We start from the raw sequence: 56292 nt of genomic DNA, 5'->3' as shown, positions 1-56292 counted from the left end.
GTAGTCGCCCTCCTGGAACTCCGGATCGTCCATGATGATCTGGTGCAGGGGAATGGTGGTGCGGATGCCGTCCACCACCAGCTCCGTCAGGGCGCGGCGGCAGCGGGCGATCGCCTCCGCGCGGTTGGCGCCGTGGACGATGAGCTTGGCGACAAGGCTGTCATAGTGCGGCGGCACGGAGTAGCCGGCGTAGAGGGCGCTATCCATCCGCACGCCGAGGCCGCCGGGGGCGTGGTAGGCGGTCACGCGGCCGGGGCTGGGCGCGAAGGTGACGGGGTCCTCGGCCGTGATGCGGCACTCGATCGCGTGGCCGTTGAAGCGGATGTCCGCCTGCCCGTAGCCCAGCGGCTCGCCGGCGGCGACGCGGATCTGCTCCCGCACGAGGTCCACGCCGCAGACCATCTCCGTCACGGGATGCTCCACCTGCAGGCGGGTGTTCATCTCGATGAAGGCGAACTGCTCGTCCTGGTAGAGGAACTCCAGCGTGCCGGCGCCGCGGTAGCCGAGCTGCTTCAGCGCCTTCGTCACCGTCTCCCCGAGCGCGTCGCGGGCGGCGGCGGTCAGCACGGGGCTGCCAGCCTCCTCCACCATCTTCTGGTGGCGCCGCTGCAGGGAGCAGTCGCGCTCCCCGAAATGCACGACGTTGCCGTGGGTATCGGCCAGGACCTGCAACTCGATGTGGCGGGGCCGGTCGAGGTACTTCTCCATGTAGACGGCATCGTCGCCGAAGGCGGCCTTGGCCTCGTTGCGCGCGTTGCGCCAGGCATCCTCAAGCTCGTCGGCGGTGTGGGCCACGCGCATGCCGCGCCCGCCGCCGCCGGCAGCGGCCTTGATGAGCACGGGGTACTTGATCTGCTCCGCGATCTCCCGCGCCTCGTCCACGGAGGCGAGGGCGCCGGGCGAACCGGGAACGAGGGGCACGCCGAGGCGGCGCATCGCGTCCTTGGCGGCGATCTTGTCGCCCATGATGCGGATGTGCTCGGCCGTGGGGCCGATGAAGGCGAGGCCGTGCGCCTCCACCATCTCGGCGAAGCGGGCGTTCTCCGAGAGGAAGCCGTAGCCGGGGTGAATGGCCTCCGCACCGGTGATGGCGGCCGCGGAGAGGATGGCCGCGGCGTTGAGGTAGGATTCGCGCGCGGAGGGCGGGCCGATGCAGACGCTCTCATCCGCCAGGCGGACATGCATGGCCGTGGCGTCGGCGGTGGAGTGAACGGCCACCGTGCGGATGCCCATCTCCTGGCAGGCGCGGTGGATGCGGAGCGCGATCTCGCCGCGGTTGGCGATCAGGATCTTGTTGAAAACGGGCACGCGATCACTCGATGACCAACAGGGGCTCGCCGAACTCAACGGGCATGCCGGATTCAATCAGGATGCGGGTGACGGTGCCGGCCTTGGGGGCCTTGATCTGGTTGAAGGTCTTCATCGCCTCGATCAGGAGCACGGTCTGGCCCTGGGCGACCTTGGTGCCGAGATGGATGAAGGGCGCGGCGCCCGGCTCCGGCGAGAGATAGGCGACGCCGACCATGGGGGAGGTGACGGCGCCCGGGGTGGCGGCGGTGACCTCCTCGCTCGCGGCCGGGGCGGCGGGCGCCGCGGCGGCGGGGGCTGCGGACGGCGCCGGCGCTGCCGCGGGGGCGGCCACGGCCTGGACCACCTGCTGCGCGGGAGCCGTGCGGGCCACGCGGATGCGGCTCTCGTTCTCGACCAGCTCGATCTCGGTCAGGTCGGTCTCGCGTAGGATCTTGGCCAGGGCGCGGATCGCGTCCGGGTCGAAGGAAAGGCCGCTCATTCTGTATCGTCCTGGCCGATGATGCCGGCGATCGCGCGCAGCGCCAGGGCGTAGCCCCCGACCCCAAGCCCGCAGATCACGCCCACCGCCGCGCGGGAGACGTAGGAGAGATGCCGGAAGGCCTCCCGCCGGTGGATGTTGGTGATATGGACCTCGACCACGGGCAAATCCACCGCCAGCAGCGCGTCCATCAGCGCGATGGAGGTGTGCGAGTAGCCGGCGGGGTTGATGATGATGCCGGCGGCGCTGCCGCGGCACTCCTGCACCCAGGAGATCAGCTCGCCTTCCAGGTTCGTCTGGCGGAAGTCGATCGCCAGCCCCAGCTCCTCCGCCGCTTCGGCGCAGAGCGCCTCCACGTCGTCGAGCGTCGCGGTGCCGTACTTCTCCGGCTCCCGCGTGCCCAGGAGGTTGAGGTTGGGGCCGTTCAGGACGACGATCAGCGGGGGTTCCACGGGTCTTGTTCCGGTCCGCCCGGGGTTTGGGTCCGGGTCTATGGGCGGGCGGGCTAGCATGGAGGCGCGTGGGCACGCAAACCGCCCCTCCCCGGGATCCGGTACCGGATGAGGGTCGTTTCGGTGCCCGCACAGGCAGGAGGACGCGCTTGTCCCACTACGTCTACCTCGACGCTTCCTCCCTGCCCGGGATGCCGGACGGGACGGCTCGGGAATGGCAGGCTTTCCTGGCGGGCCAGCGCCCGGAACTGGAGGCGAAGAACTGGCCGCCACTGCTCTGGTGGTGCCTCTTCGGGGAGGAGGACCTGAGGTGGGCGCGGCTGATCGACGACATCGATGCGGACGGGCCTGGAGGGGAGCGGGAGGCGTTCCGGGAGGAGATGGGGGATTCGGCAGAGGTTCCCTACCCCTACTTCGTGACCGCGCAGGCGCGGGCCCTGGATCGGCTGGCGCGCCGGCGGGAGATCGTGCTGGCGGGGGTCGGGCAGCGCTATGCCGGCCTGTACGACGCCTTCGCCGGGCTGGTCGCGCGGCGGTTCGGGCCCTTCATCCTCCTCCGCACCTCGGGACTCCCGGACGTGACGGAGGCCGAGCCGGCGCTGCGTGCGGTGGCCGCCGAGATGGACGCGCTGGACAGGAAGCCGCCCCGCGGTCCTGGACCGGGGCTGGAAGGGCTGTTCGCCGATGTGCGGCGCTGGGGAGCCAGCGATCCGGTCTGGCTGCTGAGCGGGGCCGGGGCACCCGGGCTATGGCCGATGCCGGAGCTGGCGGCTGCCTATCCACCCCGCCGGGCAGCACGGCGGGCGCCTGCCGAAGCTAGATCGCCGCCCGTGACCCGGCCCCGGGGACGCGGCGCGGCGGTGGCCGAGTGGGGGGCGGCATTGGCCGTGGCGGGCGCGGGCCTGGGGACCTATGCCGGAACGGGCTCCATCCTGGCGGGGATCGCCGCGTTTCTCGGCTGTGCGGCCGTTGCGGGCTGGGTCCTGTCGCGCCCGGGCTGAGGAAGGCATGGATCCAGTCGCCGGGCGGCTTTCCCCTACTCCATCTCGGAATCGCCCGAGCGCACGGCCCGCATGAAGGCCCGGAGCTTCAACGGATCCAGCCCGCCACCGGTGCGGATGCCGGAGCACAGGTCCAGCCCGTAGGGGCGGACGCGGCGGATGGCATCGGCGGCGTTGTCGGGCGTCAGCCCGCCGGCCAGGAAGACCGGCAGCGGGCTGGCCCGCACGAAGGCCGCGCTGACCGCCCAGTCATGCACCCGGCCGGTGCCGCCGAGTTCCCGGATCGTCGCGTTCGGGCGGCCGGAATCCAGCAGGAACGCGTGAACATGGGGGGCATAGGCCGGGATGAGATCCACCGCCTCGTTCCCCTCGACATGGATGACCTGGACGCGGCGGATCCGTGGCTCCAGCACGGCGAGCCGGGCCGCCTCGGCGGGATCGATGTGGGAGACGATCTGGACGGCGGTGGGGCCGGTGGCGCGGATATGGGCCGAGATGGCCGAAGCCGTCGTCTCGGAGGTCAGGAGGAAGGTGGCGACGGGGGGCGGCACCCCGGCGGCGATGGCGGCGATGCTCCCATCGGGAATGGGACCGGGGCCTGAGGGCATGGCGGCAACTAGCCCGAGGGCGTCGGCGCCGGCGGCCACCGCCATCGCAGCCTCCTCGGCCGAAGCGATGCAGCACACCTTCACGCGCGTTCTCATGGCGGCTTCCATGCCGCCCACGAATGAGGTGGGCAAGAGCGACCCCTTCAACCCGCCCCCGGCCCGTGCCACATCCGCCCGGCCATGTCCGCATCCATCGACATCACCGTGAACGGGGAGGCGCGGAGCCTGCCGGCTCCCCTCCCGCTCTCCGAGTTCCTGGCCGGGGCCGGGCTGGACACGCGCAAGGTGGCGGTGGAGCGGAACGAGGAGATCGTGCCGCGCTCGGCCTATGCCACCACCCTGCTCGGGGCGGGGGATGCGCTGGAGATCGTGCATTTCATCGGGGGAGGCTGAGGCCATGGATACGGTGATGACGGCCCCGGCGGATAACGACACCGATAGCTGGGAGGTGGCCGGGCGCCGCTTCCGGTCCCGCCTCGTGGTCGGGACGGGGCGGTACAAGTCGCTCGAGGAGACGGCGGCGGCGATCGAGGCCTCCGGCGCGGAGATGGTGACGGTCGCGGTGCGGCGGGTGAACCTCTCGGATCCCGGGGCGCCGATGCTGCAGGATTTCGTGCCGCCGGACCGCTACACCTACCTGCCCAACACGGCCGGCTGCCACACGGCGAAGGACGCGGTGCGGACGCTGCGCCTGGCCCGGGAGGCCGGCGGGTGGAACCTGGTGAAGCTGGAGGTGCTGGGGCCACCGCCCTTCCTCTATCCCGACATGCCCGCGACCTTCGAGGCGGCCGAGGCCCTCATCAAGGACGGGTTCCAGGTGATGGTCTACTGCGCGGACGATCCCCTGGCCGCGAAGCGTCTTGAGGAGATGGGCTGCGTGGCGGTGATGCCGCTGGGGGCGCCGATCGGCTCCGGGCTCGGGCTCGCCAATCCCTTCATGCTCCGGTCCATCATCGAGAACGCGCGGGTGCCGGTGCTGGTGGATGCCGGGATCGGCACGGCGAGCGAGGCGGCGCAGGCGATGGAACTGGGCTGCGACGCGGTGCTGCTGAACTCCGCCATCGCCCATGCGAAGGATCCCGTTCGGATGGCACGGGCGATGAAGGCGGGGGTCGAGGCGGGGCGGCACGCCTTCCTCGCCGGGCGGATGCCGCGGAACTACGCGGCCGATGCCTCCAGCCCGATGACGGGGCTGATCCGCTAGGGACGCGGGTTCTCCCGCCCTCCGGCCGGGACTAGAGGCTGCCGCGCCCCGGCTGCGAGGGGCGGCGGTACCCGGAATGGCCGTTGCGCTTGCCAGCCGGGAGCCCTTTCCGGTCGGACGAGCGAATGAACGAGACAGCCAGGCCCCCCTACCCCATCGAAGACGGCCTGCCGATGCCGCAGCGGATCCTGGCGGTGATCGGCATCCTGCTCGGCAATTTCCTGGGCTCGCTGGACAGTTCCATCGCCAATGTCGCGCTGCCCAGCATCGCGACGGATCTTGGTGGCACGCCAGCGGCCGCGGTGTGGGTGGTGAACGGCTACCAGCTCGCCACGGCGGTGGCGCTGCTGCCCCTGGCGGTGGTGGGGGAGCGGCGCGGGGCCAAGCGGCTCTACCTCGGGGGCATGGTGATCTTCACCATCGCCTCGGTGGGCTGCGCCATGGCGGGCGACCTGGGATGGCTGGTGGCGGCGCGGGTGCTGCAGGGGCTGGGCGGGGCCTGCTCCTCCGTAGTGGGGGGCGTGCTGATGCGGCAGGTCTTCCCGCAGCGGCTGATCGGACGGGGGATCGGGCTGTTCGGGCTCAGCGTGGCGATCTCCACCGCGCTCGGGCCGAGCGTGGCGGCGGGGATCCTGACGGTCGCGAGCTGGCGGTGGCTCTTCCTCGTGAACATCCCGCTGGGGATCCTGGCGCTACTCGTCGCCGCGCGCTTCGTGCCGGAGAGCCGGACGCAGGACCGCCCCTACGACCTGGTGGGCACGCTGCTGAACGCGGTCGGCATCGTGCTGCTGGTGCTCGGCGTGGACCGGCTGAGCGAATCCCTGGGATGGGGCCTGGCGGAGGTCGCGGCGGGGCTGGCCGTCCTGGCAGGACTGCTGCTGCACCAGCGCACGCAGAGGCACCCGCTGGTGCCGCTGGACCTGCTGCGGCTGCCCGTCTTCGCGCTGTCCTTCGGCACCTCCACCCTTTCCTATGCGGCGCAGACCATCGCCTACGTCTCCCTGCCGTTCTTCCTGCAGCACGGGCTGGGCTATGACGAGGTCCGGACGGGGCTGCTGATCACGCCCTGGCCGCTGGTGATCGTGCTGGTTGCGCCGCTCTCCGGCCATCTTTCCGACCGGTATCCCGCGGGCATCCTCAGCAGCACCGGTCTGGCCCTCCTCGCGATGGGGCTGCTGGCGCTGGCGCTGCTGCCGGAGGCGCCTTCGGACGCGGACATTATCTGGCGCATGGTACTCTGCGGGATCGGCTTCGGCTTCTTCCAGACGCCCAACAACCGCGCGATCCTGACGGCCGGGCCGCCGCAGCGGACGGGGGCAGCAAACGGGATGATGGCGCAGGCGCGGCTGTTCGGCATGACGCTGGGCGCCGCCGTGGTGGCGGTGGGCTTCGGCGCGCTGGGCGGGGATGCCGCAACCGTGCCGCTGCTGCTGACGGGCGCCGCCCTGGCCGCGGGTGGCGCCGCCGTGAGCCTGGCGCGGTTGGCCGCCTAGCTCCAGTAGCGGGGCAGGCCGCGCGGGGGCTGTTCCCCTTCCTCCTTCAGCCGGACGGCGCAGAGGATGTCCAGGAAGGTGACGCCGAGCACGGCGGCGAGGGCGATCTTCGCGTTCCGGCGCTCCGCCGGGCCGTAGCTGGGCGTGCCCGCGAGGGTCGCGATGTCCAGCGCGTCGCCGCCGACCCGCGCCCAGAGGAGTGGGGCGGAGGTGGGGTTGGCGAGGATGGCGACGCCGTTCGCCACCTCCCGCACTCCGTAGGCGCGGAAGAGGCCGGTGCGGCCGGTCATGCCCAGGCGGCGGGCCAGGGTGCGGCCGCCGAGGATCTCCATCGCCCCCAGGCCGATGCTGAACCATCCGAGGAAGCGGGCGAGGTTCGTCGTGTTCACGCGGGGTCTCCTCACGGGCCTTGCGCCTGCTGGAACGCGCGAGGAGGGGAAAGGATCAGTCCGGCAGGGCGCGCAATGCTTCGGGCATGAGGGGGCGTGAGAGGGAATCGGGCGCGGTGCAGCGGCGTTCGAGGGCGCGCAGGGCGGAATCGGCGGAAAGGGGTGGGCAGCGGTCCAGGAGTTCGCCGAGGAGGATGCCCCAGGCGCGGACCTCCACGCGCTGCCAGGGCGCGGCGGCCTCGCCCGGCGGGAGACGGGAGGCGGCGCCGAAGTCGCTGAGGACCGCGTCGCCCCGCGTCCCGTCCCAGAGGGTGTTGTGGGCGTAGAGGTCGCCGTGCAGCAGGCCGCGCGCGTGCAGGTGCGCGGCGGCGGCGCCGGTGGCTCGGGCGAGGCGAAGGGCGGCTTCGGGCGAGAGGCGCAGGGCGGGATCGTAATCGTCCCGGGAGCAGGATTCGGGGCTGGGAGGGCCGGCCAGGGCGCGCCAGGAGTCGGGCAGAAGGGGCATGACGAGGCCCTGCAGGCCCTGCGGGTGGCCGCTCAATTGTCCGAGGGCACCGGGAAGACTGGGGTGGGCGCCGGCGCGGAGGCAGGCCTCCATCTCCCGCTCGGGCAGGCCGTCGCTCGTCATGGCGCCCTTGAAGAGCTTCAGGGCGACGGGGAGGGGCCCCTGCCCTGCCCGCCAAGTCGCGCGGAGGACATGGCCGGAGGCACCCTGCCCCAGGGCTTCGCCGGGCTCCAGCGCGGACCAGGGAATGTCGGGGGCCTCGGGTGCGGGCGCGGGCGGGTCTAGCGGGTTCCCGGCCCAGGCGATCCAGGCCAGGCGCGGGAGGGTGGCGAGCCAGGGCGGGAGGGCTTCGAAGCGGTTGGCCGACAGGCGGACGAGTTCGAGGCTCCCGGCGCCTTCAAGGGACTGCGGCAGGGCGGAGAGGTGGTTGCCGGCCAGCATCAGTTTCTGGAGGGCCGGGCACTGACCAAGGGCATCGGGCATCGCGGCGATGGCATTGCCCGTCAGGGTGAGCCAGCGGAGTGCGGGCGGGAGGGCTTCGGCGGGCACCTCCTCTATGCCGCAGCCGCGCGCGCCGAGTTGGGACAGGGCGGGAAGGCCGCCGAGAGCGGGCGGCAGTCGCGGCATGGGATTGCCGGAGAGGAAGAGGATCTTCAGGCGGTGCAGGCGGGCGATGTCCGCGGGCAGGTCCGTCAGCGCGTTTCCGCCGAGGTCCAGCACTTCCAGGCTTTCGGCGAGGCCGAGGACTTCTGGCGGGAGGCTACGCAAGCCCAGGCCGGACAGGCGGAGTTCCCGCGCGCCGGCGAGGTCGCCGCGGCGGAGGGCGTCCAGGGTCGGGTGCGTCATGCCGCCCCTTCGGTCAGGGGCGAGCGGGCGTCAACCCGGGCGCTTCAATGCGCCCCGCCACCCCCGGCACCGGGCTTGGGCAGCTTGATGAACACCACCAGCGGCGTGGCGAGGGCGAAGAGGATCGCGATCGTCACCAGCACGTCGTTGTAGGAGAGGATCAGCGCCTCCCGCGTGACCATGGCGGAAACGCGGGCGAGCGCGGCCTTGTCCGAGAGGTCGCCGAGGCGTCCGGAGAGGGCGGCCGAGATGGCGTCCACGGAGGAGGAGACGCCGCTGCGGGCCCAGTTCATCCCCTCCTGCAGGTGGAGGCGGTGGGCGGCGGAGCGGTCGATGACGATGGTGTTGATCAGCGCCAGGCCCACCGCGCCGCCGAGGTTGCGCATGAGGTTGAACAGGCCGGAGGCGTTCTTGATCTTGGCCGGCGGCAGCGTTCCGAGCGCCACCTGGTTCACCGGCACCATGGCGAACATCGTGCCGATTCCGCGGAGCGAGAGGGGCAGCCAGAGCTCCGCGAAGCCGGACTGGGCCGTGAGGGTGGAGGTCCACCACATGGCGAGGGCCGTCGTGGCCAGGCCGAAGCCCATGAGGATGCGGAGGTCCAGCACGCGGGAGAGCCTGCCGACGATCGGCGCGGCCAGGAACATGGCGGCACCGGTGACGAACATCGTCTCCCCGATCTGCATGGAGTTGAAGCCGCGGATGCGCCCGAGGAAGAGCGGCACGAGGTAGACGGCGCCGTAGAGGCCGATGCCGATGAGGAAGGCGAAGACGCTGCCGATGGCGAAGTTGCCGTTGGCGAAGGCGCGCAGCTCGACAATCGGGTCCTCCCGGAAGAGGGCGCGCCAGAAGAAGAAGATGCCCGAGATCACGGCCGCGGCGGCGAGGGTGGCGATGGTGGGGTCGTCCAGCCAGTCCCAGCGGGGTCCTTCCTCCATCACGTATTCCATACTGCCGAGGAAGACGGCCATGGCGGCGAGGCCGAGCCAGTCGAAGCGGCCGAAGAGGCGGCGGTCGCCCCGGTCGATGTCCATCGTGCTCCAGACGACAACGGCGATGAAGGCGCCGATGGGCACGTTGATGAGGAAGAGCCAGTGCCAGGAGAGGCTTTCCGTCAGGTAGCCGCCGAGGGTCGGGCCGATGGTGGGGGCCAGCGTCGCAGTGAGGCCGATGAGGACGGAGACGCTGCCGCGCGCGGGGCCGCGGAAGAGGATGAAGGCGGTGGCGAAAACGGTGGGGATCATGGCGCCGCCAAGGAAGCCCTGGCAGGCGCGCGCCAGGATCATCACCGGCAGGGAGGATGCGGTGGCGCAGAGGAGGGAGAAGATCGTGAAGCCCGCGGCGGAGATCGTGAAGAGCACGCGGGTGGAGAGCAGGCGCGAGAGGAAGCCCGAGAGCGGGATCATGACGGTCTCCGCGATCAGGTAGGAGGTCTGCACCCAGCTCGCCTCGTCCGGGCTGGCGGCGAGGCCGGCCTGGATGTCGCTGATGCTGGCGGAGACGATCTGGATGTCCAGGATCGCCATGAACATGCCTAGCACCATCGTCATGAAGCCGAGGAAGTGCCGGGTGGGGACGCCCGCCACGCTGCCAGAGGGGGGGACGGCCGGGATGGCTTGGGGATTGGCCGTGGCAGACATGGCGGGCGTCTTCTCGGGGGGCCTTTAGCGGCCGCGGATGATCGCGGCAGCGGCGCCGAAGAGGGTGTTGGGGGCGTGCGGGTCGTCACGCGTGTCCACCTCGGCCTCGACCGAGAGGCCGGGGCGCAGGGCGCGGACGTCCTGGCAGGGATCGACGGCGATGCGGACGGGGACGCGCTGGACGATCTTGGTGAAGTTGCCCGTCGCGTTCTCCGGCGGCAGCAGGGAGAACTGGGCGCCGGTGGCCGGGGAAAGGCTCTGCACCGTGCCGTGGAGGGTGGCGCCGGCATCGACGGAGAGCTCCACCGGCTGGCCCTCCCGGATCCGGCGCAGCTGCGTCTCCTTGAAGTTGGCAGTGACGTAGAGGCGGTCGGCCGAGGGGGCGACGGCGATCAGGTTCTGGCCGGCGCGGACGTGCTGGCCGAGCTGGGCGGCACGGTTCCCCGCCACCCCCGCGAAGGGAGCGTGGATGACCGTGTAGGCCAGGTTGGACTCGGCCAGTTCCAGGGAGGCGTGGGCGGCGTCGCGGCGCGCGACGGCGGAGCGGGACTGGGCCTCGATCACGGGGATGCCGGCGCGGGCGGATTCAAGCCCGGCGCGGGCCGCGGCAAGGCCCGCGCGGGCGGCGGCGACGCCGGCCTCGGCCTTTCGCTGGGCGGCGACCGTGGTGTCCACGGCCGCGCGGGTGCCGAAGCCGCCAGTGGCGAGGCTGCCGGCGCGGCCGGCCTCCGCCACGGCGCGGACGCGCTCGGCCTCGGCATTCGCCGCCTGGGCCTCCGCAGTCGCGACCTGGGCCTCGGCGCTGGCGACCTGGGCCAGGGCCTGGGTGCGCTGGGCGGCGAGGGTTCCGATATTGGCCTCCGCCTCGGCCAGGGCGGCGGCAGCGCCGTCGCGGCGGGCGGTCCAGTCGCGGCTCTCCAGCTCGATCAGGGGCTGGCCGGCCTCAACGGGCTGGTTGTCGGCGACGAGGATGCGGGCGACGTCGCCCTCGATCCGCGGGGAGAGCACGGCGATGTCGCCGCCGACATAGGCATTGTCGGTGGATTCCATGAAGCGGCCGACCCCCCAGTACCAGATCCCGCCGGCCGCAAGGCCGCCCACGGCGACAAGGGCGATCAGGGGCAGGGCGCGGCGGAAGCGGGAGCGGCGCGGGGCAGGCGCGGCAGCCGTGCTGGCGCGCGATTCGGTCTCGGGGATGTCGCTGGTCCGGGCATTCATGGCGTGACTGAACCGTTCAGTTCAGTGGCTAAATGGCGTGCCCCCGCCAGTTTGTCCATGGAAAACTGAACAGTTCAGTATCAAATGAGTGCGCACCGCTCCGCCTGGGGATTTCCCGTTGTCCTGTACCCTTGCCGCCCTGCCCGACACCTCGCCCAAGCGCACCGCGATCCTGAAGGCGGGCGCGCAGCTGTTCATGGCGAGCGGCTACGCCAATGTGTCGATGGATGCCGTGGCGAAAGAGGCCGGGGTCTCCAAGGCGACGCTTTATGCCTATTTCAGCGGGAAGGAGGCCCTGTTCGCCGCCATCGTGGGGGAGCGCTGCACCGCCATCGCCTCCGAATCCGAGGAGATGGCGTCCCATGCCGATTCCACCGACGGGGCGCTGCGGGAACTGGGGCGGGTGTGGATCCGCTTCCTGATGAGTCCGCAGAGCCTGGCGATCCACCGCACCGTCATCGCGGAATGCACGCGTTTTCCCGATCTGGCGCAGGCCTTCTACGAGTCCGGGCCGGGCCGCGGGCGGGCCTGGCTGGGGCGCCGGCTGGGTGAGGCGCAGCAGCAGGGCAAGCTGCGGGCGGATGCGGACCCGCTGGTGGCGGCCGACCACCTGGTGGGGCTGATCCGCGGCGACCTCTACATGCAGGCGATGCTGGGCGGGCCGGTGCCGGACGAGGCGGCGATGGACGCGGTGGTGGACAGCGCGGTGGACGTGTTCCTGCGGGCCTACGGGGTGCCTTCACGGCGCTGAGCGCGCCGGAAAGGGGCCTGCGGTTTCATCAATTCACCCGGAAATCGGTGGCCGGCCTTTGTGGGTTCCGGGAGGTTTACGGCCACCACGCCCGCTCACGAAAAAAATCTCGGCTACGGGGATGATGGGACTTGCACCCCCGGGGCGGGGGGATTATTTGCCGCCTCAGACGCAGTACGCACGTGCCTCTGGCCCAAGGGTTACGCAACGACGTCAAGCGTTCTGGCAACCCCTGCCGGCTCCCGCCGACAGGCTCTCTCTTTGGTCGCTGGTTCGTTCGACCGTTCGTCAACCTGTGCAGGCCCGGTTCGCGGAATGCGGCCGCCTGCCGCCTTCGCTTGGGGGGGTGGTGCGATGACTCCGAAGATCGCTCAGTTTCTTTCCGATGTGCAGCCGGCGACGCCGTGCCTCGTGCTCGACGTGGATCGCGTCGAGCAGAACTACCGGCGCCTGCAGTCCGCGCTGCCGCTGGCCCGCATCTACTATGCCGTGAAGGCCAATCCGGCCGCCCCGATCCTAGAGCGGCTGACCGGGCTCGGCTCCTGCTTCGACGCGGCCTCCTGGGAGGAGGTCTCGGCGGTGCTGGAGGCCGGTGCGGCGGCGGAGTCCATCTCCTTCGGCAACACGGTGAAGAAGGAGAGCGCGATCCGCGCCGCCTATGCCCGCGGCGTGCGGATGTTCGCCTTCGACTCCGAGGGCGAGCTGGAGAAGCTGGCGCGCTCCGCCCCCGGCTCCCGCGTGTACTGCCGGATCCTCGTCGGCAATGACGGCGCCGAGTGGCCGCTCTCCCGCAAGTTCGGCTGCGAGGTCGAGATGGCGCGCGAGCTCATGATCAAGGCGGGCGAGATGGGACTGGACCCCTTCGGTCTCTCCTTCCATGTCGGCAGCCAGCAGACCAACACCGCGGCCTATGCGGCGGCAATTGCCAAGGTCGCCATGCTCTTCACCGACCTGAAGGAGGCCGGGGTGAAGGTTCGCATGGTGAACCTGGGCGGCGGCTACCCCGTGCGCTACCGCGCCGAGGTGCCGGAGATCGACGCCTTCGGTGACGCCATCATGGGCGCGATGGCCGAGCACTTCGGCAACGCCATCCCCGACATCGTGGTGGAGCCCGGGCGCTTCATCGCCGGCGACGCGGCGGTGGTCTCGGCCGAGGTGGTGCTGGTGTCCCGCAAGGCGAAGGACGACCCGGTGCGCTGGGTGTACCTGGACATCGGGCGCTTCGGCGGGCTGGCGGAGACGGAGGGCGAGGCGATCAAGTACGCCTTCCGCACGCCGCATGACGGCACGGCCGAGGGGCCGGTGACGATCGCGGGCCCGACCTGCGACAGCACCGACACCCTTTACGAGAAGTCCAACTACCGGCTGCCGGAGAAGCTCCAGCCCGGCGACCGGATCGAGATCCTGGCGACGGGGGCCTATGTGACCACCTATGCCAGCCAGGCCTTCAACGGCTTCGCGCCGCTGGCTGAGCATTATATCTGAGACGGGCGACCGGCTCAGGAGATGATGGAAAGGGCGCCTTCGGGCGCCTTTTCTTTTCGTAAACGGCCGATGGTTGGACAGAACGTTTCTCGCCTTGTGCGACGCGGGACGGATTCTTCTTCCCTGGTGATGACGCGTCGGTAATAATGCCGCGAAAGACCGGGGGCTGGCGTGGCGGAGTTCTGGGCTGATTGGGGCGCGGCTGCCTATCTGCTGGCAGCTCTCTGGGCGTTCTTCGAGGGCGAAACCTTCGTCCTGGCGGCCTCGGCGATCGGGGCGATGACGGGCGTCGTCGATCCCTGGCTGCTGATGGGCTCGGTCTGGTTCGGCTCCTTCCTGGGGGACCAGACCTGGTTCACCCTGGGCCGCCGCTACGGGCCGCGGATCATGAAGAAGTACCCGAAGGCCGAGGCGAAGATGGCCAGCGCCACGGGGATGCTGCTTCAGTACGGCACGATCTTCATCCTGACCTTCCGCTTCCTCTACGGCATCCGCAACGTGGCGGCCGCGGCCTGCGGGCTGGCGGGAATCGGGCGGTTGCGCTTCGCGCTGCTGAACTTCTGCGCCGCGGGTCTCTGGGCCGGCAGCTTCGTGGCTGCGGGCTGGTTCCTCGGTGGGCTGATCGGGCCGGAGCGGCTGTTCCACGCCATCGCCGGCGGGGCGCTGCTCATCCTGGCCATCTTCCTGTTCCGCCGCTTCTATCGCCGCCGTCGCTTGGCCCGGACGGTGCCGGCTCTCTAGCCTGTCCGGGCCTTCGGGGCCGGATGGCCCCTGCGGGGCGTGCTGCAAGGCACGCCCTTTTTCCTGAGATCCGTTCCCGATGATTTCCAGGGACCGGCCGAGGCTCTAGGCTGCATTCATGGACGAGATCGACCGGAACATCCTCATCGCCGTGCAGCAGGACGGCGCGGCGGGGCTTTCCGACCTCTCGAAGGTGGCCGGGCTCTCCGTTTCCGCCACCGCGGAACGGGTGAAGCGGCTGGAGGAGCGGGGCACGATCCGCGGCTGGCACGCGGCGCTGGACCCGGCGGCGGTGGGCTGCGCGCTGCTGGCCTTCGTGATGGTGGGGCTTCGCCCCGGGCGGGACGACGGTGCCTTCCGCAAGGCGATGCGCCGCGCCGACGCGGTGCTGGAGTGCCACGCCGTCAGCGGCCCCTGGGATTACATGCTGAAGCTGCGCCTGCCGGACCTGGCGGCGCTGGAGCGCTTCGTGGCCGAGGAGATTCGCGGCCAGACCGGGGTGGAGCGCACGGAGACGGTGGTGGCGCTCGCCTCGGCCAAGGAGACGATGATCCTGCCGGTGGCCGAGGCGGACGAGGAGTAGGCCCCCTCCCCCGCGCCCTGCGGCGCGGAGGAGGATTCCGCCCTCAGGCGGCCGGCTTCGCTTCCGTCGCCACGCTGCGCTCGTCGGCCCGCGCGTTGTAATCGAGGCCGCGCTTCACCGCCCAGACATTGACCAGCTGCATCAGCGGGATGAAGGCCAGGTCGTCCATTGCGATCTTCACCCCCTCCTGCAGCAGCTTCTCGCGCGCCGCGTCGTCGAGGGTGGAGGTGGCGCGGGCCGTCACCTCATCCAGGCGCGGGTTGGAGTAGCGGCCGTTGTTGTTGGAGCCGAGCCGGGACGCCTGGTTATAGGTGCTGAGGATGTTGACGAGGGTATAGGCGGCCTCCCCGGTGGTGCTGGCCCAGCCGAGCAGGCGGATGTCGAACTCCTGCCGGGCGTTCCGGGCGGAGAAGCTGGCCCAGGGAGCTGCCTCCACCGTGGTCTGGATGCCGACGCGCTGCCACATCTGGGCGACCGCCTGGATGATGCGGGCGTCGTTGGGGTAGCGGTCGTTCGGGCCGTGCAGGGTGATCTTCAGCCCTTGCGGGAAGCCGGCCTCGGCCAGCAGGGCCTTGGCGCGGTCCGGGCTGTAGGTGTCCGGCTTCACATCGGGGTTGTGGCTGTAGGTGCCGGGGGCGAGCCACTGGCCGGTCGGCTGGGCGGTGCCTTCCATGACCTGCCGGCAGAGGGCTTCGCGGTTGATGGCCGCCGAGAGGGCCTGGCGGAACTTCAGGTTGCGGAAGGGGTTCGTCGCCAGCTTCCCGCCATTGAGGTCCGTGGCAAAGTTCGGCGGGCCTTCCCGGGAGAAGTCGGGGAAGAGGTAGATCACGCGCAGGCCCTGCGTCTCCACCACCTTCACGCGGCTCTCGCGGCGGAGCTTGGCGATGTCGGAAGTGGGGACCTGGTCGATCATGTCCACATCGCCGGCGAGGAGGGCGGCGACGCGACCGCTGTCATTGCCGAGGAAGCGGTAGGACACCTTGGCCCAGGGCTGCTTCGGGCCGAACCAGGCATCGTTGCGGACCAGCTCCGTCCGGTCGCCGGGCGTGTAGGAGGCGAGCTTGTAGGGGCCGGTGCCGATGGCGGCCTTGCCGGAGTTGTAGTCCTCCGTCGCCGTGCCGTTCACGTGCTTGGCGATGACCGCGACGGCGGCGAGGTCGGTGGGGACCAGCGGGGCCGGGCCTTCCGTGTGGAAGCGGACCGTCAGCGGATCCACGATCTCCACCCGCTTGATGGAGCGGACGAAGCCGCCGAAGCCGCCGGGGGAGTTAGGGACGTTCGGCGTGCGCTCCACCGTGAAGGCCACGTCCTCGGCGGTGAAGTCCTTGCCGTCGTGCCACTTCACGCCGGGACGGAGCTTGAACTCCCACACCGTCTCGGACACCGGGGTCCAGCTGAGGGCAAGGCCGGGCTGCAGGCGGGCCTGGGCATCGCGCTCCACCAGCCGGTCGAAGATGTGCATGGCCAGGCCGTTGTTGGGCGAGGCGTTGTAGAAGTGCGGGTCGACGGAGGTGACAGCGCCGCCGATGCCGATGCTCAGGGTGCCGTTGGCCGGCACGGCGGCCGTCTGCGCCTCGGCCGCAAGGGGGGCGAGGCCGCCGGAGATGGCGGCCATGGCGGCGGATGCGGTGACGAAGAGTCGGCGGGAGACGGGTTCGGACACGGTCAGCTCTCCTGGATGTAATGCGTTGGCGCGCAAACTAGCGGCAGGCCGGGGGGACTGCTAGAACACAGCCTTGGGAAGGCGCCATCGGGAAACCCGGGGGACTGGATGAAGAAGTTTGCATCGGCGGCCGTGAAGGCTGCCCTTTCGGCATTCGTGCTCGCCGGCGCCGTTCCGGCCGCCGCCCAGACGCTGAACCTGGCGGTGGGCGCGCCGGTTACGTCGCTGGATCCGCATTATCACGCGCTCTCGCCCAACTACGCCGTGGCGGACATGCTTTTTGACAGCCTGACGGCCTTCGATGCCCAGGCGCGCGTCGAGCCGCGGCTGGCGCTGAGCTGGAAACCGGTGGCGGAGGATGTGTGGGAGTTCAAGCTCCGCCCGAACGTCACCTTCCACAACGGCAACGCCTTCACCGCCGAGGACGTGGCCTTCACCATCGCCCGCGTGCCGACGGTGCCGAACAGCCCGTCTTCCTACGGGATCTACACGCGGGCCATCCAGCGGGTGGAGGTGGTGGACCCGCTGACGGTGCGCTTCCACACCAACGGCGCCTATCCGCTGCTGCCCGTCGATCTTGGCCAGATCGAGATGCTGGACAGCGAGACGCATGCCAACCCGGCGACGGAGGATTTCAACTCCGGAAAGCTGGCGATCGGCACCGGGCCGTTCCGCATGGTCAGCTACCGCAGCGGCGACCGGATCGAGTACGTGCGCAACGACGGTTACTTCGGCGCGCGGCCGCACTGGCAGCGCGTGAACTACCGCATGATCACCAATGACGCGGCGCGGACGGCGGCGCTGCTCTCGGGCGATGTGGACTTCATCGACCAGGTGCCGACCAGCGACATCGCGAAGCTGCGCGGCGACAGCCGGGTTCAGCTGAGCGAGGCGGACGGGCTGCGGCTGATCTTCCTAGCCCTCGGGCACAGCCACGAGACGAACGCGCCCTACATCACGGACAACGACGGCAAGCCGCTGGGGCGGAACCCCCTGCGCGATGTGCGGGTGCGGCGGGCGCTTTCCATGGCGGTGGACCGGCAGGCGATCGCGGACCGGGTGATGGAAGGTGCCTCCCTGCCCAGCACGCAGCTGCTGCCGCCCACGGCCTATGGTGCGCTGCCGGACCGGCAGGTGGGCCGGGCCGATCCGGACGGGGCGCGGCGGCTGTTGGCGGAGGCGGGCTATCCGCAGGGCTTCCGCATCCAGCTGAATGGACCGAACGACCGCTACATGAACGACGCCCGAATTATCCAGGCGATCGGGCAGATGTGGACCCGGATCGGCGTGCGGACGGGTGTCGAGGGGCAGCCCTGGGCCACCTTCGTCGCGCGGGCCGGGCGGCAGGAGTTCTCCGCCATGCTGGTGGGCTGGGGCACCTCCTCCGGCGAGCCGACCAGCCCGCTGCGTTCCCTGCTGGCAACGGTGAACCCGCAGCGCGGCTGGGGCGGATCGAACCGCGGGCGCTACTCCAACCCCGCGATGGACGCGAAGCTGGCCGAGGCGCTGCAGACCTTGGACGACAACAAGCGCGAGGCGCTGCTGCGCGAGGCGACCACCATCGCCATGGACGACGTGGGCATCATCCCCATCCACATCCAGAAGAACATCTGGGCGATGCGCCGTGGGCTGCGGCACGAGGCGCGGGCGGATGAACTGACGCGGGCGCAGGATGTGAGCCCGGCCCAGTAGGCGGCGGGACGGGAGAAGGGCGATGAGTGTTTACCTGCTGCGGCGGCTGATCCAGGCGGCGCTGGTGATGCTGGCGATGTCGATCATCGTCTTCGTCGGCGTCTACGCCATCGGCGACCCGGTGGAGATCCTGATCTCCCCCGATGCGGACCAGGCGGAACGTGCGCGGGCCATCGCGGCGCTCGGCCTCGATAAGCCGCTGTGGCAGCAGTATTTCAGCTTCCTGGGCGCGGCGCTGCAGGGCGATCTCGGGCGGTCCTTCGTATTCAACGAGCCGGCGCTGAAGCTGATCGGGCAGCGGGCGCCGGCGACGCTGGAGCTGGCCTTCGGGGCGACGATCATGGCCGTGATCGTGGGGCTGCCGCTGGGGCTCTATGCCGGGCTGCGGCCCAAGAGCTTCGGGGCGCAGGCGATCATGACGGGGTCCATCCTCGGCTTCTCCCTGCCGACCTTCTGGGTGGGGCTGATGCTCATCATGGTCTTCGCCGTGCAGCTGGGCTGGCTGCCCAGCACCGGGCGCGGGGAGACGGTGGAGATCCTGGGGATGCGCTGGTCCTTCCTGACCTGGGACGGGCTGGCGCACATGGCAATGCCGGCGCTGAACCTGGCGCTGTTCAAGATCAGCCTGGTGATCCGCCTGACCCGCGCGGGCGTGCGCGAGACGATGCTGATGGACTACGTGAAGTTCGCCAGGGCCAAGGGGCTTTCGCCGACCCGGGTGATCGGGGTGCACGTGTTCAAGAACATCCTGATCCCCGTGGTGACGGTGGTGGGGCTGGAGCTTGGCTCGACGATTGCATTCTCCGTGGTGACGGAAAGCGTCTTCGCCTGGCCGGGCATGGGCAAGCTGATCATCGACAGCATCAACGTGCTCGACCGGCCGGTGATCGTCGCCTACCTCATGAGCATCGTGCTGATGTTCATCATCATCAACCTGGTGGTGGACCTGCTCTACTCGGTGCTCGATCCCCGCGTCCGTCTGGAGAGCAAGTGATGAGCGCGACGACGGCCGGCAGCACCGCCCCTGCCAAGGCGCCGAAGGTGGAGACGCCGCTGCGGCGCTTCATCCTGGATTTCGCGGAGAGCAAGCTGGCCCTGGGGGCGCTGATCGTCTTCCTGGCGATTGTGCTGGTGGCGGTCTTCGCGCCCTGGATCGCGCCGCAGAACCCCTACGACCTCGCGCAGCTCGACATCATGGACGGGCGGCTGGAGCCGGGCTCGGTGAGCGATGGCACGGGCATGACCTACTGGCTCGGCACGGACGACCAGGGGCGCGACATGCTCTCCGGCATCATGTACGGGCTGCGGATCAGCCTCGTGGTGGGCGCCGGCTCGGCCATCGTCGCGGCCTTCGTGGGGGCCTCGCTCGGGATGCTCGCCGCCTATGCGGGTGGGCGGACGGACACGGTCATCATGCGGCTGGTGGACCTCCAGCTGTCCTTCCCGACCATCCTTTCCGCACTGATGATCCTGGCCTTCCTGGGCAAGGGGATCATGAACGTCGTCATCGCGCTGATCGTGGTGGAATGGGCCTATTACGCCCGGACCGTGCGCGGCACGGCGCTGGTGGAGCGGCGGCGGGAGTATATCGAGGCGGCGCAGTGCCTGGCGCTGCCGACGCGGCGGATCATCTTCCGCCACCTGCTGCCGAACTGCATGCCGCCGCTGATCGTGGTGGCCACCATCCAGATTGCCCGCGCCATCGCGCTGGAGGCAACGCTCTCCTTCCTCGGCCTCGGCGTGCCGATCACGGAGCCCTCGCTCGGGCTGCTGATCGCCAATGGCTATGAGTACATGCTCTCCGGCAAGTACTGGATCTCCTTCTATCCGGGCATCGCGCTGCTGATCACCATCGTCTCGATCAATCTGGTGGGCGACCACCTGCGCGATGTCCTCAACCCGCGGCTGAAGAAGTAACCCGTGGAACCCAGCATTCCCGCCACCGCGGCGCCGCCGACCATCCAGGTGCGGAACCTGCAGACCCGGTTCTTCACCCGCGCGGGGGTGGTGCCGGCCGTCAACGACGTGTCCTTCAATGTCGGCCGCGGTAAGGTGCTGGGGCTGGTGGGGGAATCCGGATCCGGCAAGACGGTGACGGGCTTTTCCATCATGCGGCTGGTGGACGAGCCCGGGCGGATCACCGGGGGCGAGATCCTGTTCGACGGGCGGGACTTGGTGAAGGCCTCCGAGGAGGAGATGCGGCAGCTCCGGGGAAACCGGATCGCCATGATCTTCCAGGATCCGATGATGACGCTGAATCCGGTCCTGCGCATCGACACCCAGATGATCGAGACGATGCAGGCGCATACGAAGATCAGCCGGGAGGATGCGCGGCAGCGGGCGCGGGACACGCTGGGGATGGTGGGCATCCCCTCCCCCGACGAGCGGCTGAAGGCGTACCCGCACCAGTTCTCCGGCGGCATGCGGCAGCGCGTGGCGATCGCCATCGCCCTGCTGCACCGTCCCGAGCTGATCGTGGCGGACGAGCCGACGACGGCGCTGGACGTGACGATCCAGGGGCAGATCCTGGCGGAGGTGCAAAAGCTGGCGGCGACGACCGGCACCTCCATCGTTTGGATCACGCATGACCTGTCCGTGGTGGCCGGTCTGGCCGACGACATCGCGGTGATGTACGCCGGCGAGATCGCGGAGTACGGGGCCGTCTCCAACGTGCTGGACCACCCGCTGCATCCCTACACGCACGGGCTGCTGGGCTCCGTGCCCAGCCGCAACAAGCGGGGGGAGCCGTTGCGGCAGATCCCCGGCACCACCCCTTCCCTGTTGAGCCTGCCGCCGGGTTGCCCGTTCCAGACGCGCTGCCCGCGAGCCGCCGATGTGTGCCGGCAGGTGCCGCCGATGGCCGAGATCCTGCCCGCGCATGAGGCGCGTTGCTTCCGGCCCCATCTCGAGAATGCGGAGGCCGCATGAGCGCGACGGTCGCACCCTCCCCGGCGCCCGCGGCTTCCATGCCGGGCTCGGACAAGATGATCGAGGTGGTGGGCGTGTCCCGCCGCTTCGCCAAGCGGCTGGATTTCGCGGGCAAGATCCTGGCGAAGCTCGGCGCGCCCATCCGCGAGGAGGTGGTGCACGCCGTGGACAAGGTGGACCTGACCATCCGCCGCGGCGAGGTGGTGGGGCTAGTCGGTGAATCCGGCTGCGGCAAGTCCACGCTGGGACGGATGGTGGCGGGGATCCTGCCTCCTTCCGACGGCTCCATCCTGTGGAAGGGCAAGGACCGCACGGGGCTGCACGGGAAGGAGGCGCGGGCGGCGACGCTGCAGGCGCAGATGATCTTCCAGGACCCGATGTCGTCCCTGAACCCGCGCATGAAGGTGGCCGACATTATCGGCGAGGCGCCGCTGTTCCACGGCCTGACCACGCGCGCGGGGCTCCCGGCCTATCTGGACGAGCAGATGCGGCGGGCGGGGCTCGATCCCACCTTCAAGTCGCGCTACCCGCACCAGTTCTCGGGCGGGCAGCGGCAGCGCATCGGGATCGCGCGCGCCCTGGCCGTGCAGCCGGAATTCCTGGTCTGCGACGAGTCCGTGGCGGCGCTGGACGTCTCCATCCAGGCGCAGATCCTGAACCTGTTCATGAAGCTGCGGCGGGAGCTGAACCTCACCTACCTGTTCATCTCGCACGACCTGGGCGTGGTCGAGCACCTGAGCGATCGGGTGGTGATCATGTATCTGGGCCGCGTGGTGGAGGAGGCGCCGACGGAGACGGTCTTCGCCCGGGCCAACCACCCCTACACGCAGTCGCTGCTGGCGGCGGTGCCGCGGATCGAGGCGCGGAAGAAGGCTTTCGCGGTGGTGCGGGGGGAGATCCCCTCCCCGCTCAACCCGCCCTCGGGGTGCCACTTCCACCCGCGCTGCCCGCACGCCTTCGACCGGTGCCGGGTGGAGATCCCCGCGCTGAAGGAAGTGGCGCCGGGGCATCGGAGCCGGTGCCACCTGAACGACCTGCCGAATCATGGGGGGCAGCCGGTTTGACGCGCTTCGCGGTGGTGTTCCTGGCCCTGCTGGGGCTGGCGGCCTGCGCGGAGCGGCCGGAGGGGTCTCAGGTGGGCTCGCGCGGCCTGTACATGGGTGGTAGTTCCGGAGCCGGTTTCGCACGCTAGGGACTCGTCCATGACCCGCTTCGCCTTCGACCATGTGCACCTGCGCAGCCCCGATCCGGACGTGACGGGAGCCTGGTTCGTGGACAACCTTGAGGCGGTGCATGTCCGGCGCCAGGAAGGGCCGAGCAGCCTGCGGGTGGTGCTGGACCTCGGCGGGCTGAACCTGTTCATCGACCGCGTTCCGGCTTCCACGCCGGGTGTGCCGCCGGCGCCCTTCCTGGGGATCGAGCATCTCGCCCTGGCGGTGAAGGGCGTGGACGCCATCGTGGAGGAGCTGCGCGCCAGGGGCGTGCGGATCGTGATGGAGCCGAACAACCCGAACCCGACGACGCGCATCGCCTTCGTCGAGGGGCCGGAGAACGTGCGTGTAGAGTTGCTGGAGCGCTCCGCGGGCTAAGGCCTCAAACCGCCTCGTCGGGTGCGGCGGGGCGGAAGGGCCGGGGCGAGAAGGGCTGGATCCGGCCATCCCGGGCGGCGGTGATGACGGCCTCCGCAAAAGCTGCAGGGGCCGTGACGTCGAAGTTCTCGAAGTCGGTGAAGGCGTAGTCCCACCAGCGGCTTTCCAGCAAGCGCCCCGCCGTGTCCGGATCGAAGCGGAAGCGGATGACCCGCGCGGGGTTGCCGCCGACGATGGCGTAGGGCGGCACGTCCTTCACCACCACGGCGCCGGCGGCAACCACCGCGCCCGTGCCGATGCGAACGCCGCGCCGGAGCAGCACGGCCTGGCCGATCCAGACGTCGTTCTCAAGCACCACGCCCATCGCGCCCTTCGCGAAGGATTGCTGCGGGCGGAAGCCCGGCCTGTTGGCGCGGGCGAAGGCGGTGAGGTGCGGGTGCGAGTCGAAGGCCTGATAGGTGAAAGGCGAGGTGGAGACACGGTCCAGCGGATGGGCGGTGCCCATGATCTCCAGCTTCGACGCGATCGAGCAGTAGCGGCCGATCCGCATCCAGTTCGAGAGAGGGGAGTGGCTGTAAGAGAAGGCGCCCATGGTCTCCGGCAGGGTCGTGCCGGCGAAGAGGCCAATATGCGGTTCCAGCGCTGAATTCGGGAGAAAGCCCAACCGGTCGCCGTCGCGCAGGCGCGGGCTGGCGGGGTTCATCTCGAAGTGGAGGAAGTGCCGGTCGAAAGCCTGGCGCAGGTCCGGGGTGACGCGCAGCGCGGGCATGGGCGGCCGATGGCTCCTCGGTTCAGGGGCGCTTCCAGAAGAGGACGGTGTCCGAAGGGGTCCTGTCGGCGCCCAGGGCGTAGCCGGGAATGCGGCCGACCTCCTGCCAGTCGAGGCCGCGGTAGAGGCGCTCGCCGTCACCCCCCGCTTCCGTGTCCAGCACCAGCAGGCCGCGGCCGATGCTGCGGGCGGTCTGCTCCGCGCGCTGCATGAGGGCGCGGCCGATGCCGCGGCGGCGGAAGTCCGGGTCCACCAGCAGCTTCGAGACCTCGGCCCGGTGGGGGGCGTTGGGCTGCTGGGCCAGGGCGAGGTGGACGGTGCCGGCGATCTGGCCGTCGCACCAGGCGGCGAGGAGGACCTTCCCGCCGGTGGCGACGTCGGCGGAGACGCCCCGCCAGAAGCCGCGGGCCACTTCCGGCGAGAGGGGCGGCAGGTAGTTCACGGAAGCGCCGGCGGCAACGCAGGCGACCATGATCCCGGCCAGGCGGCGCTCCGCGCTGGCGGCGGCCGCGGCGTCCAGGATCTCCACCACCACCCCGGTGGCAGGCTTGGCGTAGCGGAATTCCAGGGATTTGGAGATGTCGTCGAGGATACGGATGGAGCCGGCGCGGACGTAGCCGCGCTTCTCGTAGAAGCGGTGGGCGGCCTCGAAGCGCGTGTCGGTCCAGAGGATCATGCGCCGGGCGCCGTGGGCGACGGCGTGGCGTTCGGCGCCGTCCAGCAGGCTGTGCGCGAGGCCCGTGCCGCGGGCTGACTTCGCGACGTACATGCGGCCGATCTCCCAGGCCTCGTCGTCGTCGCGGAGTGGACGGGTGGCGATCATGCCGACGAGGGCGCCCGCCTTGTCCTCGGCGGCCCAGAGGGCGCCGCCGGCCTTTTGGAAGTGCGCGGCGAGGGCGCGCAGCTCGGGGACTTCCGCGTCCACGTCCAGCACGCAGTTCGGGTACTCCGCCCAGGCGTCGCCGATCAGGCGGATGAAGCCTTCCGCGTCCTCGTCGCGGCCCGGGCGGATGGTGATGCTCAATGTAGGCCCCGGCAGAAAGCCTGGATGCGGGTGCAGGCCTCGCGCAGCGTCTCCGTGTCCGTCGCGTAGGAGAGGCGGATATAGGGGCTCATCTGGTAGGCGGTGCCGGAGACGGTGGCGACGTGGTTCTCCTCCAGCAGGGCCATGGCCAGGTCCTCGTCGGTCTCCAGGCGGCGGCCGCCGGCCGTGGTCTTGCCGAGACAGCCGGCGACGCTGGGATAGACGTAGAAGGCGCCTTCCGGCTTGTGGCATTGCAGGCCCGGCGCCTCGTTCAGCATGGAGACGACGAGGTCGCGGCGGGCGCGGTAGAGGGCGCGGCGCTCCTCCACGCCCTCCTGCGGGCCGTCCAGGGCGGCGATCGTGGCGGCCTGCGCGACGGTGGCGATGCCGTTCGTCGTCTGGCTCTGCATGTTCGTCATCGCCTTGATGAGCGCACGCGGGCCGGCGCCGAAGCCGACGCGCCAGCCCGTCATGGCGTAGGTCTTGGAGGCGCCGCTGACTGTCAGGGTGCGGTCCTTCAGGCGGGGTTCCACGGCGGCGATGGAGTGGTGGCCGCCGGTATCCTCGTAGATGATGTGCTCGTACATCTCGTCGGACAGCACCCAGATATGGGGGTGGCGCATCAGCACCTCGGCGAGTGCGGCCACCTCCGCGCGGGTGAGCGCGGCGCCGGAGGGGTTGTTGGGGAAGTTCAGCGTCACCCACTTCGTCTTCGGGGTGATCGCGGCTTCCAGGTCCTCCGGCCGCAGCTTGAAGCCGTTGTTCTGCGGGCAGGGCACGAGAACGGGGACGCCGCCGCAGAGGCGGCCGATGTCGGAATAGGCGGACCAGAAGGGGGTGGGGATCACCACCTCGTCCCCCGGGTCCACCGTGGCGAGGAGGGCGTCGAGGATGACCTGCTTGCCGCCATTGGCGGCGATGATCTCGTCAGGAGCGTAGTCCAGGCCGTTCTCGCGGCTGAACTTGCGGGCGATGGCGGCCTTCAGCTCGGGCCAGCCGTCATTGGGCGGGTACTTGGTCTTGCCGGCGAGGGCGGCCTCGTGCGCGGCCTCGATGGCGTGGGGCGGGGTTGCGAAGTCGGGTTCGCCGACGGTGAGGGTGATGACCTTGTGGCCGACCTCGCGCAGTTCCCGGGCACGGACGGACATGCGGGTGGAGCCGGAGACCTGGATCTCCTGGATACGCTTGGCGAGGGCGGGCATTCCGGGTGTTCCAGCGGTGGCAGTCGGGAAAGAGGGGCGGAAACTAGAGCAGATCGCCGGAGGGCGGTATCGCCCGGAGGCGTGAATCTGCTCTCCACTTCCGGGGGGGCGTGGCGCCAACCCCGCGCGGCAAGGCCCAAAAGGAAGGGGCGGCGCCTGGCCGGCGCCGCCCCCTGTTTTCAGGCCTGGATGGTTCCGGCGCGGCTCAGCCCAACTCAGTTCAGGCCCTGGCAAAAGCGCTGGATGCGCGTGCAGGCTTCCTTCAGGGACTCGTCGGAGGCGGCGTAGGAGATGCGCATGTAGCCCGGGAAGAGGAAGGCGGAGCCGTGGACGGTCGCCACGCCCTCTTCCTCAAGCAGGGCGAGGACGAAATCCTCGTCCGTCTCCAGCTTCTTGCCGGCCTTGGTCGTCTTGCCGAGGCAGCCCTGGACGGAGGGGAAGACGTAGAAGGCGCCTTCCGGGGTGTTGCAGTGGAGGCCCGGCGCCTCGTTCAGCATGGAGACGACGAGGTCGCGGCGGCGCTCGAAGGCCTGGCGCATCGTCTCCACGTCGTCCTGCGGGCCGTTCAGCGCCTCGACGGCGGCGGCCTGGGAGATGGAGGAGGTGTTGGAGGTGGACTGGCTCTGCAGCTTGTCCATCGCCTTGGTCAGCGCCACCGGGGCGCCGGCGAAACCGATGCGCCAGCCCGTCATGGCATAGGCCTTGGAGCAGCCGTTCATCGTCAGCGTGCGGTCGCGGAGCTTGGGCTCCACCTCGACGACGGTGGCAAACTTGAAGTCGCCGTAGACGAGCTTCTCGTAGATGTCGTCGGTGAAGATCCACACGTTCGGGTGGCGCAGCAGCACGTCGGTGAGGGCCTTCAGCTCCTCGGCCGTATAGGCGGCGCCCGTGGGGTTGCAGGGGTTGTTCAGCATCACCCACTTGGTCTTGGGGGTGATGGCGGCCTCAAGCTGCTCGGCCGTGATCTTGAAGCCCTGGTTCGGGCCGGCGCCGACGATCACCGGCGTGCCGTCGGCGAGGGACACGATGTCGGGGTAGGAGACCCAGCAGGGGGCGGGGATGATGACCTCGTCGCCCTTGTCGAGGGTGGCGACCATCGCGTTGAAGATCACCTGCTTGCCGCCGGTGGAGACGATGATCTCCTCAGGCTTGTAGTCCAGGTGGTTGTCGCGGGCGAACTTGGCGGCGGCGGCCTTGCGCAGCGCGGGCGTGCCGGAAACGTCGGTGTAGAGGGTCTGGCCCTCGTCGATCGCGCGGATCGCCGCGTCCTTGATATTGCGCGGGGTGGGGAAGTCCGGCTCGCCGGCGGAGAGGCTGATGATGTCGCGCCCGGCCGCCTTCATCTCGCGCGCCTTGGTGGAGATGGCGATGGTCTGGGACGGAGAGACCTTGTTCAGGCGCTCGGCGATAAGGGACATGGTTGCTGGACTTCCCGGTTCTCGGCGGGGGCGGAACCTAACCGCGATGTCAGCCGGGCGGAACCGGCGAATGACACAAATCAGTCCCGCCGGCGCAACAGGAGGCCCACGAGGGCCAGGGTAAGGGCGGCTGCGACCAGCAGCAGGGTGGCCAGCGCGTTCACCTCCGGCGTCATGCCCAGGCGAAGCATGGAGAAGAGAGCCACTGGCAGGGTGGTGCCGGAAGGGCCGGAGGTGAAGGAGGCCAGCACCACGTCGTCCAGCGAGAGGGTGAAGGCAAGGAGCCATCCGGCGGCCAGGGCCGGGGCCATGAGCGGCAGGGTGACGGTGGCGAAGGCCGCGGCGGGGGTGGCGCCGAGGTCCTGGGCGGCTTCCTCCAGGTCGCGGTCGCGGGTGGCGAGGCGGGACTGGATGACCACGGCGGCATAGGCGGTGCCGAGGGTGGCGTGGGCCAGGAGGACCGTGAGGGCGCCGCGGCCGGCGGGCCAGCCGGTGGCACCCTCCAGCGCGACGAAGAGGAGGAGGAGGGAGAGGCCGGTGACGACCTCCGGCAGGACCAGCGGCGTGCCGGCCAGGGTGCCGAGGAGGGCGCGGCCGTTGAAGGGGCCGTGGCGGGCCAGGACCCAGCCCAGGGCGCCGCCGAGCAGCGTGGCGAGGGTGGCGGAGCCGGCGGCGATGCGGAGGGAGAGCCAGGCGGCTTCCAGCAGGCGGTCGTTCGCGGCCAGGGCGGCAAACCAGCGAAGGGAGAAGCCGCCCCAGCGAAAGGGCACCGGGCTGGCGGAGAAGGCATAGGCGACGAGCAGGGCCACGGGCAGCCATAGGAAGGCGAGGCCGGCCCAGAGGAGGACCCGGACGAGGCGGGGCGTCATCCTGCCCGTCCGAGGCGCTGGTAGAGAAGGATGGGGCCTGTCAGCAGGGCCAGGAGCGCGAGCGCGAGGGCGGACGCGACGGGCCAGTCGCGATTCTGGAAGAACTCCTGGAAGACGACGCGGCCGACGAGGGTGGCGTCGGGCGGGCCGAGCAGTTCCGGGATGACGTATTCCCCGGCGGCCGGGATGAAGACGAGGAGGAAGGCGGCCGCGAGGGCCGGGAGAAGCTGCGGCAGGGTGACGGTGAGGAAGCTATGGCCGGGGGTGGCACCCAAATCCGCGGCCGCTTCTTCCAGCGCCGGGTCCAGCCGGGTGGCGGCCGCGAAGATGGGCAGGACGGCGAAGGGCAGATAGGCGTGGACCATGCCCAGCAGCATGGCGCCGTCCGTGTAGAGCAGGGGAATAGGGTCCTGCGTCAGCCCGAGGGCGCGAAGGACGGCGTTGATCCAGCCCTCGTCGCGCAGCAACCCGATCCAGGCACCGATGCGGATGAGGAAGCCGGTCCAGAAGGGCAGCAGCACCGCCGCGAGCAGCACGTTCCGCCAGCGGCCGGCGCGGGCGATTCCGATGCCCATGGGGGCGGCAAGGAGAAGGCAGAGGCCCCCGGTGAGGGCGGCGACGACCAGGGACTGGAGGAGGGAGTCGCGGTAGTGCGGGTCCTCCAGCAGCAGGCGGAGGTTGTCGGGGTTGAGCCCCTGCCCTGCCCAGGGCGGTTCGTAGGGTGGGACGCCATCGGCCTGCCAGGACAGGGCAAGGACCGCCACCAGGGCCAGGGGCGCGGCCACGAGGAGGGTGAGCCAGAGGCCGGGGACGAGGCGGAGAAGCGCCTTCATGGCAGGAGGGGCACCACGTCGTCCCGGTCCCAGGCCAGGCGCACGGTGGCGCCGCGCGGGGGCGGGGCGCCATCCTCCTCCGCATGGGAGACGCGGAGGGTGGCGCCGCCCTGCATTCTGACGAGGAGAAGGCTGCTGTCTCCGCGGAAGGCGGACTCTTCGACGGTCCCGACGGCCGTGTTCTCGCCGGGCTCCGGGGCGAGGCGGATGCGCTCGGGACGGAGGGCGACGGCGGCGGCTTCCTCTGGCAGGGGGGCTTCGGCGCGGAGGGTGCAGCCGGCGCCGGGGCAGTCCAGCGCGCCGTCCTCCGTGCGGGTGCCTTCGAGCACGTTGGCGGCGCCGAGGAAGGTGGCGATGAAGCGGGTGGAGGGGCGATCGTAGACCTCGCGCGGGGGACCGGCCTGGACGATGCGGCCGCGGTCCATCACCGCCACGCGGTCGGCCAGGGCCAGGGCCTCGGCCTGGTCGTGCGTGACCATGACGAAGGCGGCGCCGCTTTCCCGCTGGATGGCGCGCAGCTCGAAGCCGGTGCGCTCCCGCAGGTTGGCGTCGAGCGCGCCCAGGGGTTCGTCCAGCAGGAGGAGACGGGGGCGTTTCACCAAGGCGCGGGCCAGGGCGACGCGCTGGCGCTGGCCGCCGGAGAGGGCATGGGGCTTGCGCGTTTCCATGCCCTCCAGGCGCAGCATGGCGATGGCCTGCGCGACGCGGGCGGTGATTTCGGCACGGGGCAGGCCCTCGCGCTTCAGGCCGTAGGCGATGTTGGCGGCCACGCTCATGTGCGGGAACAGGGCGTAGGACTGGAACATCATGTTCACGGGGCGGCGGTGCGGGGGAACTCCGAACAGGTCGGCGCCGTCCAGCTGCACCGTGCCGGAATCCGGCGCCTCGAAGCCCGCGATGACGCGCAGGAGGGTGGACTTGCCGGAGCCGCTGCCGCCGAGAAGTGCGAGGAACTCGCCGGGGGCGACGTGGAGCGTGACGCCGTCCAGCGCAGCCACCGGGCCGAAGCGGCGGGTGACGCCGCGCAGGGAGAGGCGTGCGGTCAACGCCCGGCCTTGAAGCGCGACCAGGAGCGGGCGCGGGCGCGCTCCGCCTGGGAACCGGGGGCGGAGACGGTGAAGCTGCGGGCGATCATGTCCGGTGTCGGGTAGACGTTGGGGTCCGCGGCGACATCCGGGCGGATGTGCGGGCGGGAGGCGGGGACGGCGTTGGGATAGTGGACCTGGTTCGTCACGCCGGCGATCACCTCCGGGCGCAGCATGTAGTCGATGAACTTCTGCGCGGCCTCCGGGTTCGGCGCATCCGCCGGAATCGCCAGCATGTCGAACCAGAGCTGCGCGCCGTCCTTCGGCGGGGCGTAGGTGATGCCGCCGTCCGGCGCGCGGGTCTGGGCCTGCACCACGTCGCCGGAATAGGTGAGGACGGCGCAGTATTCGCCCTGTGCCAGCGCGTCGGTGATGGCGGCGGAGGAGATGATGGCGCGGACATGCGGGCGAATGGCGAGCAGCGCCTGCTCCGCCGCACGGGCATCGGCCGCGTCGGCGCTGTTGGGGTCCTTGCCCAGCCAGCGGAGGACGGAGGGGATCACGTCGATCCCGCTGTCCATGATGGCGATGCCGCAGCGGGCGATGCGGGCCGCGTTCTCCGGTTTCAGGATCAGGTCCAGGCTGTCCAGGGGGGCGTCGGGGGCGAGCGCCCGGATGCGGTCCGCGCGCAGGCCAAGGCCGACCGTGCCCCATAGGTAGATGGCGCCGTGGCGGTTGCCGGGATCGCTGGTGGCGACCTGTTGCAGCAGGGCCGGGTCCTGCCCGGCGAAGTTGGGGATCGCGGACCGGTCCAGCGGGCGCAGGGCGCCGGCGCGGACCAGGCGGGCGAAGCTGGGTTCGCTGGTGGGCACCACCACGTCGTAGCCGGAGCGGCCGGCGGAGAGCTTGCCCTCCAGCGTCTCCAGGCTGTCGAAGACGTCGTAGCGCAGGCGGATGCCGGTCTCCCGCTGGAAGTCCTCGATCGCCTTCGGGTCGATGTAGTCGGTCCAGTTATAGACGTTCAGGACGGGCTGCTGCGCGACCGTGCTGCCGGCCAGAAGGGGGGCCAACAGAGGCGCGAGCAGGAGAGCAGGCCAGAGTGAAGGCAGGAGGCGGCGCAAGCGGGTCATGCCTGGCAGGTTATGGCCTGGTGCGCGGCGCGCAAGTTGGGCATCTATTCTCTTTTTTCGGAATATAGGAAGATATTTCTTGACGTGAGGCTCACGGTCCTGTAATCCCCCTTCCGTCAACGGGACATCTGCGCCCGCCCCGAACCCCATCCCGTCCCGTCCTTCCCAGCCCCGCCCGGCCCTGCCGGCGCGGGGCTTTTCGCGTCCGCGCCCCGCAGGAGCCATGCCAGCATGCCCTACATCGCCAGCAACCTGATCCCGCTCGTCGCGGCCGACAGCTTCACCCTCTGGCTGTACAAGACGACGGACACCCGGGCGACGGTGCTTTCCACCGGCTATTTCAGCGCGGCCCGGACGCGGCTGCTGGCCGGGCACATGGTGGTGCTGGAGGCGGCGGATGCCACCGCCCTCCTGCCGGTACGCACCAACGCTGAGGTCGGCAACGGGCTGGTCGTGGATGCCAGTTCCTCCCCGCTGCGGCTCACCGGCGCCGGGGCGATGAGCCTCGACGCCGACGTGGCTGCGGCGGCGGTGGCGCGCTGCATCTCCCTCAACGCGCTGCCGAGCGGGGTGAACGAGGGGGAGACCTTCACCGTGCGCGTCACGGCCTCCGGCGCGACCAGCGCGGTGAGGTTCAGCATCCTCAACGCGAGCGGGGCCGTGGTGCTCGGCCCCAGCACCGCCGCCGTCTCCTCCGGCAGTGCCAGCGTCACCTTTAACGCCCCCGCGCCCGGCAATGGCTACCTGGTGAAAGTGGAAGATGCGGCGGACTCCCTCGTCGCGCAGACCTCGCCCTCCTTCGTCGTGCTCGCCGCCTTCGCGCTGCTGGTCGAGACCGGGCTCGGCCTGCTGATGGCCGAGGCCGGCACGCGGCTCGTGATGTAGCGCCCGGCCCCCGCCCCAGCCCCGACGCCGCCATCCCCACCGGAGCCGCCATCCCATGCCCGACAGCAAGATCAGCGACCTTCCCGCCGCCATCTCCTTCTCCGACACCGACATCACCCCCGTCGTGCAGGGCGTGGGGGGCGCGGCGGAGACGCGGCGCGCCACCTTCGCCCAGTTCCGCTCCACCGTGATGGCCGAGCGGCCGCTGCACGTGCGCGACTACGGGGCAGTCGGCAACGGCACCACGGACGACACCGCCGCCTTCCAGGCCGCGCTGAACGCCGCCTCCTCCGCGGGGGGCGGCGTCGTCCTGCTCGGCCCGCGCCGCTACCTGATCGACAGCGCGGAGCTGATCATCCCGCCGGGCGTCACGCTGCAGGGCGGCGGCGATCCCGGCGGCTTCCGCATCAACAACGACTACGGCGCCCTGCCCTACTGCCTGGTCCTGAACCCCGCCCGGACGGTCCGCCTGCGGCGGAACTCGTCGCTGGAGCAGGTGGCGATCGTCCGCAAGGGCTTCGTCGCCCCTTCCTCGATCCGGGAGGCGCTGGACTGCGTGGCCGCCTTCTCCGGCACGGCCGTGAGCATCGGCGATGGCAGCACGGGCAGCAGCACGACGAACGCCACCGATGCATCGGTGCGGAACCTGCTGATCGTCGGCTTCACCTGGGGCGTGTACAGCAACGGCGCCAGCCGCACGCGCATCCGGGACGTGGTGGGCGACTGCACCAACGGGCTCTACCTCGGCAAGTCCTTCGATATCGGGCAGAACGAGCGGATCAACTGGCACCCGCTCGCCACCACGGGTCGCAGCTTCTCCTCCGCCACCTACACGGTCGCGGGCTGCGCCAACAACGGCGCCGGCCTCGTTCGGCTCACCACGGGTACGGCGCACGAGCTGAAGATCGGCGACGTGGTGTTCACCAGCGGGGTCGGCGGCGTGGCGGGGGCGAACGGGCGCTTCACCGTGGCGGCGGCCACGGCCACCACGCTCGACCTGGCGGGCAGCGCCTTCGCCGGCGCCTATGCCGGCGGCGGCACGGTGAACCCCACCGTCAATCACCGGCGCGGCAAGGCCTTCTGGATTACCACGGCCGACATGCCCAATTTCGTGAACTGCTTCGAGTACGGGCACGACATCGGCTGGCACCTGGACGACCTGACGCATTCCGCGCAGTTCGTGAACTGCGGCGTGGACGGCGTGAACACGGATCCCGGCACCATCGGCGTGCAGATGACGGGGATCTGCTACCGCAACAAGTGGTATGGCGGATTCTGGTCAAGCAAGGGCCGCCCGCTCGTCGTCAACTCGCAGTCGTCAGACCAGAACGTCGTTGCCGGTGTGATGCTGCCCGCAGGCACCGGCAACTCGGTGGAGGTGATCGACGGCGCCCTGGTGCTGATGGGCTGCGACCTCTACGGCTCCGCCTATCTCTACGACAACGCGGACAGCCTGCAGATCCTGGGCTGCGACATGAAGACCGCGGCCGTCGCGGGCCAGAGCGTGGCGGCGATGCAGAAGGTGCAGATCTCCGGCACCCGGATGAGCAACGCGGTGGGCGTGGCGCGGGCGATCGGCGGGCAGTCCGAGCTGGCGGCCATCTCCTCGGCCGGCGCCATCGAGACCCGTCTCTCGGCACGGGCCGACGGCATCGTGGCGGTGCACCGGCGCAGCACATCCGCCGGCGCCATGCTGCGCCTGCACGGCAGCGCCGACACGGCGGTCGGGGCGCTGGGCGTGGCCGGGACGGACGTGTACCTGCAGGGCGACGCGGCGCTGAACCCGAACCCGAGCTACCTCCTCGGCAACACCGGGATGACGCAGCCACTGACGCTGCGGCTGCGCCGCCTCTCGGCCAGCCCGGCCGCGAACGACCGCATCTTCGCGTTGGAGGGCACCGGCCTCAACAGCGCCGCGGCCGAGGTAACTTTTGGCCGCGTGGCGGGGGTGGCCGAGGGCGTCGCGGCGGGGGCCGAGGCCGGCGCGCTGGTCTTCGAGACGCGCGCCGGCGGCACGGTCGCCGAGCGGATGCGCATCGCCTCCTCCGGCACGGTGACGGTGGCGGGCCCGTTGATGCTCGCGTCCGACCCGTCCCTGCCGCTCCAGGCCGCGACGAAGACCTACGTGGACAACAGCTATGTCAGCCGCGCCGTGCCCAGCGCCGTCACCGCGGGCGCCACGGCGCTGACCTTCGCCGCGCACAACGCGCGCATGGTGATCGCCAATGCCGGCACCACGCTGTCGCTCGACTGGTCTGCCACGGGCCACGGCTTCGCCTGCATGGTGGTGAACCGCACGGGCGCGGACTTGGCCGTCGCGCTCACCGGCTTCTCCGCGGCCATGGTCAACCCGGACGGCTACGCGAAGGTGAGGGCGGGGGCGGCCGCCAGCCTGCTGGCCTTCACGCCGGACGGCGGCACGACGCGGCTCTGCCAGCTGGCCGGCGGGGGAGCGCCCTGATGATCGGCACGACGCCGGCCCTCTACGCGCTGGGCGGCGGGCCGGTCCGGCTTGTCGGGCAGGGCGTCCTCTCGCCGCAGGTGGCCTTCTCTCGCGCCTCGACGGCCTTCGCGACCGGCGCGGACGGCACGGCCTGGCAGGCGGCCGGCGTTGATGCGCCGCGCCTATCCGGCGCGGCACGCCGCCTCCTGATGGAAGGGCAGCGCACCAACCTCATCCAGAACCCCGGTAATGCCGGGGCGGCGGCCGGGCCGCTCGGATCGGGCGGGGCGCTGCCCACGGGCTGGGGCATCTCCACCGGCATCAACTACGAGATCGCGCCGGTCACGCGCTGGGGCCTGCCGGGCGTGGATATCCGTTTCGTCGGCACGCCCAATACCGCCAATGCCCGCGCCCTCAGCCCGGGTTCCTTCACCACGGGCACGGCCGGTGCGCAGCACGCCTTCTCCGCCCTCGTCGCCCTCGTCGCGGGCGCGCTTCCCGCCAGCCTGTCCTCCTTCGTGTTCCGGAACGGCTCCGAGACGGATATCGGCGTGACCTTCCTGCCCGGCGCCGCGCCGCAGCGCCTCTCCTTCACCAAGACGCTGCCCAGCACGACCGTGGGCCCTCAGTTCCGCTGGACCTTCACGAACACCACGACGGCGGTGGACTTCACCCTGTTCGTCAGCGCCTGGCAGGTCGAGGCGGGCGGCTTCGTCTCCACACCGGTCTTTCCACCGGCGGGGACGAGCGCCGCCTCGACGCGCGCCGCGGATTTGGCGTCCCTGGCCCTGGGCACGGCGCGGGCGGCGCGGGGCACGCTGGCCGGAACCTTCCTGCTGCCGCAGGCCGCGCCCGCCGGCATCGAGCTCGGCCTTCTGCAACTCGACGACGGGTCGGAGGGCAATCGCATCGCCTTCCGGATCGGTGCGGGCGGCGTCACGGCCGGGGTGCAGGTCGTGTCCGGTGGCAGCACCGCCGCCACTCTCGCAGGAACGGCGGTGACGCCGGGTACGGCCTTCCGGGCGGCGCTGGCCTGGGATCCGGGCGGCGTCGCGCTCTGCCTCGGTGGCGGCGCGGTGCAGTCCTACGCCGGCGCCCCGCCGCCCGGCCTGGCCCGCCTGCTGATCGGCCGCGCCGCCTTCGGGGAGATCGGACCGCTCGACCTCCACGCCTCGCGCCTGCCGGATTCCGGTTTGCAGGCACTCACCACAGCATGAGGGACACCATGACCGACTACGCGGACCTGCGATGGCACGGGCCGGAGGACGCCGTCGCGGGCGCCCTGGCCGGGCTGCCCGACCCGATGGTGCAGGTCGGGCCGATCGCTCTGGACGGCACCGCCTACGTGCTGCGGCGCGAGGCGCGGCCCCGCTCCGTGCCGGAGGGGCTGCAGCGGACGGGGATCCAGCTCTCCACCGCCATCCTCGGCGTGATCGCCGGGGCGCCGGAGGACGAGGACGGATCGCCGTAGAGCGCGCCCCGGCCCGATCGGGCCGGCCTCAATCCACCCCTGAAAGGAGACCCCCATGTCCGACCTGACCGACTATGCCCGCAACCTCCTGGCCCGCGCCGTCTGTGCCCGCGCGCCGAGCCTGCCCAGCACCGTCTACGCCGCCCTCGGCACCGGTGGCACGGCGGCGGCGGGCCTGGCCGGGGAGCCGGTGGGCAGCGGCTACGCCCGCCAGCGCGTGACCTTCACCGGCACCGGCGCCCAGAGCAACGCGGAGGCGCTGCGCTTCGTCTTCTCCGCCAGCGCCGGCACGCTGGGCTATGTGGGGCTTTACGACGCGGCCTCCGGCGGGAACCCGCTGCTCGTCTCTCCGCTCAGCGCCGCGGTGGCGATGACGGGCGCGGGAACGGTGACGATCGCGGCCGGCGCCCTCGTCGTGAACCCGACCTGACGGCCTGCCCGGGAATGGGGGAGGGTCGCGCGCCCTCCCCCGCTTCTTGACGCTTTCATGAAAAACGCCAGCCCAGGTCTTCCGCGTGGCGGACGAGGGCTCATGATGCGCCACCGCCGCGCCGTTCCGTTGCCTTCCGCGTCAGGGTTGAAGACGACCTCTTGGATTTGATCGCCACCCTTCTCGGCGGCCTCGGGCTCTTTCTCGCCGGGGTGCGCGGGCTCGGCTCCGCGCTGCAGGGGATGGCCGGACGGCGGCTCCGCATCGCCGTCGCGCGCGCGACCCGCGGAGGGCTGAGCGCGGCCCTGACCGGCGCGGCGCTGGGCGCGCTGACGCAATCCTCCAATGCCGTCACCTTCATCGCCGCCTCCATGGTGCAGGCGGGGCTGCTGCCGTTGGCGCGCGCCCTGCCCGTGGTAGCCTGGTGCAATCTCGGCACGGTGGTGCTGGTGCTGGCGGCCTCGCTGGATCTGCGGCTGGCGGCGCTGTGGCTGATCGGCGTCGCGGGCTGCGCCGCCACCCTCGGGCGCGGGGGCGGCGGACGGTGGAAGGCGGTGCTGGAGGCGACCTTCCAGCTCGGCCTGCTCTTCCTCGGCCTCGCCATCCTGAAATCGGGCGCCGCCCCGCTGCGCGATGCGGAGGCGCTGCGCGGCGCCATGGAACTGGCCGGGCACGCGCTGCTGCCGCCCTTCCTGCTCGGCACCGCCATCGCCCTCGTCGCGCAATCCTCCTCCACCGTCACCATCCTCGCCATCGCGCTCGCGGAGGTCGGGTTGCTGGACGGCGCCCAGGCCGGGATGGCCGTCTGCGGCGCCTCGCTCGGCTCCGGCCTCTCGGTGCTGCTGCTCGCGGGCGGGCTGCGCGGGGCGGCGCGGCGGCTGGCCACCTTCCAGGCGCTGTTCAAGGCGGCCGGCGCGGTGCTTTTGGCAGTTCCCTTCATCGTCTGGCATTTCGGGCCCGGGCTGCCCGTGCCCTTCGCGGAGGCGGACCTGCCGCACCGCCTCGGCTGTCTTTTCGTCGCGCTGCAGCTCGTGCCGGCGCTGCTGCTGCCGCTCATCACCCCCTACCTGCCGAAGCTGCTGGAGCGGCTTTCCCCCACCACGCCGGAGGAGACGCTCGCCCAGCCGAAGTTCCTCTACGACCAGGCGCTGGACGACGTGCCGACGGCCCTGGACCTTGCCGGGCAGGAGCAAGCGCGGCTCTTCGGCCGCCTGCCCTGGCTGCTGGACGGGGTGCGGGAGGAAGGGCGGGGCGGGGCGGACCGCGCCACCGTCTCCGCGACGGGCGAGGCGATGGAGCGGCGGATCGCGGCCTTCCTGGAGGAGGCGCTGGCGCGCTGCCCGCGCGAGGAGCTGGGCCGCGCCGTGGCGTTGCAGAACCTGAACGGCGTGCTGTCCCCGCTGCGCGAGGCCGCGGAAGGGCTGGCGGTGGCGCTGGAGGCGGCATCCCGCCGCGATGCGGGCGATCCCGTTCACGCCCTGGCCGCACCGCTGGCGGAGGCGCTGCACCTGCTGCTGACAGAGCTGCAGGAGGCCGCGCTCTCCGGCGATGGCGGCGATGCGGGGACGCTGGCAGAGCTGGCGGCGGACCGTTCGGCGATGATGGACGGGCTGCGCCGCCGCATCGCCCGCGCCGGGGCGGACATGCCACCGGAAGGGGTGGACCTGCTGTTCCGCGTCACCGCTCTGTTCGAGCGGGCGGTGTGGCTGATCCGGCGCGCCGCCCTGCTGCTGCCGCCCGCGCGCAGCGGCTGGGCGGTGCCGGCCGAGGACGAGGACGAGGGGGCCTAGCGCCAGTCCCGGCTTGAGGGAAAACTGGGGCCGCGCGCGTCCGGCCGGTGGTCGATGCCGCGCGTCACCTCATCCGCGCGCGCCATGGGGATGCGCGCGGCGCCCAGCCGGTGCAGCCCGTCCAGAAGGTCGGAGCGATCCTCGAGACGTCGGCCGAGGACGTGCACGATCGGCACCGCGGCGTCCTCGTGGCGCTCGATCCGGCCCTCCACCAGCAGCAGGCGCGCGGCCACCACGGCGGCGCGGTGGGCGGCGATGACGTCCTTCTGCAGCACTAGGTTCACCGTGCCGAACTCGTCCTCCAGCGTGAAGAAGACCACGCCCTTGGCGCTGCCCGGGCGCTGGCGCACCAGCACCAGCCCGGCGACGCGGATGGACTGCCCCTGGCGCCCCGCGGCCACGGCCCGGCTGTCGCGCAGGCGCAGCCCGTCCAGCGCCGGGCGCAGCAGGGCGAGCGGATGGGCGCGGAGCGTCAGGCCGGTGGCGCCGATATCCAGCACCGTCTCCTCCCCGCCCGTCTCGGCCGGCAGGCGCGGCGCCGCCTCGGCCGCGGCGAAGAGCGGCAGGGGTGGCGGCCTGGCGCGCTCCACGGCCGCCGCCTCCCAAAGGGCGCGGCGGCGGTCCAGGCCAAGGCCGCGGAAGGCGTCGGCCCCCGCCAGGGCCTCCAGCGCCGGGCGGTGCAGGCCGGCGGCGGCCAGGGCGGCGGGGCTGGCGCGCCGGCGCAGGGCGATGGCCTTCTCCGCATCGTCCTTCGAAAGGCCGGCGACCAGCCGCAGGCCGAGGCGCAGCGCCCACCCTTCCCCGTCCCGTTCCAGCGTGCAGTCCCAGTCGCTGGCGGTGACGTCGGGCGGGCGCACCGCGACGCCGTGCTCCCGCGCGTCGCGCACGATCTGCGCGGGGGCGTAGAAGCCCATGGGCTGGCTGTTCAGCAGCGCGGCCGCGAAGACGGCGGGATGGTGGCACTTGATCCAGGCGGAGACGTAGACGAGCTGCGCGAAGGAGGCCGCATGGCTCTCGGGGAAGCCGTAGCCGCCGAAGCCCCGGATCTGCTCGAAGCAGCGATGCGCGAAGTCCGGCTCGTAGCCGCGCGCGATCATGCCCCCCTCGAATTCCTCCCGGAAGGTGTCCAGCTTCCCGTCGTGCTTGAAGGAAGCCATGGAGCGGCGCAGTTCGTCCGCGCGGGAGGGCGTGAAGCCCGCGGCGACGATCGCCATCTCCATCGCCTGCTCCTGGAAGAGCGGCACGCCGAGGGTCTTTTCCAGCACGGCCTTCAGTTCCGGCTTCGCGTATTCCGGCTTCTCGATCCCCGCGCGCCGGCGGAGGTAGGGATGCACCATGTCGCCCTGGATCGGGCCGGGGCGCACGATCGCCACCTCGATGACGAGGTCGTAGTACTGCCTCGGCCGCATGCGCGGCAGCATGTTCATCTGCGCACGGCTCTCCACCTGGAAGACGCCGATGGAATCGCCGCGCGAGAGCATCGCGTAGGTGGCGGGGTCGTCCTGCGGCACCGTGTAGAGCTGAAGGCGCTCCCCCGTGCATCCCTCCAGCAGATCGAAGGCCCGCTTGAGGCAGGAGAGCATCCCCAGCCCCAACACATCCACCTTCAGCATCTCCAGCACGGCGATGTCGTCCTTGTCCCATTCCACCGTGTGGCGGTCCTCCATCGCCGCCTTCCGTACGATGGCGAGCTCCGTCAGCTTCCCGCGCGCGATGACGAAGCCGCCGACATGCGTCGCCAGGTGGCGCGGAAAGCCGTGCAGTTCCTCCGCCAGGTCCAGCGCCATGCCGAGGCGCGGATCGGCCTCCGGGTCCAGCCCGGTCTCCCGCGCGACATCGCGGAGCCCTTCCATGCCATCGTGCCAGGAGGCCTTGGCGAGGCGGCCGGTGATGTCCTCCGACAGTCCCATCGCCTTGCCCACCTCCCGCACGGCGCTGCGCGTGCGGTAGCGTGTGAGGGTGGCGGTGATCGCGGCGCGGTCGCGGCCGTAGCGCTCGTAGATGTGCTGGATCACCTCCTCGCGCCGCTCGTGCTCGAAGTCGATGTCAATGTCCGGCGGCTCGCCGCGCGCGTCGCTCAGGAAGCGCGCGAAGAGGAGACGGTGCTTGTCCGGATTTACCGAGGTGATGCCGAGCGCGTAGCACACCGCGGAATTGGCGGCGGAACCGCGCCCCTGGCAGAGGATGCCCTGCGAGTTCGCGAAGCGGACGATCTCGTGCACCGTCAGGAAGTAGGGCGCGTAGCCGAGGCGCGCGATCAGCGCCATCTCCTCGGCGATCTGCGCCGCCACCTTCGGCGGCGTGCCGTCCGGCCAGCGCACCAGCACCGCCTCCGCTAGGCGGCGCTCCAGCGTCTCCTGCGCGGTCAGGCCGGGCTCGACGATCTCATCGGGGTATTCGTAAGTCAGGTCGCGCTTCAGGTCGAAGCGGCAGGCCGCCACCACGCGCAGCGTCGCGTCCACCGCCTCGCCGAAGCCCTCGAACAGGCGGCGCATCTCCGCCTCGGGCTTCAGATGCGCCTCCGCGTTCGGGTGGGCGCGCAGGCCCAGCGCGTCCACCGTAGTGCCGAGGCGGATGGCCGCCAGCACATCCGCCAGGCGGCGGCGCGCGGCGACGTGCATCCGCGCCCCGCCCGCCGCCAGCAGCGCGGCGCGCGCCGAGCCGGCCATGGCGGAGAGCAGCCTCAGCCGGCGCCGGTCATCCCCGGCGAAGCGGTGATGCGCGGCGAGGAAGAGCGGAAGGGCAAGCCGGCGCCGCATCGCTTCCCCGTCCCGGCGCAAGCGATCCGCGAAGGCCTCGTCCGGCTCGTCGGGCGGGATGGCGGCCATCACCTGCCCTTCGGCGGCCGCGATCAGGGCATCCCGCGTCGGGCGACCGTCATCCGCGGGCATCCGGGCGGCCGAGAGCATGGTTGAGAGCCGGGCATAGGCAGCACGGCCGGTTGGCCAGACCAGGTACTCCGCCCCATCATCCAGTCCCACGCGGCAGCCTGGGACGAAGCCGATTCCGGCCTCCCGCGCTGCCGCCATGCCGCGCACCAGCCCGGCGAAGGAGTTGCGGTCGGCGATCCCGACCGCCGCATGCCCCAGCACCTTCGCCGCCGCCACCAGTTCCGAGGGGTGGGATGCGCCTTCCAGGAAGGTGAAGTTGGACATGGCGCCCAGCTCGGCGAAGCCGCTCACGGCAGCAGGCCGTGCAGGAACCACCGCGCCGAGCCCGGCCCGCCGGCGCGGCAGACCCAGAGGCGGCGGCCATCCGGCATCTCCACCCGGTAGTAGTCCCGCACGGTACGGTCCGGCCGGTCCCGCCACCATTCCGGTTCCAGCCGCTCCGGCCCTTCAGCGGCGCGGAGCGTCACCCATTCCCCACGCCATCGAATGCGGAAGGGCGGGTCATCCGGCAGCAGGGCCATGGCCTCCAGCTGCTCCGGCCGGCGCAGCAGGCGCAGGGGGCGCGGTTGGGCCGACCAGTTCTGGGCGGGCGCCATGGCGGCCAGCGGGTTCACCCGCTCCACCGCCCGCTCCGGCCAGTGGCTCTCTCGAGGATTGAGGCGCCAGGCGGGCAGGCGCTGCACCACGCGGTCCAGCAGCGCGGCCAAGGCGGCTTCCGCGTCCTCGCCGTCCAGACCGGACTGGGCGGCCGCCAGGGGCTCCGTCTCCTCTGCCATCAGGGCGATCCGGTCGAAGCCGAATCCCGGGGCCAGCCACTCCAACCTTGGAGAGAGAAGACGGAGAAGGTGGGCCGGATCGCGGCTGGCCAGGCCCGTGCCGACCGCCTGTTCCTGCACCCCGCCATCCGCCCGATGGGCGCGCAGAACCAGCCGGCGCAGCCCCCGCCCCTCCTCCGCCAGCCCCGCGCAGAGCCGAACCATCAGCTGTTCCACGGCGTGGTCGATGGCTGTGCGGGTGATGAGGGGTTCCTCGAAATCCAGGGCAGCCTGCCGGTCCGGCGGGGGGCGGATGCTGCGGAAGGGCTCCGCGGCAGCGCCCGTGGCACGGTCCAGGGCGAGGGAGAGCCCTGCCCCGAAGCGCTGGGTCAGGGGCGCGCGGGGCTGGGCCAGCACGTCGCCGACGCGGTGCAGGCCCAGGCGCCGCAGCCCGGCGATGGTCTTCACCTCCAGCCGCAGGGCGTGGAGCGGCAGGACCGCCAGGGCCGCCGCCTCCCCTCCCGCCTGAACCGCGATGGTCGCGTCGCAGCAGCGGGCCAGGGCCAGGGCGGCGGATGAGGTTCCCGCCACGGCGGCCCGGGCCGCATGGCCCAGCCGGGCGAGGCCCGCCACCGCCCGGCGCATCGCCCGATCCTCTCCGCCGGTCAGGGCGTCCGTGCCGGTGATGTTCACCAACAGCCCGTCCGGAGGGTCCTGTGCCACGAGAGGCGATATCCGCAACGCCCAGAGGGCAAGAGCCAGGAGCCGCGCCGCCTCTGCCTCCGGTGCCTGGGGAAGGGCAGCCACGGCCGGTGCCATAGCCTGGGCATCCCCCAGCGACTGTCCGGGACGCACCCCCAGCGCTTCCGCCTCCGGGTCGGCCGCAACGACCAGCCGGCGATTCCCCTCCATTCGCCAGGCGAGGACGGGGCCGGGGACCCCCAGCACCTCCGTGGCCAGGCAGGGCAGGTGCAGCGCCAGGATTCGCGGCCCCGGCTGCGGGCCGGTCTCCTCGACAGGCGAGACGGCTGCTCCCCCATCAAGGGGAAGCGGACGCAGCTGCGGGGGATGGCAGGCGCGGCGCCTCACATCTCCCCGCCTTCAGGGCGGTCGAGAAGCCAATGGCGCACCGAGGATGCCGAATCGGGAAGCATGTTCCCTGAATGTTCTCGTCAACGCCCGGGCTGGCAAGAGCGGTCCCAATGCTCCCGCGCGCCCCGATAGGTCAGCGTTGTCTGGGGATGGTCCGGTCGGAGCCGAAGGCGGCCATGGCGGCCGAGAAGCGGGCGCGCATCCGGATGGCGTCCATCGGGGCGCCGCTGATCGGGGCCTCGGCAAGGCAGCGTTCCAGTTCCGTCCGGAGCGACCGCAGGGCATCGGCCCGGAGTTCCGTCGGCATGCGCGAGAGGATCCGGTCCAGTGCCTCGGTTACGGCATTCTCCAGTGCATCTTCGGAAGCCTCCATGGACTGGAGGGACGATATTGGTTCCAAGCGCGCTCTCCTCACGCCATGCGTGTCCTGGTTGCAACGCAGCACCAATCTAGCAGGACTATCGCGGCCTCCACCACAACATGGTGAGAAGCGGATGCAAAAAAGGTTTTGGGCGGCTACCCCCCGGTGATCGCAAGTTCCGTTCTGTTTCCTCTCCCATTCCGGCCCGGAGCGAATTATCCTGCCTTTGGTTACGGCTCTCTGGCCGCGGCCCACGACGTAAATTATGGAAGCTGACATGAGCGAGAGGGGTTCCATCCCGGTTTGGTCATCGGTCCCATCGGGCCCGAGGCGGCCCGGTGAGGGCGTGCTGTCCGCGATCAGCGAGCTGGCCGACCATGCCAGGACCTACCGACTCGGCCAGGTGGACGAGGTGCTGACGGAGCTTCTGGCCCTTCTTTACGCCGAGCAGGACCGTGCGCCGGCCACCCGGTCCTCCTCGCTTTCCTGGGGAGCCCCGTTCGCGGACGGGAACTGATCCCGGGCGCCCCGGCCGGGCTGCCCGCCCGCTACCGTTCTGAAGGTCGTTGGAACGGCAGGGAGCCCGGTCTCGGGCGGCGGGAGTCTTCATGTCCCTGGCCACGATGGGCCGCAGGGTCGCGCGCCAGTGAACGCGGAGGAATGACTCGTAGCCCCTCCGTGTCGGATCGGAGGCGAGCTAGGTTTCCATTTGTCCTGGGATACCATCCTTTGGACGGGGATGGTGCTGCCAGAGAGGATTGAACTCTCGACCTCTCCCTTACCAAGGGAGTGCTCTACCACTGAGCTACGGCAGCATGCCGAACCGGACAGGGCCTGTGGGCGAGGCGCTACCTAGCCGCTGTGCCCGCCCCGTGCAACCCTTGCCGTGCCGGCCCGGCCTTGACGCCGCGGCGGCCCTGCCGATTGCCTCCCGCCCATGGATGAGAACGAGAGCGCCGACCCTCCGGAACCGCCGGCTTCCCCGCCCCGCCCCGCCCTGTCGGAGCGCGAGCGGCGCCTGGCGGCCGCGTTGCGGGAGAACCTGAAGCGCCGCAAGGCCCAGTCGCGCGAGAGGGCGCAGCCCCCCTCCCCTCCCGAGGAGAGGGAATAGCGCCCCGGTTGCCGCCCCGCGGCCCAGGGGCTATCCCGCCCGCCACCCCCGCACGATCCCCGCCCGCCCGAGATTGGGCGCCGGCCCCTGCCCCCGATGGGGCGCCGGCTGAAGGACCCCGCCATGCCCATCATGCCCGACCACTGGATCCGCCGCATGGCGGCGGAGCACGGCATGATCGAGCCCTTCGTGGAGGCGCAGCGCCGCCAGGGAGTGATCTCCTACGGCCTCTCCTCCTACGGCTACGACGCCCGCGCGGCCGCGGAGTTCAAGATCTTCACCAACGTGGACAATGCCCTCGTCGATCCGAAGGACTTCTCGGAGGAGGGCTTCGTCACCCGCACGGGGGAGACCTGCATCGTCCCCCCCAACTCCTTCGTGCTGACCCATACGGTGGAGTATTTCCGCATCCCGCGGGACGTGCTGGTGATCTGCCTGGGCAAGTCCACCTATGCCCGCTGCGGCCTGATCGTGAACGTGACGCCGCTGGAGCCGGAGTGGGAGGGCCAGGTGACGATCGAGATCAGCAACACCACCCCCCTGCCCGCCCGCATCTACGCGAATGAGGGAATCTGCCAGTTCCTCTTCCTGAAGGGAGAGGGGGCGCCGGACGTGTCCTATGCGGACCGCGCCGGGAAATACATGCGCCAGCGCGGCGTGGCTCTGCCGCGGCTGTAAGGGGAAAGACCATGGACCGCATCCGTCTCCGCGGCGGCCGGCCGCTCAAGGGCACCATCCCCGTCGGCGGCGCCAAGAACGCCGCCCTGCCGCTGATGGCCGCCGCCCTGCTCACCGACGGGCCGCTGGTGCTGACCAACGCCCCGGCCCTGGACGACACCCGCACCATGGCGGGGCTGCTGGAGCAGCACGGGCTGAAGGCGGAGCACGACGCCAAGGCCCGCACCATGACGCTCTCCGGGGCGGCCACCAACCTCGTCGCGCCCTATGACCTCGTGCGGAAGATGCGGGCCTCCGTCCTCGTCCTCGGCCCGCTGGTGGCCCGCCATGGGGAAGCGAAGGTCTCGCTGCCCGGCGGCTGCGCCATCGGCACGCGCCCGGTCGACCTCCACCTCAAGGGGCTGGAGCAGATGGGCGCCATCATCGACCTGGATGCCGGCTACATGCACGCCCGGGCGCCGCAGGGGCTGAAGGGCGCCAAGATCTACTTCAACCAGGTCTCCGTCGGCGCCACCGAGAACCTGCTGATGGCCGCCACGCTGGCCGACGGCATGACGGAGCTGGTGAACGCGGCGCGGGAGCCGGAGATCGACGACCTGGCCAGCTGCCTCGTCGCCATGGGCGCGAAGATCGAGGGCATCGGCACGGACCGGCTGCGGGTCGAGGGGGTGAAGACCCTGCACGGCGCCACCCATGCCATCGTGCCCGACCGGATCGAGGCCGGATCCTTCGCCTGCGCCGTCGGCGTCACGGGGGGCGAGGTGCTCCTCCAGGGCGCGCGGATGGAACATCTCGGCGCAGTGGCCCGCGTGCTGCGGGAGGCCGGGGTGGAGCTGGAGGAGGTGCCGCCCAACGGCTCGGCTGGCGGGGTCATGGTGCGCCGCACCTCCGGCCTGCGGGGCGTGGACGTGATGACGGAGCCCTTCCCGGGCTTCGCAACCGACATGCAGGCTCAGTTCATGGCGCTGATGGCGGTGGCGGAGGGAGCCTCCATGATCACGGAGACGATCTTCGAGAACCGCTTCATGCACGTGCCGGAGATGACCCGCATGGGGGCCCGCATCAACGTGCAGGGGCGCTCCGCCATCGTCCGCGGCGTCTCCCGCCTCTCCGGCGCGCCTGTCATGGCGACCGACCTGCGCGCCTCCATTTCCCTCATCCTGGCCGGGCTGGCCGCGGGGGGCGAAACGATCGTCAACCGCGTCTATCACCTGGACCGTGGGTATGAGCGGCTCGAGGCGAAGCTGGCGGCGGTTGGCGCCGACATCGAGCGCATTCCCGGATAGCTCAAGAATCCTTCATTAGCCCGCCATTCCCGCGGTGATAGTCTCTCCCATGGACCTGCCGATCACCTCCCCCTCCCTCCCCGGCTCCCGCGCTGCCGATTCCGGGACGTCCGACCTGATCCTGGCGCTCCCGAAGGGCCGCATCCTCAAGGAGGTGCAGCCCCTTCTCGCGCGCGCCGGGCTGATCCCCGGCGGCGACTTCCACGACGAGGACAGCCGCCACCTCCGCTTTCCCACGAACCATCCGGGCCTCGACGTGGTGCGGGTGCGGCCCTTCGACGTGGCGACCTTCGTCGCCCATGGCGGCGCCCAGATCGGTGTCTGCGGGGCGGACGTGCTGATGGAGTTCGACTACCCGGAGATCTACGCCCCGCTGGATCTCGGCATCGGCCGCTGCCGCGTCAGCGTGGCGGGCCCGGTGGACGACCCGATCGCCGAGGAGGCCAACCGCTGGTCCCGCGTGACGGTGGCGACGAAGTATCCGGGCATCGCCCGCCGCCACTTCGCCGCCCGCGGCGTGCAGGCGGAGGTGGTCTCTCTGCATGGGGCGATGGAGCTGGCGCCGTCCCTCGGCCTCGCCCGCCTCATCGTGGACCTCGTGCAGACCGGCTCCACCCTGAAGGCCAACGGGCTGGTGGAGCGCGAGGTGATCGCGCAGGTCACCTCGCGGCTCATCGTCAACCGCACGGCGCTGAAGACGGAGCCGGAGCGGATCGGCGCCTGGCTGGCGCGCTTCCGGGAAGCCCTGACTGCATGAAGACGCTCGACACGCGCGATCCCGGCTTCCCCGCCGGGTTCGACGCGCTGCTGGACATGGCCCGCGACACCACCGCCCGGGTGGACGGGGCCGTGGCGGAGATCATCGGCCGTATCCGGGCCGAGGGTGATGCCGCCCTGCTGGACCTGACCACCCGCTACGACCGCTGGACGCCGAAGGACGCCGCCGCCCTGCGCGTGACGCCGGCGGAGATTGAGGCCGCCACCGCCTCCATCGAGCCCGGCCTGATGGCCGCGCTGGACACGGCCGCCACGCGGATCGAGACCTTCCACCGCGCCCAGATGCCCGCGGACATCACCGTGCCGGACCCGGCCGGGCTGACGCTCGGCATGCGCTGGGGCGCTGTGGACGCGGCCGGGCTCTACGTGCCCGGCGGGAAGGCGGCCTATCCCTCCTCCGTGCTGATGAACGCCATTCCCGCCCGCGTGGCGGGGGTGCCGCGCGTGGCCGTTGCGGTGCCGACCCCGGACGGGGAGATCAACCCGCTGGTCCTCGCCGCCTGCGCCCGCGCGGGAGTGACGGAGGTGTGGCGCATCGGCGGCGCCCAGGCCGTGGCGGCGCTGGCCTGGGGCACGGCGAGCATCGCGCCCGTGGACAAGATCACGGGGCCCGGCAACGCCTATGTCGCGGAGGCCAAGCGCCAAGTCTTCGGGCGCGTGGGCATCGATTCCATCGCGGGCCCTTCCGAGGTGGTGGTGCTGGCCGACGGCGCCCAAGCCCCGGCCCGGGTGGCAATGGACCTGCTGGCCCAGGCCGAGCACGACGAGGCCGCGCAATCCATTCTGATCACGGACAGCCGGGAATTGGCCGCCGCCGTGCCCGGCGCGGTCGAGTCGGCCCTGGCCACCCTGCCCCGCGCGGCCATCGCCGGTGAATCCTGGCGCCGCCACGGCGCGGTGATCCTGGTGCGGGACTGGGCCGAGGGCGCGGCGCTGGTGGACCGGCTGGCGCCGGAGCACCTGCAGATCATGACGGCGGAGCCCGCCGCCCTGTTCGCCCGCATCCGGCACGCCGGGGCCGCCTTCCTCGGCCCCTGGTGCCCGGAGGCGTTGGGAGACTACGTGGCCGGGCCGAACCATGTGCTGCCCACCGGGCGCACGGCGCGTTTCGCCTCCGGGCTCTCCGTGTTCGACTTCCTCAAGCGCACCACCTGGATCGCGGCGGAGGAAGCCGGGCTGCGCGCCACCGGCCCCGCCGCCGTGGCCCTGGCCCGGGCGGAAGGGCTGGATGCCCATGCCCGCAGCATCGCGGAGCGGATCGGCCTCTAACGCTTCGCTGGGTGAGGCTCCCGCGCATCGCGGGGCCTCATTCCGCAGGGGAATGGTCCCCTTCCTTGACCCTGACGGCGCAGGGCATCATGTTCCCGACGCTCAGCCCCCACATTGCGCGGCCCGATCGCGGGTCCGCGCCTGTTCGCGTGCCGGGCCGGACGCGCAACCGCGCCGCCCGATGATCCAGCGCCGCCCCAACCCATCGCGGGGCTGCGGCGCCCCCGCCCCCATGCCCCGCGACGAAAAAGGATACGCATGTCGAAGGAAGACATGATCGAGTTCAGCGGTCAGGTGGTGGAGCTTCTGCCCAACGCCATGTTCCGCGTGAAGCTGGACAACGAGCACATGGTCCTGGCCCACACGAGCGGAAAGATGCGCAAGAACCGCATCCGCGTGCTGGCCGGGGATCGAGTGAACGTGGAGATGACGCCCTACGACCTGACCAAGGGCCGGATCACCTTCCGCTTCAAGTAAGGCCGGCTTCCCTTTGCCTTCGGACCTGCTGTCAGAAGCCGCCCTGGTGCCGGTCGGCGATGCGCCGCGCCCGCCCCTTGTCCTTGCGAGCGCCAGCCCGCGCCGCCTGGACCTGCTGGCCCGGCTGGGCATCGTGCCCGATCGTGTGGATCCCGCCGATATCGACGAGACGCCCGGCAAGGCCGAGCTCCCGCGCCGGCTGGCCGGCCGGCTCTCCCGCGCCAAGGCGGAGGCCGTGGCGGCCCGAAGCCCCGGCGCGCTGGTGCTGGCCGCCGACACGGTGGTTGGCGTCGGCCGCCGCATCCTGGGCAAGCCCGGGGATGCGGAGGAGGCGCGGCGGTTCCTCGAATTCCTCTCCGGCCGCCGCCACCGCGTGACCACGGGCGTCGCGTTGATCACACCGGACACCTTGGTACGGACGCGGCTGGTGGAGACCACCCTCGCCTTCCAGCGCCTGACAGACGCCCAGATGGACGACTACGTCGCCTCCGGCGAGTGGGAGGGCAAGGCAGGCGGCTACGCCATCCACCAGCGGGCGGAGGTCTTCGTTCGCTTCCTCTCCGGCAGCCACTCCAACGTCGTGGGCCTGCCGCTGTTCGAGACCGCCCAGCTGCTGCGCGGCGTGGGGTGGCTTCGGCCCTGAATGGCTGAGCCTTCCATCCTCGCCTCCACCTCCCCCGGCGAGCGCCGGGTGGCGCTGTGGCGGGACGGGCGGCTCGAGGCAGCCTTCATCGAGCGCCCGGCCCATCCGGACGGGGTGGGCGACCTGCATCTCTGTCGCGTCACCGCCCGCGTGCCCGCCCTTTCCGGCGTCTTCGTGGCGATGGAGGGCGGGGAGAGCGGCTTCCTGCCCGACGCACAGGGCGGTGAGCGGGTTTCCGAGGGCGATATCCTGCCCCTGCGCGTTACCCGCGCCCCGCAGGGCGGCAAGGGGCCGCGCCTCTCCGCCACCGGACTTCCCGCGGACCTGCCGGGAAGCGGATCCCTGCGCCTCCTGCGCCGCGGGCCCGATGCGGCGCTGCGCCTGGCGGCCGCGCATCCCGGGGCCGGGCTGCTCTCGGACTCGCCCGCGGAAGCCGCGCGGCTGCGCGCGGCACTGGACCCCGCGCGGGTGCGCCTGCTGTCGCGCCCCACCTTCGACGAGGCCGTGGAGACGGAGTTCGACCTTCTCGCCTCTCCCGAAATTCCCTTGCCCGGCGGCGGGCGGCTGCTGATCCATCCCACCCCGGCATTGACGGCGCTGGACGTGGACACGGGGGCCGCCGCGGGCCGCGATTCCGGCGCGCATCGTGCCGTGAACAGCGCAGCCATGGCCGAGGCGGCCCGGCAGATCCGCCTCCGCCACCTGGCCGGGCCGATCCTGCTGGACCTGGCCGGCGGAACGGCGAAGTCCCGCGCCGGGCTGCTGCCCGCGCTGAAGAGCGCTGCGGGAGCGGATCCACTGCTGCGCGTTGTGGGGCTGACGGGGTTGGGCTTGATGGAAATGGTCCGCACGCGCATCCATCCCCCGCTGCATGAGGTACTGGGCTTCCCGCCCAACCCACTGACGCTCGGCCTGCGTGCGCTGCGGCGCGCGGCACGGGAGGCCACCTCCCGCCCCGGCGCGGCTCTGGCAATGCGGGCCCATCCCCGCGTGATCGGGGCGCTGCGGGGCGAGCCCGGGGCGCTGGAGGCCTTCGCCGGCGCGGCGACCCACCCTATCTCCCTTCGCCCCGACCCGGCGCTGATGCCGGGCGAGGAGGTCGTCGAGGAGGCGCGATCCAGTGCCGGCTGAACAGTCCACCGCCTGCCCGATCTGCGGCCGCCCGGCCCAGCCCGCCACACGCCCCTTCTGCTCCCCGCGTTGCCGGGCCGTGGATCTCGGGCGCTGGCTGGGCGGCACCTATGCCGTGCCGGGCGAGCCGGAAACGTCGGAAGATGACGACGCGGAATGAGCCGGGATGCCCTGGACAGGGGCCGGCACATCGTTTATCCCCCGCCACCGCAGCCGGCGGGGCCAATAGCCTCGTCTGGGCCCAGGTAGCTCAGTTGGTAGAGCATGCGACTGAAAATCGCAGTGTCGGTGGTTCGATTCCGCCCCTGGGCACCATTTTTCTTCGAGCACCAGCAGCTTTAAGGCAGTGACGCCGGCTGGACCCTCGAAGGTGCGTTGCCGGACCCGGAACTGGCGGGAGTACGACCGGTGCTGATCGTAGATCATGCAACAGTACCGATCGGCGCCGATCCGGATTACTTCGCCCCGGCGAGGCGAAGGCCCGCCTCGTAGATCTCGCGATCCTCAATCCGATTGAATGGATAGCTCTCGACGAAGTTCTGGACCTTGAAGTCCGACTCGTGTGTCAGCAGCCTCTCCAAGAGGGGCTTGGCTTCACGTCGCATCCCAAGGTGCCCCAGAGCGGCGAGAACATGCTTGTAGCCGTTGACGAAGCCCGGACTTGCCCGAACGGACCGCCGGCCGATCATGACGGCCTCCTCAAACCGGCCCGCCAGCAGATGCGCCGCCGTGAATGTATGGCGAAGGATCCGGTCGTGCGGGTGAAACGGCGCCAGCGTCCGGTATCGCTCCATGCGCCGCATCGCCTCCGTCAGATCGCCGGAATAGACATGGGTGGCGCCGGACATCGCCCAGGCGAAGGCCTGATGAGGGTTCAACTCGAGCGACTGCGCGAAGTAGTGCTTCGCACTGGCGAAATCCTTGTGCAGGAAGGAGTTCACGTGGCCATAGATGGCCAGGCCCTCCGCGTTCTCGGGATCGAGGCTCATCGCCAGCGTCGCAAGACGCTCAGCCTCCTCCAGTGCAGCCCGGGGGTCCGTCGCCCAGCCCTGGCCGATCTGGAACACGTGCCAATGGGCGGCCCAGGCGGCGGCCATGGCGTTCTCGGGGGAGCGCGTCACGGCTTCCGCCAGCAGTTGGCCTGCCTCCATGAAACGTGAGGCCTCCATGCTGAAGAGGCGCGGAATCGCACGCAGCACGGTGGCCGCGGTTCCGGTTGCGTGCCGCGAGATCGGGCGCGTTCCTTCCGTATGCAGGATGACCGGCTCTAGGCGTGCGACGAGGCCGTGCAGCACATCACTTTGTACCTCCCCTGCGGCATCGGGGCGGAGCGGAGCGCGAGCGCTCCAGAGAGGGCGAGCCAACTCGGCGATATCGACCAGCGAGACGAGAAGGTGCCGGTCCAGTTCTGGTCCGCGAATGGAGACGTTTACGACGTAATCGAGGTTGAGCGCCCGGAGCGCTTCAGCATCCGGCTGCTCGGCAAGCCAGGGACCGAGGCCCATCGGAGAAATGACGTCGAAGTGATGGTAGCGCGCAAGTTCCAGAGCCACGTCCCCGACATAGGCGGTCGTGATAGCGTCTGGTTCTCTCCCACCCTGGAACTGGGCTGGAACCACCCCGACGCGTAAGGGCTGATCGTCTGATGGGGCGGCAGCGATCGGCTGCGACAAGGCGAGAGAGGGCAGGTTGGGCGAGGGCGCTGAGGAGGCCAGCCGCTGGGTGCGGATCCGCTCCGCGAGTTCCTTCGTCTTAGGAGATGGGGCAACATCCAGGCTCCGGCGCAGGGCGTCGCAGCAGCGCTCATAGGTTTGTAGAGCGAGGGCGCGGTCGCCCGCGGCTAAATGCAACCTGATGAGCCGGCGCCATCCAGCCTCGTCGGCGACGTCGGATTCGACCGCGCGACGGGCGAGCTCAACGGCCTCGGCCTGTTTGTCCGGGTCGGCGGCGAGGCGGTCCGCCTCTTCTCCGAGCAAGTCCCGTAGCCGGAACCGGACCGCCTCCCGCTGCCCTATCAGCCACTCGCCGAAGCCCTCCCCGATGTCCTCCAGACCGTCCATCAGTGGGGCCACCGGCCATTCCAGTGGCATTTGGCCGTCCAGCAGCGCTAACGCGTCCACCTCGCAGCACGCGGCGTCGGCCCGAATGCTCTCCCGATCGACAACGAGGATGGGGGCGGGCGCTCCCTGCAAGGCACGGACGACCTCGGCCAGGGCTTGGCGAAGGCTCGCCCGCGCCTCGATCTCGCCCGACCGTTCCCATAGCAGCGTCGCCAGCCGCAGGCGGCTGACCGGCCGCCCGCGGGCTAGAAGGAGGTGGCCGAGCAACGCGCGGCCTTTTCGCGTCCGCAGGGGAAGGTCGTGCCCTGCCGCATCACAGGCGCGGACCGGCCCCAGGAGGGTGATCCGGGCCCACGCCTGCGGCTCGATCAAGGGCTGCGGCGACCTCATGTCGTGGTCGGTCTGCTTCTGTGCGGACGGCAAGGGTGTTGAAACACGGGCGTGTTATACCCGAGCGCCGCACCTAGGCGAAGCGTCAGCCAGCGCCTAGGTGGGTCCGCGTCAGGCATAGCTCACGACGGGCTGCGCAGCTCCCAACTGCCGCAACAGGGCGTCCGCGACCATACGGCCCGGCAAGAAGGGCAGACGGTCCCCCGAGGCGCGGGGGCGTTTCCAGGCCGGCTGCAAGATGGGCATCGGCCGCGCCGCCTGGCCCGCGGGCGGGCGGGCGATGTCGCCGACGAGAGCCTCGACGAGGCCGAGCGGGGTGAAGCGGTCTCCGGACGCGAGAACGAGTTCACTCAGCGCCCAGTGCTCCCCGGCAGGCACCGCGACCTCCAGGCGATCGATCCACCCCCGCCCGTCGTCCCGCGACACGCGCAGCACCTCCGCCGTCATGTCGACCCCGCCGAGAAACAGAAGCCCCTTCTTCGGTAGGCGCAGTCGGAGGCGGGGCGGGGTGTCGTCAGCAGGGGCAGTGTCGAAGCCGCCCCGCGCGGAGCCGTTGATATGCACGGCGCCGCGCACCGTGTTCCAGGCGTTGAGCGGGTTGTATTCGCCGGCCGCGAAGACAAGGTCATAGCCGTCGGCGCTCCGCGTGTAGATGTCGGACCCCCAGAACAGCTCGTTCGCCGGAATGTCGCGGCGGCCCAGGATCCCGCGGTAAAGCTCCACCACGTCGTCCGGCGCTGTTTCGGCCAGGGTTAGCCACTCCTCCAGCGGCTCGCAGGTGATGCCGACGCTGACGAGGCGGCCGTCCACGCGGCGGCAATGCCACTCACAGCCCGTAAACTGCTGCCGCCGGTGCACGGGGATCCGGACATAGGCGCCACCACGCCGCTGATACAGGCAGCCGAGGACGAGCGTCTCCGCAGCAAGGTGCGCGACCGCCCGGTCCGAAAGGGCAGCTTGGGGGGAAGAGAGTGTGTTGCCGACTGTGAGGAAGCGCGTGTTCTGGAAAGGGCTTTGCACGGGGCCTTTCTCCTGGCACGGAATGGCGCTGGCGCGGCGTTGCCAAAAGGGGCCGGCCGAATGCCGTCAGGTATGACGGTCCGGTTTGGATCGCGATGGAGCTGGCGCGAGCCGCCGGACGATCGACGAGGCAGGTCCGGAGTGTGGGACCGCTAGTCCTCTCGCAACGGACTCAGGCGCTGAGCCAGGAGGGCGCGCTGCAGCGCCTCCACCAGGTCGCCGGCCACACTGAGTCTCGCCATCCGCGCCGTCGTCGCGAGCCGTTGCACAACCTGGTCCAGTCGATCGGCATCGTGCGGCAGGTCTCGCTTGAGAGTGCTCATTTCGCCTCGCATGCGGGTCTCCTGATTTACGCTGCCCCAGCCCGGCCATCGGCCAGGCGGAGGACGAGCTTGAGATGCTTGATCCAGGCCGGGCGGCGTTCCGGCCGGCCCGGAGAGTTGCTGGCGCCTGACTGAGGCGTCACGGCCCGCCGCTCGCAGGCTGCGGCCAGGGCGGCGCCGAGCACCATGGCGGCAAAGGCGAGCCACTCGCCGAGGGAGGAGGCCTCGCCGAGAACGGGTAGGGCGAGGAGGGCCGCTGTAGCGGGGACCAGGGAGAGGCAGACGGTGGCGGCGGTGGGGCCAAGCAGGACAATTGCCTGGTTGAGGGCCACCATCGCGGCCACGCCGACCAGTACGCCCTGGAACACAGCCTGAAGCAGGAGGTCCCCCGGCGCGACCTGCGCGAGCCGTCCGAGCCCACCGATAAGGGCGAGTGCCAGGACACCGCCGACGGCGGAGAGGCCGGCCACGATGGCGGCGCCCTCGGTGGCGGTGAAGCCAGAACGACGGAGGCGGAGGAAATAGGTGGAACCCATCACGGCAGCGAGGACGAACATCCCGTGACCGAGCAGGGAGCCGCCGCCGGCCTGCATGTCGAGACCGGCAAGGCAGGCGGCGCCGGCTGCGATCAGCGTCGCGCCAACCAGGGCGCGAGGGGCGAAGCGCTCGCCGCCGGCACTCCGGAGAAGAATGGTGATGGCCGGCATCAGCCCAAGGGTCAGTGCGGAGCCATGCGCCGCAGGAGCCAGAGCGAGCCCGCCGGCAATGAGGGTCGCCAGCGGCGTGCCCTGGCAGAGGGTGAGGAGAGCCGCCTCCGTCCACCCCCGCCGGTCGAGCCGGCGGAGCATGGCGACGAGGACAGGGGAGAGAACGACGGCCGCCACCACGAACCGCAGCGTCGCCAGCTCAAGCGGGGTCATTGCTTGCCGGGTGACGCCAAGGCGGGTGATCACCGGATAGGTGGCGGCGATAAGCACCGCGAGCGACGCCCAGAGGAGGCCTCGCAGCATTCCGGCCGGGGCGGCGATCAAGCTCCCTCCTGCCCACGGCGCTTGCCGCGGCGACTCTCGGCTCCGTACGCGCCACGGACCCGATTGGGATCCTGGTTGGGCCGGACGACGGTCTGACGGAAAGCCTCCCAGTCGGCGTCGGAGAAGGAGGCCAGGCCCTCGGAGACCTCGAAGCGGTCCACGAGGCCGGGCGTCTCCTGCCGTACGGGCTGCACCTGCATCACCGGATAGCCGGCGCGGAAGCGAACCGGGACCTCCGTGCGGGTCAGGCGGACATTGAAGAAGAGAGGACCGAACCAGCGGTCGGTCTCGACGATCCCCTCGAAGTGCTCGTAGCCGAGGTCGCGCGGGACGTTGGCGGGAGGACGGAGGAGAAGGTTCCAGCCCGGAGCCGTGCGGGCAACGAGGCCAGTCCAGATCTGCACGACGCCCGGCTCGACGAAGGATGTGAGGAATGGGGGCGAGAAACCCACGGCATCCTCGGGAGCGCCCTGATCGAACTGTTCGGCAAAGTGGGGGAACTGGGCGACGTGGAGAGGATACCAGCCCTCCGCGTCGTCGTAGGTCCACTGGATCTCGGTGCTGCCGTCCCAGACGAGCTGGAAATCCATCGGCGGGAAGACGTGCCAGCCGAAGGCGGCGGCGGAGCACAGCGCCTCGCAATGACGGTAGGCGCGAATGGGTATGGTGCCGTGACCGTCTCGCGCAGCGCGCTGCGGCGGCCGGCATCCCGGGAAGAGGTTGTAGAACTGGACCACCTTCCCCTCGGGAAGGTGGCTATCCAGCAGGGAAAGAGGCGGCTCGGTGAGGTTTACTGACATGCTGCCACGCGCTCCAGGATTTCGCCGCTACGAGCCTTACCATGGCAACCGACCGCTCCCGGTCGGGGAGTCTGGCAATGCCCCCGGCCGGAGAGGCGCAGTCGATCAGATCGCGCGCTGCATGCCGCCGGTGGAGACACGGCCGGCATCGGCCACCGACTTCGGCAGGGTCCGCACGATCGCGCGCTGCATGCCGCCGGTGGAGACGCGGCCGGCATCGGCCACCGACTTCGGCAGGGTCCGCACGATCGCGCGCTGCATGCCGCCGGTGGAGACGCGGCCGGCATCGGCCACCGACTTCGGCAGGGTCCGCACGATCGCGCGCTGCATG

55 protein-coding genes and 2 tRNA genes (1 of these 57 only partly in view) are annotated in these 56292 nt (G+C 71.0%); 30 read left to right on the top strand and 27 right to left on the bottom strand.

Features of this window, described 5'->3' with window-relative positions:
* The 3 genes in view from accC to aroQ are tightly spaced (at most 4 nt apart) and all read right to left on the bottom strand, a layout consistent with a single transcriptional unit that may run on beyond the window.
* Positions 1-1308, bottom strand: the 5' portion of a protein-coding gene (gene accC, locus J5Y10_RS03645; RefSeq protein ID WP_209370809.1) for an acetyl-CoA carboxylase biotin carboxylase subunit. The gene continues 51 nt to the left of window position 1, outside the view; the window shows 1308 of its 1359 coding nt (coding positions 1-1308); its start codon is at positions 1306-1308; its stop codon lies off the left edge, out of view.
* A 4-nt stretch (positions 1309-1312) separates the two neighbouring features.
* Positions 1313-1789: an acetyl-CoA carboxylase biotin carboxyl carrier protein gene (gene accB, locus J5Y10_RS03640; protein WP_209370807.1), complete on the bottom strand. Its 477-nt coding sequence runs from the start codon at positions 1787-1789 to the stop codon at positions 1313-1315.
* Entirely contained in the window at positions 1786-2241 is a 456-nt protein-coding gene (aroQ, locus tag J5Y10_RS03635) for a type II 3-dehydroquinate dehydratase (RefSeq protein ID WP_209370805.1), read from the bottom strand. Before aroQ ends, accB begins: the two co-directional genes overlap by 4 nt.
* Positions 2242-2390: 149 nt before the next feature.
* Here aroQ and J5Y10_RS03630 point away from each other — a divergent pair, with 149 nt between their 5' ends.
* Positions 2391-3242, top strand: a complete 852-nt coding sequence (locus J5Y10_RS03630; protein WP_209370803.1) for a hypothetical protein — start codon at positions 2391-2393, stop codon at positions 3240-3242.
* Positions 3243-3277: 35 nt separating this feature from the next.
* Here the strand turns inward: J5Y10_RS03630 and J5Y10_RS03625 are convergent, their stop codons facing one another.
* Positions 3278-3946 (bottom strand): phosphoribosylanthranilate isomerase, encoded by a 669-nt coding sequence (locus J5Y10_RS03625; RefSeq protein WP_209370801.1) that lies wholly within the window; start codon positions 3944-3946, stop codon positions 3278-3280.
* Positions 3947-4030: 84 nt separating this feature from the next.
* Here J5Y10_RS03625 and thiS point away from each other — a divergent pair, with 84 nt between their 5' ends.
* The 3 genes from thiS (at position 4031) to J5Y10_RS03610 (ending at position 6547) form a co-directional block, all read left to right on the top strand.
* On the top strand, positions 4031-4243 hold the full coding sequence (gene thiS, locus J5Y10_RS03620) for a sulfur carrier protein ThiS (RefSeq protein WP_209370799.1): 213 nt from the start codon (positions 4031-4033) through the stop codon (positions 4241-4243).
* Positions 4244-4247: 4 nt separating this feature from the next.
* Positions 4248-5054: a thiazole synthase gene (locus tag J5Y10_RS03615; RefSeq protein WP_245214277.1), complete on the top strand. Its 807-nt coding sequence runs from the start codon at positions 4248-4250 to the stop codon at positions 5052-5054.
* A gap of 125 nt (positions 5055-5179) precedes the next feature.
* A complete protein-coding gene (locus tag J5Y10_RS03610) occupies positions 5180-6547 on the top strand; it encodes an MFS transporter (RefSeq protein WP_209370797.1) in 1368 nt (455 codons plus the stop codon).
* Here the strand turns inward: J5Y10_RS03610 and J5Y10_RS03605 are convergent.
* The 4 genes from J5Y10_RS03605 to J5Y10_RS03590 are packed head-to-tail and all read right to left on the bottom strand — an operon-like array spanning position 6544 to position 11145.
* Positions 6544-6936 (bottom strand): hypothetical protein, encoded by a 393-nt coding sequence (locus tag J5Y10_RS03605; RefSeq protein ID WP_209370796.1) that lies wholly within the window; start codon positions 6934-6936, stop codon positions 6544-6546. The two genes, J5Y10_RS03610 and J5Y10_RS03605, sit on opposite strands and share 4 nt — an antisense overlap.
* 55 nt (positions 6937-6991) lie before the next feature.
* Positions 6992-8287, bottom strand: coding sequence for a leucine-rich repeat-containing protein kinase family protein (locus J5Y10_RS03600; protein ID WP_209370794.1), 1296 nt, complete (start codon positions 8285-8287; stop codon positions 6992-6994).
* A 44-nt stretch (positions 8288-8331) separates the two neighbouring features.
* Positions 8332-9927 (bottom strand): DHA2 family efflux MFS transporter permease subunit, encoded by a 1596-nt coding sequence (locus J5Y10_RS03595; protein ID WP_209370792.1) that lies wholly within the window; start codon positions 9925-9927, stop codon positions 8332-8334.
* Between the two features lie 24 nt (positions 9928-9951).
* Positions 9952-11145, bottom strand: coding sequence for an HlyD family secretion protein (locus J5Y10_RS03590; protein WP_209370790.1), 1194 nt, complete (start codon positions 11143-11145; stop codon positions 9952-9954).
* 118 nt (positions 11146-11263) lie between these two features.
* On the opposite strand from J5Y10_RS03590, the gene J5Y10_RS03585 reads away from it, so the two are divergent.
* The 4 genes from J5Y10_RS03585 (at position 11264) to J5Y10_RS03570 (ending at position 14705) form a co-directional block, all read left to right on the top strand.
* Positions 11264-11896 carry a TetR/AcrR family transcriptional regulator gene (locus tag J5Y10_RS03585; RefSeq protein WP_209370788.1) on the top strand — a complete coding sequence of 211 codons (633 nt, stop codon included), beginning with the start codon at positions 11264-11266 and terminating at the stop codon, positions 11894-11896.
* Between the two features lie 354 nt (positions 11897-12250).
* Positions 12251-13381 (top strand): type III PLP-dependent enzyme, encoded by a 1131-nt coding sequence (locus tag J5Y10_RS03580; RefSeq protein WP_209370786.1) that lies wholly within the window; start codon positions 12251-12253, stop codon positions 13379-13381.
* A gap of 171 nt (positions 13382-13552) precedes the next feature.
* Positions 13553-14122, top strand: a complete 570-nt coding sequence (locus tag J5Y10_RS03575; protein ID WP_209370784.1) for a DedA family protein — start codon at positions 13553-13555, stop codon at positions 14120-14122.
* Between the two features lie 118 nt (positions 14123-14240).
* Complete coding sequence (locus tag J5Y10_RS03570) at positions 14241-14705, top strand: Lrp/AsnC family transcriptional regulator (RefSeq protein WP_209370782.1); 465 nt, start codon at positions 14241-14243, stop codon at positions 14703-14705.
* A 43-nt stretch (positions 14706-14748) separates the two neighbouring features.
* On the opposite strand, the gene J5Y10_RS03565 is transcribed toward J5Y10_RS03570, so the two are convergent.
* On the bottom strand, positions 14749-16368 hold the full coding sequence (locus J5Y10_RS03565) for an ABC transporter substrate-binding protein (RefSeq protein ID WP_342452825.1): 1620 nt from the start codon (positions 16366-16368) through the stop codon (positions 14749-14751).
* Between the two features lie 108 nt (positions 16369-16476).
* Here J5Y10_RS03565 and J5Y10_RS03560 point away from each other — a divergent pair, with 108 nt between their 5' ends.
* From J5Y10_RS03560 to J5Y10_RS03535, 6 genes are all read left to right on the top strand, one after another.
* Positions 16477-18060 (top strand): ABC transporter substrate-binding protein, encoded by a 1584-nt coding sequence (locus J5Y10_RS03560; protein ID WP_209370772.1) that lies wholly within the window; start codon positions 16477-16479, stop codon positions 18058-18060.
* Between the two features lie 22 nt (positions 18061-18082).
* The gene (locus tag J5Y10_RS03555; RefSeq protein WP_209370770.1) at positions 18083-19054 is read left to right on the top strand and encodes an ABC transporter permease; all 972 of its coding nucleotides are present in this window, start codon (positions 18083-18085) and stop codon (positions 19052-19054) included.
* Positions 19054-19977, top strand: a complete 924-nt coding sequence (locus J5Y10_RS03550) for an ABC transporter permease (protein WP_209370769.1) — start codon at positions 19054-19056, stop codon at positions 19975-19977. Before J5Y10_RS03555 ends, J5Y10_RS03550 begins: the two co-directional genes overlap by 1 nt.
* A gap of 3 nt (positions 19978-19980) precedes the next feature.
* Complete coding sequence (locus J5Y10_RS03545; RefSeq protein WP_209370767.1) at positions 19981-20988, top strand: ABC transporter ATP-binding protein; 1008 nt, start codon at positions 19981-19983, stop codon at positions 20986-20988.
* Positions 20985-22052, top strand: coding sequence for an ABC transporter ATP-binding protein (locus J5Y10_RS03540; RefSeq protein WP_209370765.1), 1068 nt, complete (start codon positions 20985-20987; stop codon positions 22050-22052). Before J5Y10_RS03545 ends, J5Y10_RS03540 begins: the two co-directional genes overlap by 4 nt.
* A gap of 138 nt (positions 22053-22190) precedes the next feature.
* On the top strand, positions 22191-22577 hold the full coding sequence (locus J5Y10_RS03535; RefSeq protein WP_209370762.1) for a VOC family protein: 387 nt from the start codon (positions 22191-22193) through the stop codon (positions 22575-22577).
* Positions 22578-22581: 4 nt separating this feature from the next.
* On the opposite strand, the gene J5Y10_RS03530 is transcribed toward J5Y10_RS03535, so the two are convergent.
* From J5Y10_RS03530 to J5Y10_RS03495, 8 genes are all read right to left on the bottom strand, one after another.
* Positions 22582-23346 carry a CatB-related O-acetyltransferase gene (locus J5Y10_RS03530; RefSeq protein WP_245214276.1) on the bottom strand — a complete coding sequence of 255 codons (765 nt, stop codon included), beginning with the start codon at positions 23344-23346 and terminating at the stop codon, positions 22582-22584.
* Positions 23347-23368: 22 nt separating this feature from the next.
* Entirely contained in the window at positions 23369-24370 is a 1002-nt protein-coding gene (locus tag J5Y10_RS03525) for a GNAT family N-acetyltransferase (RefSeq protein WP_209370760.1), read from the bottom strand.
* Positions 24367-25572, bottom strand: coding sequence for a pyridoxal phosphate-dependent aminotransferase (locus J5Y10_RS03520; protein WP_209370758.1), 1206 nt, complete (start codon positions 25570-25572; stop codon positions 24367-24369). Before J5Y10_RS03520 ends, J5Y10_RS03525 begins: the two co-directional genes overlap by 4 nt.
* Positions 25573-25787: 215 nt before the next feature.
* Complete coding sequence (locus J5Y10_RS03515; RefSeq protein ID WP_209370756.1) at positions 25788-26990, bottom strand: pyridoxal phosphate-dependent aminotransferase; 1203 nt, start codon at positions 26988-26990, stop codon at positions 25788-25790.
* An 80-nt stretch (positions 26991-27070) separates the two neighbouring features.
* Positions 27071-27859: an ABC transporter permease gene (locus J5Y10_RS03510; protein WP_209370754.1), complete on the bottom strand. Its 789-nt coding sequence runs from the start codon at positions 27857-27859 to the stop codon at positions 27071-27073.
* A complete protein-coding gene (locus tag J5Y10_RS03505) occupies positions 27856-28692 on the bottom strand; it encodes an ABC transporter permease (RefSeq protein ID WP_209370752.1) in 837 nt (278 codons plus the stop codon). The genes J5Y10_RS03510 and J5Y10_RS03505 overlap by 4 nt, the downstream gene beginning before the upstream one ends.
* Positions 28689-29738, bottom strand: a complete 1050-nt coding sequence (locus tag J5Y10_RS03500) for an ABC transporter ATP-binding protein (RefSeq protein WP_209370750.1) — start codon at positions 29736-29738, stop codon at positions 28689-28691. Before J5Y10_RS03500 ends, J5Y10_RS03505 begins: the two co-directional genes overlap by 4 nt.
* Positions 29735-30787, bottom strand: a complete 1053-nt coding sequence (locus J5Y10_RS03495) for an extracellular solute-binding protein (RefSeq protein ID WP_245214275.1) — start codon at positions 30785-30787, stop codon at positions 29735-29737. Before J5Y10_RS03495 ends, J5Y10_RS03500 begins: the two co-directional genes overlap by 4 nt.
* A gap of 291 nt (positions 30788-31078) precedes the next feature.
* On the opposite strand from J5Y10_RS03495, the gene J5Y10_RS03490 reads away from it, so the two are divergent.
* From J5Y10_RS03490 to J5Y10_RS03465, 6 genes are all read left to right on the top strand, one after another.
* Positions 31079-31732, top strand: a complete 654-nt coding sequence (locus tag J5Y10_RS03490; RefSeq protein WP_209370746.1) for a hypothetical protein — start codon at positions 31079-31081, stop codon at positions 31730-31732.
* 55 nt (positions 31733-31787) lie between these two features.
* Positions 31788-34193, top strand: a complete 2406-nt coding sequence (locus J5Y10_RS03485; protein ID WP_209370744.1) for a glycosyl hydrolase family 28-related protein — start codon at positions 31788-31790, stop codon at positions 34191-34193.
* Positions 34193-35392, top strand: a complete 1200-nt coding sequence (locus J5Y10_RS03480) for a hypothetical protein (RefSeq protein WP_209370742.1) — start codon at positions 34193-34195, stop codon at positions 35390-35392. Before J5Y10_RS03485 ends, J5Y10_RS03480 begins: the two co-directional genes overlap by 1 nt.
* Positions 35393-35400: 8 nt before the next feature.
* A complete protein-coding gene (locus tag J5Y10_RS03475) occupies positions 35401-35646 on the top strand; it encodes a hypothetical protein (RefSeq protein WP_209370741.1) in 246 nt (81 codons plus the stop codon).
* Between the two features lie 55 nt (positions 35647-35701).
* Complete coding sequence (locus J5Y10_RS03470; protein ID WP_209370740.1) at positions 35702-36076, top strand: phage tail fiber protein; 375 nt, start codon at positions 35702-35704, stop codon at positions 36074-36076.
* 161 nt (positions 36077-36237) lie between these two features.
* Entirely contained in the window at positions 36238-37866 is a 1629-nt protein-coding gene (locus tag J5Y10_RS03465; RefSeq protein ID WP_209370739.1) for a Na/Pi symporter, read from the top strand.
* Here the strand turns inward: J5Y10_RS03465 and J5Y10_RS03460 are convergent.
* The 3 genes from J5Y10_RS03460 to J5Y10_RS03455 form a co-directional block, all read right to left on the bottom strand.
* Complete coding sequence (locus J5Y10_RS03460; protein ID WP_342452824.1) at positions 37863-41048, bottom strand: error-prone DNA polymerase; 3186 nt, start codon at positions 41046-41048, stop codon at positions 37863-37865. The two genes, J5Y10_RS03465 and J5Y10_RS03460, sit on opposite strands and share 4 nt — an antisense overlap.
* Positions 41045-42601: a Y-family DNA polymerase gene (locus J5Y10_RS28695; protein WP_245214274.1), complete on the bottom strand. Its 1557-nt coding sequence runs from the start codon at positions 42599-42601 to the stop codon at positions 41045-41047. Before J5Y10_RS28695 ends, J5Y10_RS03460 begins: the two co-directional genes overlap by 4 nt.
* A 136-nt stretch (positions 42602-42737) precedes the next feature.
* Positions 42738-43004 carry a hypothetical protein gene (locus tag J5Y10_RS03455; protein ID WP_209370737.1) on the bottom strand — a complete coding sequence of 89 codons (267 nt, stop codon included), beginning with the start codon at positions 43002-43004 and terminating at the stop codon, positions 42738-42740.
* Positions 43005-43311: 307 nt separating this feature from the next.
* On the opposite strand from J5Y10_RS03455, the gene J5Y10_RS03450 reads away from it, so the two are divergent.
* Positions 43312-43482 carry a hypothetical protein gene (locus tag J5Y10_RS03450; RefSeq protein ID WP_209370736.1) on the top strand — a complete coding sequence of 57 codons (171 nt, stop codon included), beginning with the start codon at positions 43312-43314 and terminating at the stop codon, positions 43480-43482.
* A gap of 223 nt (positions 43483-43705) precedes the next feature.
* On the opposite strand, the gene J5Y10_RS03445 is transcribed toward J5Y10_RS03450, so the two are convergent.
* A tRNA-Thr gene (locus J5Y10_RS03445) sits at positions 43706-43780 on the bottom strand.
* Positions 43781-44199: 419 nt separating this feature from the next.
* Here J5Y10_RS03445 and dcd point away from each other — a divergent pair.
* The 9 genes from dcd (at position 44200) to J5Y10_RS03400 (ending at position 50652) form a co-directional block, all read left to right on the top strand.
* Entirely contained in the window at positions 44200-44754 is a 555-nt protein-coding gene (gene dcd / locus J5Y10_RS03440) for a dCTP deaminase (protein WP_209370735.1), read from the top strand.
* A gap of 11 nt (positions 44755-44765) precedes the next feature.
* Positions 44766-46040: a UDP-N-acetylglucosamine 1-carboxyvinyltransferase gene (murA, locus tag J5Y10_RS03435; protein ID WP_209370733.1), complete on the top strand. Its 1275-nt coding sequence runs from the start codon at positions 44766-44768 to the stop codon at positions 46038-46040.
* Positions 46041-46089: 49 nt separating this feature from the next.
* The gene (gene hisG, locus J5Y10_RS03430) at positions 46090-46797 is read left to right on the top strand and encodes an ATP phosphoribosyltransferase (RefSeq protein ID WP_209370724.1); all 708 of its coding nucleotides are present in this window, start codon (positions 46090-46092) and stop codon (positions 46795-46797) included.
* Positions 46794-48086, top strand: a complete 1293-nt coding sequence (gene hisD / locus J5Y10_RS03425) for a histidinol dehydrogenase (protein ID WP_209370722.1) — start codon at positions 46794-46796, stop codon at positions 48084-48086. The genes hisG and hisD overlap by 4 nt, the downstream gene beginning before the upstream one ends.
* A gap of 258 nt (positions 48087-48344) precedes the next feature.
* Positions 48345-48563, top strand: coding sequence for a translation initiation factor IF-1 (infA, locus tag J5Y10_RS03420; protein ID WP_007003972.1), 219 nt, complete (start codon positions 48345-48347; stop codon positions 48561-48563).
* Between the two features lie 46 nt (positions 48564-48609).
* Positions 48610-49206 carry a Maf family protein gene (locus J5Y10_RS03415; protein WP_342452823.1) on the top strand — a complete coding sequence of 199 codons (597 nt, stop codon included), beginning with the start codon at positions 48610-48612 and terminating at the stop codon, positions 49204-49206.
* A complete protein-coding gene (locus tag J5Y10_RS03410) occupies positions 49207-50337 on the top strand; it encodes a ribonuclease E/G (protein WP_209370720.1) in 1131 nt (376 codons plus the stop codon). It begins immediately after the preceding gene.
* Complete coding sequence (gene yacG / locus J5Y10_RS03405; RefSeq protein ID WP_209370718.1) at positions 50327-50497, top strand: DNA gyrase inhibitor YacG; 171 nt, start codon at positions 50327-50329, stop codon at positions 50495-50497. The genes J5Y10_RS03410 and yacG overlap by 11 nt, the downstream gene beginning before the upstream one ends.
* A 79-nt stretch (positions 50498-50576) precedes the next feature.
* A tRNA-Phe gene (locus J5Y10_RS03400) sits at positions 50577-50652 on the top strand.
* Positions 50653-50792: 140 nt separating this feature from the next.
* Here J5Y10_RS03400 and J5Y10_RS03395 read toward each other — a convergent pair.
* From J5Y10_RS03395 to J5Y10_RS03370, 6 genes are all read right to left on the bottom strand, one after another.
* Complete coding sequence (locus J5Y10_RS03395) at positions 50793-52769, bottom strand: AfsR/SARP family transcriptional regulator (protein WP_209370717.1); 1977 nt, start codon at positions 52767-52769, stop codon at positions 50793-50795.
* Between the two features lie 129 nt (positions 52770-52898).
* Positions 52899-53807: a DUF8225 domain-containing protein gene (locus tag J5Y10_RS03390; protein ID WP_209370715.1), complete on the bottom strand. Its 909-nt coding sequence runs from the start codon at positions 53805-53807 to the stop codon at positions 52899-52901.
* A gap of 152 nt (positions 53808-53959) precedes the next feature.
* A complete protein-coding gene (locus J5Y10_RS03385; RefSeq protein ID WP_209370713.1) occupies positions 53960-54142 on the bottom strand; it encodes a hypothetical protein in 183 nt (60 codons plus the stop codon).
* A 14-nt stretch (positions 54143-54156) separates the two neighbouring features.
* The gene (locus J5Y10_RS03380) at positions 54157-55161 is read right to left on the bottom strand and encodes a DMT family transporter (protein ID WP_209370711.1); all 1005 of its coding nucleotides are present in this window, start codon (positions 55159-55161) and stop codon (positions 54157-54159) included.
* Positions 55158-55961: a DUF6065 family protein gene (locus J5Y10_RS03375; protein WP_209370709.1), complete on the bottom strand. Its 804-nt coding sequence runs from the start codon at positions 55959-55961 to the stop codon at positions 55158-55160. Before J5Y10_RS03375 ends, J5Y10_RS03380 begins: the two co-directional genes overlap by 4 nt.
* A 105-nt stretch (positions 55962-56066) precedes the next feature.
* Positions 56067-56292, bottom strand: a 226-nt coding sequence (locus J5Y10_RS03370) for a hypothetical protein (RefSeq protein ID WP_209370707.1), incomplete at its 5' end; no start/stop codon positions are given.

Origin of the sequence: Roseomonas indoligenes (assembly GCF_017813365.1) — a bacterium.
GTDB classification, from domain to species: Bacteria; Pseudomonadota; Alphaproteobacteria; order Acetobacterales; family Acetobacteraceae; genus Roseomonas; species Roseomonas indoligenes.
Note: the sequence above shows the minus strand (reverse complement) of the source record. Positions and strands in the feature narration are given on the sequence as shown.

Bases quoted from the DNA above. Each gene is read 5' to 3' on its own strand.
- J5Y10_RS03555 (WP_209370770.1), top strand. From the start codon at position 18,083: ATGAGTGTTTACCTGCTGCGGCGGCTGATCCAGGCGGCGCTGGTGATG.
- thiS (WP_209370799.1), top strand. From the start codon at position 4,031: ATGTCCGCATCCATCGACATCACCGTGAACGGGGAGGCGCGGAGCCTG.
- infA (WP_007003972.1), top strand. From the start codon at position 48,345: ATGTCGAAGGAAGACATGATCGAGTTCAGCGGTCAGGTGGTGGAGCTT.
- J5Y10_RS03600 (WP_209370794.1), bottom strand. From the start codon at position 8,287: ATGACGCACCCGACCCTGGACGCCCTCCGCCGCGGCGACCTCGCCGGC.
- J5Y10_RS03480 (WP_209370742.1), top strand. From the start codon at position 34,193: ATGATCGGCACGACGCCGGCCCTCTACGCGCTGGGCGGCGGGCCGGTC.
- J5Y10_RS03625 (WP_209370801.1), bottom strand. From the start codon at position 3,946: ATGAGAACGCGCGTGAAGGTGTGCTGCATCGCTTCGGCCGAGGAGGCT.
- J5Y10_RS03470 (WP_209370740.1), top strand. From the start codon at position 35,702: ATGTCCGACCTGACCGACTATGCCCGCAACCTCCTGGCCCGCGCCGTC.
- J5Y10_RS03375 (WP_209370709.1), bottom strand. From the start codon at position 55,961: ATGTCAGTAAACCTCACCGAGCCGCCTCTTTCCCTGCTGGATAGCCAC.
- J5Y10_RS03490 (WP_209370746.1), top strand. From the start codon at position 31,079: ATGCCCTACATCGCCAGCAACCTGATCCCGCTCGTCGCGGCCGACAGC.
- J5Y10_RS03520 (WP_209370758.1), bottom strand. From the start codon at position 25,572: ATGCCCGCCCTCGCCAAGCGTATCCAGGAGATCCAGGTCTCCGGCTCC.
- hisG (WP_209370724.1), top strand. From the start codon at position 46,090: ATGGACCTGCCGATCACCTCCCCCTCCCTCCCCGGCTCCCGCGCTGCC.
- J5Y10_RS03580 (WP_209370786.1), top strand. From the start codon at position 12,251: ATGACTCCGAAGATCGCTCAGTTTCTTTCCGATGTGCAGCCGGCGACG.
- J5Y10_RS03570 (WP_209370782.1), top strand. From the start codon at position 14,241: ATGGACGAGATCGACCGGAACATCCTCATCGCCGTGCAGCAGGACGGC.
- J5Y10_RS03505 (WP_209370752.1), bottom strand. From the start codon at position 28,692: ATGAAGGCGCTTCTCCGCCTCGTCCCCGGCCTCTGGCTCACCCTCCTC.
- J5Y10_RS03485 (WP_209370744.1), top strand. From the start codon at position 31,788: ATGCCCGACAGCAAGATCAGCGACCTTCCCGCCGCCATCTCCTTCTCC.
- J5Y10_RS03410 (WP_209370720.1), top strand. From the start codon at position 49,207: ATGGCTGAGCCTTCCATCCTCGCCTCCACCTCCCCCGGCGAGCGCCGG.
- J5Y10_RS03385 (WP_209370713.1), bottom strand. From the start codon at position 54,142: ATGCGAGGCGAAATGAGCACTCTCAAGCGAGACCTGCCGCACGATGCC.
- dcd (WP_209370735.1), top strand. From the start codon at position 44,200: ATGCCCATCATGCCCGACCACTGGATCCGCCGCATGGCGGCGGAGCAC.
- murA (WP_209370733.1), top strand. From the start codon at position 44,766: ATGGACCGCATCCGTCTCCGCGGCGGCCGGCCGCTCAAGGGCACCATC.
- J5Y10_RS03590 (WP_209370790.1), bottom strand. From the start codon at position 11,145: ATGAATGCCCGGACCAGCGACATCCCCGAGACCGAATCGCGCGCCAGC.
- J5Y10_RS03475 (WP_209370741.1), top strand. From the start codon at position 35,401: ATGACCGACTACGCGGACCTGCGATGGCACGGGCCGGAGGACGCCGTC.
- J5Y10_RS03515 (WP_209370756.1), bottom strand. From the start codon at position 26,990: ATGTCCCTTATCGCCGAGCGCCTGAACAAGGTCTCTCCGTCCCAGACC.
- J5Y10_RS03535 (WP_209370762.1), top strand. From the start codon at position 22,191: ATGACCCGCTTCGCCTTCGACCATGTGCACCTGCGCAGCCCCGATCCG.
- hisD (WP_209370722.1), top strand. From the start codon at position 46,794: ATGAAGACGCTCGACACGCGCGATCCCGGCTTCCCCGCCGGGTTCGAC.
- accB (WP_209370807.1), bottom strand. From the start codon at position 1,789: ATGAGCGGCCTTTCCTTCGACCCGGACGCGATCCGCGCCCTGGCCAAG.
- J5Y10_RS03560 (WP_209370772.1), top strand. From the start codon at position 16,477: ATGAAGAAGTTTGCATCGGCGGCCGTGAAGGCTGCCCTTTCGGCATTC.
- J5Y10_RS03530 (WP_245214276.1), bottom strand. From the start codon at position 23,346: ATGCCCGCGCTGCGCGTCACCCCGGACCTGCGCCAGGCTTTCGACCGG.
- J5Y10_RS03540 (WP_209370765.1), top strand. From the start codon at position 20,985: ATGAGCGCGACGGTCGCACCCTCCCCGGCGCCCGCGGCTTCCATGCCG.
- J5Y10_RS03550 (WP_209370769.1), top strand. From the start codon at position 19,054: ATGAGCGCGACGACGGCCGGCAGCACCGCCCCTGCCAAGGCGCCGAAG.
- J5Y10_RS03615 (WP_245214277.1), top strand. From the start codon at position 4,248: ATGGATACGGTGATGACGGCCCCGGCGGATAACGACACCGATAGCTGG.
- J5Y10_RS03610 (WP_209370797.1), top strand. From the start codon at position 5,180: ATGAACGAGACAGCCAGGCCCCCCTACCCCATCGAAGACGGCCTGCCG.
- J5Y10_RS03595 (WP_209370792.1), bottom strand. From the start codon at position 9,927: ATGTCTGCCACGGCCAATCCCCAAGCCATCCCGGCCGTCCCCCCCTCT.
- J5Y10_RS03510 (WP_209370754.1), bottom strand. From the start codon at position 27,859: ATGACGCCCCGCCTCGTCCGGGTCCTCCTCTGGGCCGGCCTCGCCTTC.